Source organism: Photobacterium sp. GB-56 (assembly GCF_003026105.1).
Lineage (GTDB): Bacteria > Pseudomonadota > Gammaproteobacteria > Enterobacterales > Vibrionaceae > Photobacterium.
Genome location: NZ_PYNW01000009.1, coordinates 115,344 through 173,014, shown reverse-complemented (window position 1 = coordinate 173,014; position 57,671 = coordinate 115,344). Strand labels below are relative to the sequence as shown.

36 protein-coding genes (1 of these 36 only partly in view) are annotated in these 57,671 nt (G+C 42.3%); 10 read left to right on the top strand and 26 right to left on the bottom strand.

The genetic code is table 11. From position 1 onward, the window contains the following. The 14 genes from C9J42_RS13835 to hemL all read right to left on the bottom strand — a co-directional run. A protein-coding gene (locus C9J42_RS13835; protein WP_107208602.1) for a phosphoglucomutase/phosphomannomutase family protein crosses the window boundary here: on the bottom strand, window positions 1–1,171 show its 5' portion. Its footprint begins 242 nt before the window's first position; only the first 1,171 of its 1,413 coding nucleotides appear in the window; its start codon is at window positions 1,169–1,171; its stop codon lies beyond the left edge, outside the window. Window positions 1,172–1,233: 62 nt separating this feature from the next. Further along, on the bottom strand, window positions 1,234–3,639 hold the full coding sequence (locus C9J42_RS13830; RefSeq protein WP_107287488.1) for a GH36-type glycosyl hydrolase domain-containing protein: 2,406 nt from the start codon (window positions 3,637–3,639) through the stop codon (window positions 1,234–1,236). 41 nt (window positions 3,640–3,680) lie between these two features. Continuing rightward, the gene (locus tag C9J42_RS13825; RefSeq protein WP_107287487.1) at window positions 3,681–5,609 is read right to left on the bottom strand and encodes a beta-N-acetylhexosaminidase; all 1,929 of its coding nucleotides are present in this window, start codon (window positions 5,607–5,609) and stop codon (window positions 3,681–3,683) included. Between the two features lie 9 nt (window positions 5,610–5,618). Continuing rightward, window positions 5,619–6,503, bottom strand: coding sequence for an N-acetylglucosamine kinase (locus C9J42_RS13820; protein WP_107260550.1), 885 nt, complete (start codon window positions 6,501–6,503; stop codon window positions 5,619–5,621). Further along, window positions 6,496–8,232, bottom strand: coding sequence for a glycoside hydrolase family 9 protein (locus tag C9J42_RS13815; protein ID WP_107246752.1), 1,737 nt, complete (start codon window positions 8,230–8,232; stop codon window positions 6,496–6,498). The genes C9J42_RS13820 and C9J42_RS13815 overlap by 8 nt, the downstream gene beginning before the upstream one ends. Window positions 8,233–8,342: 110 nt before the next feature. Further along, the gene (locus tag C9J42_RS13810) at window positions 8,343–9,338 is read right to left on the bottom strand and encodes an ABC transporter ATP-binding protein (protein ID WP_005369743.1); all 996 of its coding nucleotides are present in this window, start codon (window positions 9,336–9,338) and stop codon (window positions 8,343–8,345) included. 30 nt (window positions 9,339–9,368) lie between these two features. After that, window positions 9,369–10,340, bottom strand: coding sequence for an ABC transporter ATP-binding protein (locus C9J42_RS13805; protein ID WP_045130276.1), 972 nt, complete (start codon window positions 10,338–10,340; stop codon window positions 9,369–9,371). After that, the gene (locus tag C9J42_RS13800; protein WP_107246750.1) at window positions 10,340–11,383 is read right to left on the bottom strand and encodes an ABC transporter permease; all 1,044 of its coding nucleotides are present in this window, start codon (window positions 11,381–11,383) and stop codon (window positions 10,340–10,342) included. The genes C9J42_RS13805 and C9J42_RS13800 overlap by 1 nt, the downstream gene beginning before the upstream one ends. A gap of 2 nt (window positions 11,384–11,385) precedes the next feature. Further along, complete coding sequence (locus tag C9J42_RS13795; RefSeq protein WP_107208596.1) at window positions 11,386–12,372, bottom strand: ABC transporter permease; 987 nt, start codon at window positions 12,370–12,372, stop codon at window positions 11,386–11,388. 148 nt (window positions 12,373–12,520) lie between these two features. Beyond that, window positions 12,521–14,197 carry an ABC transporter substrate-binding protein gene (locus tag C9J42_RS13790; protein ID WP_107208595.1) on the bottom strand — a complete coding sequence of 559 codons (1,677 nt, stop codon included), beginning with the start codon at window positions 14,195–14,197 and terminating at the stop codon, window positions 12,521–12,523. A gap of 781 nt (window positions 14,198–14,978) precedes the next feature. After that, entirely contained in the window at window positions 14,979–18,365 is a 3,387-nt protein-coding gene (locus C9J42_RS13785; RefSeq protein ID WP_233217742.1) for a response regulator, read from the bottom strand. 298 nt (window positions 18,366–18,663) lie between these two features. After that, window positions 18,664–19,686, bottom strand: a complete 1,023-nt coding sequence (gene rsmC, locus C9J42_RS13780) for a 16S rRNA (guanine(1207)-N(2))-methyltransferase RsmC (protein WP_107287486.1) — start codon at window positions 19,684–19,686, stop codon at window positions 18,664–18,666. A 145-nt stretch (window positions 19,687–19,831) separates the two neighbouring features. Continuing rightward, window positions 19,832–20,917 carry an AI-2E family transporter gene (locus C9J42_RS13775; protein ID WP_107246749.1) on the bottom strand — a complete coding sequence of 362 codons (1,086 nt, stop codon included), beginning with the start codon at window positions 20,915–20,917 and terminating at the stop codon, window positions 19,832–19,834. Window positions 20,918–21,264: 347 nt separating this feature from the next. Further along, window positions 21,265–22,575, bottom strand: coding sequence for a glutamate-1-semialdehyde 2,1-aminomutase (hemL, locus tag C9J42_RS13770; RefSeq protein WP_107246747.1), 1,311 nt, complete (start codon window positions 22,573–22,575; stop codon window positions 21,265–21,267). A 325-nt stretch (window positions 22,576–22,900) separates the two neighbouring features. On the opposite strand from hemL, the gene clcA reads away from it, so the two are divergent. Beyond that, window positions 22,901–24,304, top strand: a complete 1,404-nt coding sequence (gene clcA / locus C9J42_RS13765) for a H(+)/Cl(-) exchange transporter ClcA (RefSeq protein WP_107208591.1) — start codon at window positions 22,901–22,903, stop codon at window positions 24,302–24,304. A 61-nt stretch (window positions 24,305–24,365) separates the two neighbouring features. After that, window positions 24,366–24,707: an iron-sulfur cluster insertion protein ErpA gene (gene erpA / locus C9J42_RS13760; RefSeq protein WP_107208590.1), complete on the top strand. Its 342-nt coding sequence runs from the start codon at window positions 24,366–24,368 to the stop codon at window positions 24,705–24,707. A gap of 79 nt (window positions 24,708–24,786) precedes the next feature. Here the strand turns inward: erpA and C9J42_RS13755 are convergent, their stop codons facing one another. Next, on the bottom strand, window positions 24,787–26,007 hold the full coding sequence (locus C9J42_RS13755) for a peptidoglycan DD-metalloendopeptidase family protein (protein WP_233217685.1): 1,221 nt from the start codon (window positions 26,005–26,007) through the stop codon (window positions 24,787–24,789). Between the two features lie 210 nt (window positions 26,008–26,217). On the opposite strand from C9J42_RS13755, the gene tyrS reads away from it, so the two are divergent. Together tyrS and C9J42_RS13745 are read left to right on the top strand one after the other, a co-directional pair. Beyond that, a complete protein-coding gene (gene tyrS / locus C9J42_RS13750; RefSeq protein ID WP_107208588.1) occupies window positions 26,218–27,405 on the top strand; it encodes a tyrosine--tRNA ligase in 1,188 nt (395 codons plus the stop codon). A gap of 212 nt (window positions 27,406–27,617) precedes the next feature. Next, window positions 27,618–28,238 (top strand): DedA family protein, encoded by a 621-nt coding sequence (locus C9J42_RS13745; protein ID WP_107208587.1) that lies wholly within the window; start codon window positions 27,618–27,620, stop codon window positions 28,236–28,238. 53 nt (window positions 28,239–28,291) lie between these two features. Here C9J42_RS13745 and C9J42_RS13740 read toward each other — a convergent pair whose 3' ends face one another. The 8 genes from C9J42_RS13740 to gltB (C9J42_RS13705) all read right to left on the bottom strand — a co-directional run bounded on the left by C9J42_RS13740 (window position 28,292) and on the right by gltB (C9J42_RS13705) (window position 44,025). Further along, on the bottom strand, window positions 28,292–28,903 hold the full coding sequence (locus C9J42_RS13740) for a trimeric intracellular cation channel family protein (protein WP_045083709.1): 612 nt from the start codon (window positions 28,901–28,903) through the stop codon (window positions 28,292–28,294). Between the two features lie 98 nt (window positions 28,904–29,001). Then, on the bottom strand, window positions 29,002–29,844 hold the full coding sequence (btuF, locus tag C9J42_RS13735; RefSeq protein ID WP_107287484.1) for a vitamin B12 ABC transporter substrate-binding protein BtuF: 843 nt from the start codon (window positions 29,842–29,844) through the stop codon (window positions 29,002–29,004). Next, window positions 29,844–30,800 carry a cobalamin biosynthesis family protein gene (locus tag C9J42_RS13730; RefSeq protein ID WP_107287483.1) on the bottom strand — a complete coding sequence of 319 codons (957 nt, stop codon included), beginning with the start codon at window positions 30,798–30,800 and terminating at the stop codon, window positions 29,844–29,846. The genes btuF and C9J42_RS13730 overlap by 1 nt, the downstream gene beginning before the upstream one ends. A 72-nt stretch (window positions 30,801–30,872) precedes the next feature. Further along, complete coding sequence (gene mtnN / locus C9J42_RS13725) at window positions 30,873–31,571, bottom strand: 5'-methylthioadenosine/S-adenosylhomocysteine nucleosidase (RefSeq protein WP_107246758.1); 699 nt, start codon at window positions 31,569–31,571, stop codon at window positions 30,873–30,875. A 165-nt stretch (window positions 31,572–31,736) separates the two neighbouring features. Further along, complete coding sequence (locus C9J42_RS13720) at window positions 31,737–33,149, bottom strand: FAD-dependent oxidoreductase (RefSeq protein ID WP_107246741.1); 1,413 nt, start codon at window positions 33,147–33,149, stop codon at window positions 31,737–31,739. A gap of 14 nt (window positions 33,150–33,163) precedes the next feature. After that, window positions 33,164–37,627, bottom strand: coding sequence for a glutamate synthase large subunit (gene gltB, locus C9J42_RS13715; protein ID WP_107208583.1), 4,464 nt, complete (start codon window positions 37,625–37,627; stop codon window positions 33,164–33,166). 385 nt (window positions 37,628–38,012) lie between these two features. Then, window positions 38,013–39,479, bottom strand: coding sequence for a glutamate synthase subunit beta (locus tag C9J42_RS13710; RefSeq protein WP_045083715.1), 1,467 nt, complete (start codon window positions 39,477–39,479; stop codon window positions 38,013–38,015). After that, a complete protein-coding gene (gene gltB, locus C9J42_RS13705) occupies window positions 39,472–44,025 on the bottom strand; it encodes a glutamate synthase large subunit (protein ID WP_107290876.1) in 4,554 nt (1,517 codons plus the stop codon). The genes C9J42_RS13710 and gltB (C9J42_RS13705) overlap by 8 nt, the downstream gene beginning before the upstream one ends. A 647-nt stretch (window positions 44,026–44,672) precedes the next feature. Between gltB (C9J42_RS13705) and C9J42_RS13700 the strand changes: the two genes are divergently transcribed. Beyond that, entirely contained in the window at window positions 44,673–45,611 is a 939-nt protein-coding gene (locus tag C9J42_RS13700; RefSeq protein WP_107290875.1) for a TIGR01212 family radical SAM protein, read from the top strand. Between the two features lie 150 nt (window positions 45,612–45,761). Beyond that, window positions 45,762–48,131: an aerobic respiration two-component sensor histidine kinase ArcB gene (gene arcB, locus C9J42_RS13695; protein ID WP_107290874.1), complete on the top strand. Its 2,370-nt coding sequence runs from the start codon at window positions 45,762–45,764 to the stop codon at window positions 48,129–48,131. 71 nt (window positions 48,132–48,202) lie between these two features. Here arcB and arcA read toward each other — a convergent pair whose 3' ends face one another. Next, window positions 48,203–48,922, bottom strand: coding sequence for a two-component system response regulator ArcA (gene arcA / locus C9J42_RS13690; protein WP_107208579.1), 720 nt, complete (start codon window positions 48,920–48,922; stop codon window positions 48,203–48,205). A 713-nt stretch (window positions 48,923–49,635) separates the two neighbouring features. Between arcA and C9J42_RS13685 the strand changes: the two genes are divergently transcribed. Continuing rightward, window positions 49,636–50,133 (top strand): putative 4-hydroxy-4-methyl-2-oxoglutarate aldolase, encoded by a 498-nt coding sequence (locus C9J42_RS13685; protein WP_107207324.1) that lies wholly within the window; start codon window positions 49,636–49,638, stop codon window positions 50,131–50,133. Window positions 50,134–50,147: 14 nt separating this feature from the next. Here the strand turns inward: C9J42_RS13685 and C9J42_RS13680 are convergent, their stop codons facing one another. Then, window positions 50,148–50,615 (bottom strand): hypothetical protein, encoded by a 468-nt coding sequence (locus C9J42_RS13680; RefSeq protein ID WP_107260534.1) that lies wholly within the window; start codon window positions 50,613–50,615, stop codon window positions 50,148–50,150. Window positions 50,616–50,786: 171 nt separating this feature from the next. Next, on the bottom strand, window positions 50,787–52,505 hold the full coding sequence (gene aceK / locus C9J42_RS13675) for a bifunctional isocitrate dehydrogenase kinase/phosphatase (protein WP_107207240.1): 1,719 nt from the start codon (window positions 52,503–52,505) through the stop codon (window positions 50,787–50,789). Between the two features lie 424 nt (window positions 52,506–52,929). Between aceK and thrA the strand changes: the two genes are divergently transcribed. Genes thrA through thrC form a run of 3 tightly spaced genes read left to right on the top strand, consistent with a single transcriptional unit; the run spans window position 52,930 to window position 57,636 of the window. Beyond that, on the top strand, window positions 52,930–55,389 hold the full coding sequence (gene thrA, locus C9J42_RS13670) for a bifunctional aspartate kinase/homoserine dehydrogenase I (RefSeq protein WP_107302083.1): 2,460 nt from the start codon (window positions 52,930–52,932) through the stop codon (window positions 55,387–55,389). A 1-nt stretch (window position 55,390) separates the two neighbouring features. Beyond that, window positions 55,391–56,347 (top strand): homoserine kinase, encoded by a 957-nt coding sequence (gene thrB / locus C9J42_RS13665; protein WP_107302082.1) that lies wholly within the window; start codon window positions 55,391–55,393, stop codon window positions 56,345–56,347. A gap of 2 nt (window positions 56,348–56,349) precedes the next feature. Then, on the top strand, window positions 56,350–57,636 hold the full coding sequence (thrC, locus tag C9J42_RS13660; RefSeq protein ID WP_107302081.1) for a threonine synthase: 1,287 nt from the start codon (window positions 56,350–56,352) through the stop codon (window positions 57,634–57,636). The last annotated feature ends 35 nt before the right edge of the window (window positions 57,637–57,671 follow it).

The window sequence follows — 57,671 nt, the reverse complement described above, 5'->3', positions numbered from 1 at the left end:
TAAAGGTACAATCGCCTTCTGCTGTGTAGGCATAGCCAAAGCGCCCATAAATTTCATCAAGTAATTCAGATAACTTCTTACCTGTCACGCTGATCATTTCGACCAGTAAGCTTGATGCAAATACACCATCTTTACCTTTGATATGACCACGGATTGTTAAACCACCTGAGCTTTCTCCACCAATGAGAGAATCATCAGCTTCCATTTGTGAGCTAATGTGCTTAAAGCCTACTGGCACTTCAAATGATTTCTCACCATAAGCTTCTGCAACTTTATCTAAAAGGTGGGTGGTTGCGATATTACGTACTACCGATCCTTTCCAGCCTTTATATTCAAGCATGTAGTAATAAAGTAGAAGTAGTACTTCATTCGGGTGAATAAAGTTACCTTTCTCATCAATAATACCTAAACGGTCAGCATCGCCATCAGTACCAATACCGATATCATAACCTTCGTGAGCGACAAGATGCTTTAAACGGTAAAGCGTTGCAGCACTCGGCGATGGCATTAAACCACCAAAACCAGGGTTTTCACTATCGTTGATCACGTCAACATCACAGCGAGCACTGATCAGGACCGTTTGCAGGGCATTTTTTGCCACTCCAAACATAGGATCGATAAGAACGCGAAGATTCGCTTTTTTAATCGCTTCCATATCGATGAAATCAATAATTGAATCAACGAACTCGTTCATTGGATTGATGATTTCAACTAACTTATCGTTTTGTGCTTGTTCAAAGTCAACACGTTTTACATCCGCATCGGTTAACACTGCGATTTGTTGTTCAATCTTTTGAGTAATGATTTCATCCGCATCACGACCGCCTTCAATGAAGACTTTTATGCCGTTGTAATCTGCTGGATTGTGTGACGCAGTAATACAAGCTGAATATGTCGCACCTGTTTGTTTTGCTTTAAACATCACAACAGGGGTTGGTACGAACTTATCGATGAAGCTACATTTAATGTTGTTACCCGCTAAAACTTCAGCAAACCACGTTGCTGCTTTATCGGATAGAAAACGACGGTCGTAACCAATAATGAAACCATTTTCAGTGACTGACTCTTTGATCATGATGTTAGCAAGGGCTTGAGCTACTAAGCGTACATTTGCTTGAGTAAACTCTTCACCAATGAAGGCACGCCATCCACCTGTTCCAAACTGAATCATGGAGGAACTCCTATTTCTCTCTCAAATAAAAAGAGGGAGGTGAATACACCTCCCTAACCGTTTTAGCCCATTACTACTGTAACAGTATTGGTTGTGCCTTCAGCTTGAGGAGCAATTGCGCCTTCGACTGTTTCACCGTTTAGCGTAATAGATTTAACGCCTTTACTTACCCCATTTGGGTTTTCAACTTTAATGTTGTAAGTCGCGCCACGCCATTCACGAGTCACTTCAAAACCAGGCCAGCTTGTTGGAATACAAGGATTAACAGTTAGACCTGCAAAGCCTGTTTGTACACCTAGGATAAAGTTAGTTACGGCAAAATATGCCCAACCAGATGTACCTGTTAACCATGGGTGGTTTGCACGACCGTGATCTTGGTGATCACGTCCCATGATGAACTGAACGTATGAGTAAGGTTCTGCAATACGTTTTTCAATGATGTCGTTTTGGTTGTATGGGTTAAGTGCATCGTAGAACTTCATTGCACGATCACCACGACCTAGTTTCGCTTCAGCTACCCATGCCCATGGGTTTGGATGCGAGAAGATTGCACCGTTTTCTTTCACGCCTTGATATACGCGCGTAACGAAACCGATATCATCATTAGGGGTTGCGAATGATGGTGCATTTAGGTGTAGACCGTATTCAGAGAATAGGTTTTCATCAACGGCATCCATTGCTTTCTCACCACGATCTTGTGATGCCATACCAGAAAGCACAGCTAGAGTATTTGACTCTAAGTGAATACGACCTTCAGTTTGTTGCGCTGTACCGATCTTGTCACCGTCTTTTGTTAGACCACGGATGTACCAGCCACCTTCGTCATCCCATAGGTGTTGTTCACACGCTTCACGTACGTTTGCTGCCATTTCAGTGTATTTAGCAACATCTGCGTCTTTACCTTGATGCTTAGCAAGCTCGATGAATTCTTGTAATGCCCAGAAGTGAAGGAATGACACCATTGCTGACTCACCGCCACCAAGGTTTAGACAGTCATTCCAGTCTGCACGAAGACCTTTACAGATACCGGTTCGGCCTACGTATTCTGCTGAGAAATCGAGTGCGGCTTTCATGTGCTCATAAACAGATGCATCACCGCCGTCAGCGTATGGGATCACTTCGTCAATGAAGCTCTCTTCACCTGTTTCTGTTACGTACTTACAGATTGTTGGTACTAGCCATAGGTGGTCATCAGAACAGGTATCTTCGATACCGTGGATCTTATCTGCATCACTTGGGGTTGGAACAACTGTTGGTGATTTTGATGGCTCAACATCAGCCATGTCTGGATCGAACCAATCTGGATCAAATAGGTGTAGGCCGTAACCTGCCTTAACTTGACCACGTAGTAAGTCAACAAGACGCTTACGTGTCATCTCTGGGTTTGAGTGAGGAACAGAGATTGCATCTTGTGCGGTATCACGGTAACCAAGACCTGTACGACCGCCCACTTCGATAAATGATGCGAAGCGTGACCAAACCACACATGTTTCAGCTTGGTATAGAGTCCATGCGTTGATCATGGTATCTAGACCTTCGTTCGGTGATGTCACCTTGAACTTGTTACAACGGCTGTTCCAGTGTTCTTTAATTTCAGCAAATGCAGCATCGACTGCAGCGACATCTTGGTATTTTTTACGTAGGCGTTGACCTTCGTTTTTACCGACACCTAGGATGTAGCTAAAGCGTACTTCTTCACCCGGTTGGATAGTGAATTGCTTGTGTAGTGAGCCACAGTGGTTGTAACAGGTTTGTACGTGGTTAGAACAACGTCCTTTTTCAACCGCAATAGGGTTAGCTTCATCACGGTAAGCACCAAGGAAAGTGTCACGTTGACCATCATAGCTATCAGGATCAAATGTAGAAGCTAGGTAGTAGAAACCTTCTTTCTCATTGGTGTTGTAGTAAAGATCATATTCAATCACGCCGTCTTCATAAGATGTGCCGGCTGAGTACAAGCTCATCTGGTGGTTTTGGTTATCAGATTGAATGTGGCTGAAAGAGAACTCAACAAATGAGAATGCACTAATAGTGCGCACTTCATCTGTCGTGTTTTTAATCACAACATCCCAAACCTCTGCATCTTCGCCTTTTGGTACGAATAATGTTTTGGTTGCTTCGATGCCGTTGTAGTCACACTTAAATTTAGAGTAAGACAAACCGTGACGCACTTCATACGATGCTTCGTCTAGGCTTTTTGCTACTGGTTGCCATGAGATTGACCAGTAATCACCTGTCGCATCATCACGAAGGTATACGTAGTGCCCTGGGCGGTCAAATGTCGCATTTGGGCGGAATTTCGTGACGCGATTATACTCTGGAGATTTGTAGAATGAGTAACCACCTGCGTTTTGTGAAATTACTGTACAGAATTTCTCTGTACCTAAGTAATTTGTCCATGGTGCTGGGACATCAGGACGAGTGATAACATATTCTCTGTTGTCGTTGTCAAAATAACCGTATTTCATTGCTTTTTAATCCTTAAAAAATTTCACTCTACTGTGCGTGGTTATTCACAGTGGCGGTAATTAATACCTGCCTTGTCCAGGTAGCTAAGTTGACCTTTTAAACGTGCTTTGAAGTCATCCCAGTTACGATATTTAGGGTCGCTCCAGCAAATCTCCGAGACTGCCAGTAAGCGGGGGTAAATCATATATTCAAATCGGCTTTGGTTATTTACTAATTCTGACCAAAGGGCGGTTTGAATGCCTAAAATGTGCTGCCGCTCAGAGTTTTCCTCGGCGAGATCACTGAGTGGGTAATAATTGTAAACTTTATCGAGGGGTAACTTTCCAGCCCAATCAACACCTGCTTCATCTGCCGAGTAGCCTTGAGCTAAATCTAAGTACGTCGCTTGTGCTGGCTGCATCACAATGTCGTAGCCTTTTTGGATACATTCCAATCCAGCCTGTTCACTTTGCCATGAGAAGATGATGGTATTTTTACTGACCTTCTCACCATGGGTTGCTTCTTCCCAACCCATCATGCGCTTACCTTTACCTTCTAGTACTTCTTCGGCAAAACGTAATAGGTGCCCTTGCAGTTCTTTGGGATCGTGATAGTCATGCTCTGCCATGAATTTTTGGCAAGCAGGGCTATCTGTCCAAACACCGACAGGGACTTCATCTGCACCAATATGAACGAAAGGTGCGGGGAATAGATCGCATATTTCCGAAAGTACATTGCTAATAAAGCTGTAAGTGCCTTTTAGTGCAGGCGATAAGATGTTGTCGTTATAGTTTTGAATGCTGCGATAAACAGATTTATCATCTGGATCAATCAACAAATCAGGGAGTGATAAAATAGCAGCACGACAGTGGCCAGGGATATCTATTTCCGGAATGATCATGATCCCACGATCAGCGGCATACGCAATGACATCACGAATTTCTTGTTTTGAATAAAATCCACCATAGCGCTGAGCAATGTGGCTAAATTGTGGAGCGATCACTTCATTTGGACCACGCCAAGCACCGATACAGGTGAGTTCAGGGTAGGCATCAATTTCAACGCGCCAGCCTTCGTCATCGGTTAAATGCCAATGAAACGTATTAAATTTGTAGCGTGCTAATTGATCGATAAGATGTTTTATACGCTCAACAGGGTGAAAGTGGCGACCACAATCGAGCATCATACCGCGATAACCAAAATGCGGTTTATCATTAATATCTACCATTGGGATCTGGTAAGTGCTATCAGCTTGATGCGATGGTTTACTTGGTATTAATTGAAGTAAACTTGAAGTTGCGTAGACAAAACCAGATGCTGAATTAGCTTGGATCCAGACGTTATCGTTTTCAACGAGTAAGCGATAGCCTTCATCTACAAGGTCTTTATTTACAGTATAATGAATGTTGCCTTGCTGATTAACCGGCACGTGTTCATTCAATAAGGTATTGAGTTCTGCTTGTAACCAATTTACTGCACCTTGCGCTAATGTGGGTGGTGTTGAAATGGCAGTATGTTGATTTATATGAAAAGAGCCCTGTAGTTGCGTTATCTTGCTAGGTTTAGGGATCAAAGCAATATCAGCCGCTTTAACGGGTAGCGGTGTGTTGTAGCGTTCAACAGCAGGTTGATCAAGATTGATAGTACTGATGTCGACTTTTAACGGCTTAATGTACTCAGCGGTTGATGCTAATGAGATAAATGCATCTAAAATACCGTCGTCATAAAGCGTAAATGGTGCAGTACCGACCGTGAACTCGGTATAAAAAAGACCATTTGCAGGTAAATTGTCCGTGGCTGTTAATGTACAGTAACTCCCCGTTTGGCTGATAGCGCCTTTGCTTAACGTCTCGGCTCTAACGAAACGATTAAACAAAAAATGTAATGACCAATTTTGTAGTGGAGTATCGGTTAAATTATGTAAGCTTAATGCAAAACGAGATTCGTTTTCTTTTTTATCGATTACAGTTAAATCAAGGCGGTAACTCATCATTCCCCCTTAAAGTTTATATAAATCGTGATTACTACGTGCCATAGCAATCGCGCCATCCATAGCATCACCTTGTGGTGTTGCTATACGTTGCTGCATAGGTGGTACTAACCATGCATGAATACGTTCTGCAATGCTGCCCATGAGGCAAATTTTGTCAGCGCCACGCACAACTAATGCATTCATCCACATTTCTATATCTCGCGCTGTTTGCGATAGCATATCTATCGCGAGTTTATCGCCTTGTGCTGCATGGGCAAAAATGCTCGGTGAAAATTGACCATAATCACAAGGGCGCGCTGCTTTTGACCACAATACGATATTGTCGATATCATGATTAAAATATGTGAGTACAGAGCGAGCAAGCGGTGTTTGTTCAACAATACCATCAACACTTAATAGTACTTGTTGAATCAAACGCAGACCCATAACAGCACCGCCGCCTTGATCTGAAATCGGGAATTCACGACCGCCAACCACATGCTGTTGACCATCTTTTAATAAGATCCCACAAGAGCCAGTACCAGCAATTAATATCGCGCCATCTTTACCTCCCCAAGCACCTAAACAAGCACCATACGCATCGGTATTTAATGTTATGGCACCGTAAGGATGAGGCTGTTTCATGAAGTTATACCAAGCCTCTTGTTGTTCAGCGCCTGCGAGTGCTAGGCCTACTGACATATAACGAAAATGGCTATTATTAAGATTTGCTTGGCTGGCCGCAGTTGCTATCGCATCATTGATCGATGCCATAGCAACGCTACTGCCTAATAGAATATTCGCACTACCCGTTTTTGCTTCACCTAAAGTATTACCATCGAGATCACAGATGCGTGCACGGCAAGATGTACCACCGCCGTCAACGCCCACTAAGTAACGAATATCAGCCATGACAACGCTCCTTAAATTGCATCGTAATTGCAAGTAAGTACCAGCCACCATGTGGGATCCATTGTTCACCCCAGCGCCAGTTTTGCAGCATATCGTCTTTTTGACCATTAGGGTTGAATGCGATGTCTTCTTCGTTTTCAAAGCCAGATGTGATGCCGTTACAAACACCGCCTTTGGCGTTACTGAATCCTAAGTGAGGTAAGTAATTTGGGTTATTATGACCATGACCATCTAACATACACATGTCATACGGGTTTAAACCAACTATCCAGTCAAGTGAGCGTTGACCAAATTGCATTAAGCCTTGACGTAATGTTGGATCTTGAACATAGTTCTGTGCCATAAAAGCCATGGTTGCTAATGACGCGAGACGTGCATTTTCGCCTTGCCACCAGTAACCTGACTCATTGTTATGGGCAACAAAGAAAGCCGTTTTCTTTTCACCATCGACAGCTTTAGTGTATTGGCGAGGGTAGTGAAATGGGTTATTCACTTCTTTTGTAATCGCTAACTCAAAATTAAGCGCGTTACATAACACTTGTTCAATTGGCTTTTTGAAATTGGGATCCGTTTCTGCACTTAAATATTGCATCAGAGCAATGGCAGGAAGGCCTGCTTCAGCGGCATGGAAATAAGGACGTTCGCCGTTTTCAGTCGCAGACCAGAAATATTCAATATTCTCATCTGACATTTGACGCTTAGCCAAACGTGTAGCCCACTCACGCATTTCTACTAAATAGCGATCTTGGGAAGTACTACGGAATAACTCAACGGCGGCTAATAAGGCACAATACTCATCTATAATATTTTCCGTACTATCGTTTAAGTATTCAGTATTGTGTTGTTTTAAATGCCAATAGCCAAGTTCAGCCGCTTGAAGGTATCGCTCGGTCTCGATGCCAGTAAACGCTCCTAAGCGAGTGCTTGATTCTAGTTGAGCAATACGAGAAAGCGCTGCTAATGCTGCAATGGTAACCCCACCACCTTGACGGAAGCCGGCTTGATAATCGTCTGACTTGATGCCTTCTTGAGTTGAATAAGCACAAATGTCACGTTGTTGCGGGGATTTGCTCCATTTGTCGAATACCGTCATATAGAAATAGCCCTGCGCGTGTTGCATGCGCAGTAAGAAATCGGCACCGAAAGTGGCTTCTTCAAGTAAACGTACACGAGTAAAGTCTGCAATATCGTCTTGCTGATCTAACTCTTCATAGGCTTTTAGCATGTTCCACACAATCATTGGGGTTTGTTGTGGATTTAAAAAATTACTAAAAGATAAATGGCTTAGGTATTTACTTACATCACCTGATGCATCATACCAACCACCGTGAACGTCTACGGTTTGATCTGAATTGAGTACAGCTGCATTTTTATCAGCTTGATCGAAAATACCGCTGCAACGTTGAGATTTAAAGTAGTGCAGAACATCACTAAAGGTTTGTTGCATTAACACACCTTCAGCAATGGTAAAAACAGTTGATTCGCTGTTTGCGTAGCGAATACGGAACTCACCAAGTTGTTGGCAAGAAGAGAAATCAATAAGGTAAATATTACCGGTATGCCATTGTGCTATGTTGTCATAGGCATGTAATGGCAGCTGCATGATAGTGGTGTTCGTCTGGTTACAAACAAGTTCTGCAGTACCGGTTAAAGTCTGAGAGTTGGTTTGTAATAAAGCGTGTTTTACGTTGAAACGCTCATAGCCCAGATGGTTAGTTAACAGCTGCATGGATCCTCCTAGTGTCGCCAAATAAAGGTGGTTTCAGCATTGTGAAACCACCATTTAACAGCTAAGGCGACCAATAACGCAGATAAGTCGTTTTTAGTAACGAGCTATTATTAATTTTCGTATAAGTAACAACGTACAAAGTGATTGTCAGATAATTGAGTCACACCTGGAAGTTTTTCACGGCACTTATCGGTAACGTGAGTACAGCGACCTGCAAATGGGCAACCCGCGCTTTCTGGCGTCCATAGCGGGATCTCGCCTTTATTACCTTTTAGTTTTTCATGAATAGACTTACTTGGATCTGGAACTGCTGATACAAGTAATTGGGTATACGGGTGTTGTGGATCGTGAATGATCTCTTCCGTATCGCCCCATTCAACCATGTGACCAACGTACATAACCGCTAGATCTTCAGCAATGTAACGTGCTGTTGCGATATCGTGGGTGATGTATAGTAGTGCCATCTCACGTTCAAACTTCATTTCTTCCATCAGGTTTAGTACACCTGCACGGATAGAAACATCGAGCATTGAGGTTGGCTCATCAGCAAGTACGACTTCAGCACCCACCGCAATGTTACGCGCTAAGTTAACACGTTGACGTTGACCGCCAGACAGCTGGTGGGGGAATTTCGCAGCTGTCTCCTTTGGTGGGATCAAGCCAACTTGTTCTAGTAGGTTGTAAACCGTTTCTTCTAGCTCTTTTTTATTGCCTGACTTCACTTTGTTGTGGATCAGTAACGGACGAGCAATATGGTGGAAAATAGTATGAGTAGGGTTTAAAGAACCGAATGGGTCTTGCCATACCATTTGCACACCTTGGCGGTAATTCATTAAGTCATCATGTTTAGTGATTGACTGGATATCACGACCAAAATATTCAATTGTGCCATCTGTTGGCGCGTACATTTTTGCAATCATTTTCGCAGTCGTTGATTTACCAGAACCTGATTCACCAACAACTGAAAGACCACGACTTTTGTACATTTTGAAAGACACGTCGTTGATTGCACGCATCTTTGATTTCTTTAATGAATTACTGTTAACGGAAAAATCTTTAATTAGATTTTTACCTTCAATAATTGGATTTCCGACAGGTTTGCTCATAATGCCTCCTAAATACTGCCTATTATTTTATTAACCACGTTTAGTGAATAGGTGGCAGTTTGATAAACGTCCTGGTTCAATTTGTGTCAGCTGGGTTGGTGTTTTAAAACAAGCATCGGTTGTTTTGCTACAACGTGCTTGGAAACGACAACCTTGTGGTACTTCTAGTAAGTTCAATGGGTTACCAGGAATACCTGTTAACTTTGTTTTTGGACCAGTTAGAGGAGGGAATGAGCTACCCAAGCCCTCAGTATATGGGTGGAACGGTGTTTCTAGAATTTGCTTAGAAGGGGCAACTTCAATTAATTCACCTGAATACATGATGCCGATACGGTCAGAGAACTCGACCATTAATGACAAGTCATGAGTGATGAATAGGATTGAGAAACCAAATTCTTCTTTTAATGCGTAAATCTTTTGTAGAATTTCACGTTGAACCACAACATCAAGTGCTGTTGTTGGTTCATCCATGATGATCATCTTAGGATTTAGCGCAAGAGCAATCGCGATGACCAAACGTTGACGCATACCACCAGAAAACTGGTGAGGGTAATCACGTAAACGGCTAGGGTGGATATCAACGATTTCTAATAGGCCTTCAGCACGGCGAACTGCTTGCTGACGAGACATATTAGTGTGGCGCATGATTACGTCACAAAATTGCTCTTCCATGGTTAATACAGGGTTCAAAGCGTTCATTGCACTTTGGAACACCATCGACATTTCGCTCCAACGGAAGGCTGACATTGCCATATCCGATTTCTTTAAAATGTCACCATGGCCTTCAAAAATTACTTCACCACCGGTAATGAATGCTGGCGGCTTATGCAGACGCATCAGTGAGAAGGCAACAGTGGATTTACCACAGCCTGATTCACCTGCAAGACCGAATATCTCACCTTTACCAATGTCAAAGCTGACATTATTTACTGCGCGAACATCACCGGCATCTGTAATGTAATCAACACACAAGTTACGAATTGAGATTTGTGGATTGGTCATTATTTATCTCCCCCTTGTAGGGCTGGCTGAGGAGCGTCCACAGCGTTTGCTTCTTTTTCTTCTTTTGCATTCTTAGCATTTTCTTTTGCTAAGTTTTTCCAGCGGCGCATGCCTTTGTGTGAACGTAACTGCGGGTTGGCAATTTCATCAACAGCAAAGTTAAGCATCGCAAGACCGATAGCAATCAGTGTTAGTGCAATACATGGTGCTAATAGCTCCCACCAAGCGCCAACTAACATTGAAGATGATGTTTGTACGTTGTACAGCATCACACCCCAGCTTACTGAGTTCGGGTCACCTAAGCCTAAGAATGACAGTGTTGCTTCAGTCATGATGGCAAGCATTACCGAGCCGATGAAGCTTGCACCAACGATTGAGATTAGGTTCGGTAGAATCTCAACAAAGATAATACGCCATGAGGATTCACCTAATACTTCTGCTGCTTTTACAAATTCCTTTTCACGCAGTGATAAGGTTTGCGCTCGGACAACACGTGCGCCCCATGCCCAGGAGGTCATGGCAATAACCACCGCAATGGTCATTGGACCTGTTTGACCAATAAAGGCTGCGATAACAAACAGTAAGGGGAGCTGCGGTAGAACTAACATGATATTCATCGCAGCGGTTAAGACTTCATCGACTTTACCGCCAAAATAACCTGCTGAAATACCAATGATGGTTGCTAGGAAACACACCATTAAACCTGCACCAAAACCTACCGCTAGTGAAGTACGCGCGCCATATACTAGCTGAGACCAGATATCACGACCCATACGAGATGTGCCTAGTAGGTGCTCTGCATCTTTGGACATTAATAGACGACGCTTGTTATCAGCTAAGTTTTCAGCGATCCAACCGTCTGGATTATCTTGTGCTGCTTTTACTACAAACGCAGGGTACTCATGAGGTTTTCCTGTTCGTTTGTCTGGTGAAAACTGTGTAATCAGCGGAGCAAAAATAGCCCCTAGAATAAAAATAGTGATGATGCTAAGGCCAAACATAGCCTTAGGGTTACCAGATAATAATTTAAATAAGGCTTTCATAATTATTTGCCTCCTTTACGTAGGCGAGGATCTAGCACAACGATCAGGATGTCGGCCATGAAGTTAAAGAACAGCATGAACATAGTCATAATAAGTAACTGACCTTGAAGAACTTGGTAATCACGTGAGTGGATAGCATTAAGCATTACGGTACCAAGACCTGGGTAGTTAAAGATGATTTCGACAATTAACTGACCACCAATCGCCATACCTAGGGCCATAGAAAGTGCTGTTACACTTGGTAGCATTGCGTTACGTGCTGCGTAGTTAAATACCACACGGTTTTCACTTAAGCCCTTACCTTTTGCCATTGTGATGTAATCTTCGTTTAGCAGGTTGATCATGTTATTACGCATATTGATCAAGAAACCGCCGATTTGAATGACTGTGGCACAGAATAGTGGTAGTGCTGCGTGGTAAAGCACGTCTTTGTAGAAAGCCCAGCTTGACCAGTCAGGAATAACGCCCGGCGTATATGCATTGCCTGTAGGGAACCAACGCAAGCCGATAGCAAAGGTGAACATCACAAGCATTGCAATTACAACCGGTGGAACTGCTTGAATAACCAACATACCTGGTGAAATGAATGCATCATAAGTACTGCCGCGTTTCCATGCCGCAAAAATACCTAGTACAGAGCCAATACAGAAAGAAAGCATTACAGCTGAGCCAGCTAAAAATAGTGACCAGCCTACAGCGCCACCTAACAGTTCATTAACTGATAGTGGATAAAATTTGATTGAGGTACCTAGGTTCCACGTAAACACGTTAGCTAGGTAAGAAAAGTATTGTTCATATATTGGACCATCAACAAAGCCTAATAGCTTTTTCATGGCTTCAATACGCTCAGGGGTTACCTGTGCGGTTGCGTTCGCGAACATCATGGTAACTGGGTCACCAGGCATTGCACGCGGAAGAATAAAGTTTAGCGTTGCCGCGAAAATCAGCGCGATAAAATAAAACGATAAACGACGTAGAAAAAATCCCATAACTCACACCTTACACATCCAGCTTGCCTTCCTGAGCTGAATTCAGGACGTAAAACCCCCTGACGCAAGGCGCCATACCTTTTATAGAAGAAAGGATTGAGGGGAAGAGGCGGTGCACAAGGCGTGCACCGCAAATATTAAGCAGATATTATGCTTTTGGTTTTAGATCCAGTACTTGAAGTAGACGCTCAGGAACACCAGCCCATACCATTGGACGGCCTTGAGGGTTCTTCTCATTCCACCAACCAGTGAAGCGAGTTTCGTTGTATTGGAAGTTGTTTGCACCAGACATCACTGGAATCGTGATTTGATTTTCAGCAATGATTTTCTGGATGCTATGAGCAATCTTCAACTGCTCATCTTTGTTAGCTGTTTTGTAGAAGCTGTCTAGTAGCGAGTCTAGCTCTGCATTCTTGAAGTAGTGCATTGCAAAACGAGGCATACCTTCACCAGATTGTAGGCGTGAGTTGTACGCGCTATCCCAGTATAGGTGTGGATCAGCACCGTGGAAGTAGTTTGTGTAAGCTACATCGTAAGTACCGTTTAGCATCGCTTCGTTGTAAACAGCGAAGTCAGGTGTACTTGCTTTCGCGTTAATTCCCGCTTCTTGAAGCTGCTCTACACCTAGCTGTACAGTGTTGTTGAAGTCAGTCCAACCGTTTGGAGACTGAACTGTAAGTTCGATCTTCTTACCTGTTGGTGTTTCTACGAAACCGTCGCCATCAGTATCTTTAAAGCCTGCTTTCGCTAGTAGCTCTTTAGCACCTTTCACATTGTATGTGTTAAATGCTTTGTACTTGTTGTGTACCGCTTCATCTGACCAAGTTTTGAAACCATCACCTAAGCCCGATGCGTAATCGTTCGGCATACCTGCACCGTAGAATGCGATGTCGATGATTGTTTGACGGTCGATAGCCATTGAGAACGCACGACGGAAATCAACATTGTTGATCGCTTCTTTGTTACCATCTTTTGGCGACTTGAAGTTCAACATGAATGACTGAGTGCCCGCAGCTGGGTACCAGTATTTGTGATTTGGGTTTGCCGCAGCGTAAGTGCTGTCGATGTCTGGAATGAACGATGAAGTCCAATCTAGCTCAGAGTTAATGATCTTTGTTAGCAACTGATCGTTGTTCGCGATCTGAGGAACACGTAGACAGTCAACTTCTAGGTTGTCGTTATCCCAGTAGTTAGGATTACGACATTGAACGTATAGCTGAGGAGTGAATGTATCAATCTCAGTAAACGGACCTGTACCTACTGGATTTTCGTTAGTGAAAGTTGTTGGGTTTTCAACTTTGCTCCAGATGTGCTTAGGCACTACTGGTACGAAAGAAATTTCGAAAGGAACGTTCGAGTTCGCTTCAGTTAGATCGAAGATAACCTTGTTACCGTCTTGCTTAACTGATTTAACCCACTTGTTGATACCACGTTGATCTAGTTCTGGATTCTTCTTAAGTAGGTCAAAAGAATAAACTACATCATCAGCAGAAAACGCTTTACCGTCAGACCACTTAACGCCATCACGGATTTCGAACGTTACTTGCATTAGGTCGTCAGACATGTAGTAGTCTTTCGCCAAACGCATTACTGGCTCGTTACCTTTCATTTGGTTGAAAACAACCAATGGCTCGTAAACGAATTCAGTCGTAGTACGAAGGTTTGTAGCTAGGAATGGGTTAAAGTTACGTACCATTGTAGGGTAAAAGTCTGGTACGACTGTTAGCTGGCTTTTCTCTGCTGCAGACGCTACTGGTGCTGTAAAAGCGGTTGCTGCTGCAACAACGGCAAGTGCTAACTTAGTTTTGTTAATATTGGCAAGCATAGCTGTTCCTTACTCTTTGCTCTGTTTCACTTAATGGAAATTAAAGTTTGCTCCATCATTGGAGCCCTTGAACTTACTTCATCGGAACTGAGTAACGCTGAACCGGTGAATGGCCTTGTAAGCTCTCAGTGCGTTAAATATTCGCTGTAATGGATAAATCGTCAATCAAGCTTCCCGTCAAAATTGTCAAAATAACCAATAACAACGTCAAAAACGTTAATTTTAGGTTTTGTTGTTACTGTTGAGTAGATGTTAAATGTGTGTTACATCACATTTGTATCTATCGGTGGTGAAATAATGCTTTGAATTGGTCTAATCTTAACTTGTTGTTTTTATTTGCTTTTATTGTTTTCGTTTGGTTTTTTTTATGTAATGTGTGTTTTTTGAGTCGTTATTTCCGTGTGTAAAATTTATCGTCAATGTTTGTTGTGATTCGCTTCTCATAAACAAAAACTAATTCCCTCTTCTATCATTATGGAGCTTAAATAGCTTAAATTGCTTTAAAAATAGCCAAAATATAGAGTGTGACTGATGTCATTTTTATGGTTTTTAATGTGATATTTTCTTGTTAAAAATAACAGTTTCATCTGGTGAATAAGAATAAATTTTCGTAAGAAAGGCCATATCGTTATGCTGCTAGGTGAGGCTCTTCTGACGTGAATATTTACTTATGGATGTAATGCTAAAGAGATAATAAGAAGGATGGTTTGACGTTTGTATTTTACTGGCATAAAAAAGGCTCCCGTAAGAGCCTTGATATTTAGGATGTAATAAGACTTAATTAGCTGGTACTAATTGTATGGTGTAGTTTGTCTCGCATTGCCACTACATGTTGGCGCTCTACTGTTGTTTGAGTACAGCGCTCTAGAACGTAATCCATGGTGTTGAGCACTGTACGCCAACGTGGGGTCTTGGGTAACGTATCGATATGTAGATATTTATCAAGAGTACGTGTTTGTAAGGTGCTGCGATCAAGATACACTCGCCACAATCCACTTTCCTCTGCTAATTCAAATTTGGTTTTCTTGGCGTCATTTTCCCATAATGAAAGCGTCATCGTCATCGACTCAACCATAAGTTGACGAATAATATCCCCTTTATTTTGTCCGCTACCATCCAGCTTATCAGCCAAGCGTGTGAATTCACCACCAAGCTCTCTGAGTTGCTGTAAGTTATTCTTGTCGCCGTTAAAAGCAAACTCTGACAACATATCAACGGCATTTTCTAGTAAGCCTATACGATGATCTGCCGAAGGACCTTGGTTATCAAAAACAAACATTTGTTTAAGTCCTGATTCTTCAGGAAGGTTAATAATGTCGGTTGATAATGTTTGGATCTCATCATTTATAACGAAGCTCAACTTGCCATTGTAATGGTGGCTGTCGTTAATACCTATCGGTAGCTCTGTGGCGATAATATCCGAAATAGTATGGCGCTCAAGTTGCTCTGGTGAGCGTTTAAATAACTTACCAGCGGCACTATTAACATAGCGAATACGACCTTCACTTTGTACACAGATAATTGCTTCACTGGTCGTGTCAAGAAGCCCTAGCAAGCGGCTTTGTGCTTCTATTAGGCTGATTTCTACTTGCTCTCGACGATAAATTTCTTGCTGTAAGCTTTGGTTCTTTTGCTTTTCATGTTCAGTCTTACTGGCTTGCAGGTAAGCTTGAATACGAGCAATTAACTCTTCTTTATTAAAAGGTTTAGTTAAGTAGTCATTAGCCCCACACTCAAAGCCTTTGATGCGGTCTTGAATTTGCCCTAATGCAGACAACATCATTATTGGTAATTCAAAAATCGAGTATTGCTTTCTTAATAGGGTGCAGACTTCGTAGCCACTCATCTCCGGCATCATAATATCGAGTAAGATCAGATCTGGACGTTGTTGTTGGACAATATCTAATGCCTGATGACCGCTCTCTGCTGTTTTTACTCGATAGCCAGCAAGTCGGAGAAAATTATTTAAAATCTGAAGGTTTACGGGTTCATCATCAACCACGAGAATAAGATCACCTTCAGGGTTTTCAGGTAAATTGGTGCTTTCACAACTTCTGGAATCTAATGCCGGTACTTGGAAGTGCTGAAGTATAGAGTCATTAGATATCGCATTGATCTGCTCTTTGGTTGCAAGGTTTAAGGTAAAGCTAAAGGTAGTGCCAATCATAGGCTGACTACTTACATATAAGCGCCCGCCCATTAATTCAATAAGTTGACGACTAATTGATAAACCTAGACCTGCGCCTTGTCGGTAGTTGGTCGAATTTGAGTTTGCTTGAATGAGGGGCTCAAAAATATGCTCTAGCTGCTCACTTGGAATACCTTGCCCCGTATCGACGACTTGTACACGTAATTGCTGTTCTAATACTGTGGCAGAGATAATGATCTTACCTTCAGATGTGTACTTAATCGCGTTACCGACAAGGTTATAAAGTACTTGTTCTAAACGTTGCTCATCGGCATCAACGAGTGGCAAATCTGCAGGAATTTGATTAATGATCCTTACCGGTTTGTTACCAAGCAAGTGACTAGAAAGCTCCAGTACTAATCTCACCGCGGCTGACAGATCAATCGCATGGCGATGGATATCTAAATCGCCATAACGCATTTTGTGATAATCCAGCAAATCATCGACAAGGTTAGTTAAACGTTGTCCACTATTGATGATCATTTCTAACTGACGACGTTGAGAATCTTTTACGGGTCCATTCGCTCCAGCAAGTAAAGATTCTGCAATGCCCACCATGCCATGAAGTGGGGTGCGTAATTCATGAGATGTGGTTGCAAGGAATTCATCTTTAAGTTTATCTGCTGTCTGTAGCTCATTGTTTTTCTGCTTGATAATCTTAAGGCTTTGTTCTAATTCGTCATTTTGAGTTTTAATTAAACCTATTTTTTCGCGAATAGAGCGCTGCATACGTGAAAAGCTTATCGCCAGACGACCAATTTCATCACTACGTTCAGTACCTTCGATGACTTGGTCTAAATCGCCACCAGAGGCTTTTTCTGCCGCCCAGGTTAACCGCAGTAAGGGGGCGGTAATTGAATTAGACAATAAGTGAGAGGCAAAGATCACCAAAATAATCGCGCTGATCATTGCCACACCAAATATTTTTTCTAATTCAGTAATACGAGCAAAGGCTTCTTTTTCGGGTAGTTCAACGACTAGTGCCCATTTATTGTTAAGGATATCGAGTGGTGAAAAGGCACTCAATACTGAAATGTTATCGTAGTTTTTAAAGCTACCCACGCCTGATTTGCCAGCCAGTGCTTCCCTGATACTTTCACTTTTTAACGTTGTGGGAACCCCTGTTTCTGCCGCGAAACGCAGTTTGTGATCTTGACCAATCAATAAAGTTTGAACGTAGTTCGCATTATTACCAAGGTCTTGAATAAGCTCAGAAATCGCTTTATTACTTAACTCCATAAAGACGTAACTGTGCAAATAGCCTTGCTGAATGATCGGGGCGGCGAACCATGCGGTTGTGTCGTCTGTGTTTGCAGATTGACTAAAATCGGTAAAAGTAACCGGTACTTGATCAGGTTTAGCCTGACTTTGTTTGGTTTTTGCAGTAATCGCTTCAAAGGTTTGTTTTAAAGCTGGCGATGCTAGGGCGTTGGTAAGTAAATTGACGCCAAACAACTGGTGATTGTGAACGGAGTAAACCACGTTGCCTGAACGATCAACTAACATGATATCTTTGAAGTCAGAGCGTTTTAAATACTCTTTATAAACAGCGTTGTAGCGCTTATACATCAAACGATAGCGCTCATGTCCTACATAAGTCGTTTTATTATGGGACTCATTTTTTTGGGTAAGGGTTTGCGAGAAATAATGAGCATGTCCTTGAGATGCAAGTTGCTGTGTTATGTCACCGAGTTGATGGTAAGCACCGACTAAGCCATAAAAACGACCGCCACTGTTATTCGATAATTCAGAGCGAGCGAAACTCTTCACCTCAGATTCTTTCGCTGCGAAAAAGCTATAAAGCTGCTTTTGCTTATTATCACGTAAAGAAGCTAAGTGATTGATACTTTGTTCAGCAAGATCTTTGGTATGAGAGTTTAGAAAATATAGGGCAGATAAAACCAAAGGTGTGATGCTAAGCACAATAAAGGCCAACATTAGCGTATGTTGGAGACGTTTAAATCGTTTGGTATTCTGCATTCCGGTGCCTGAATAAAATGATTATCGTTCGATTTGGATTGAGGAACAGTGACTAACGTTAAATTATAAAACGTTTTAAAAGTAACGTTTTTGACAATTTTTCCGTTCGTTAGAAATCACTAAGTCCATATATATTAATATAATACTGCTTATACTGACTTATTTGAAGTGATCAAGTACAGCGATAATGAAGCGTGTTGTAAAACACAGAATTAACGGTTTTGACGGAGTTTTGATTATAAAAAAGGGACAACAATGTCCCTCTTTAGATAAATGTTCCGTTAAAATAAATTAACGGTTATTTAGTTGCGGCGTAAATATTAAATTTATTTGTTTTTGCCGTAATGTTGCACTCACCAAGGCTTGCTTCAATTAATGGCGGATATTGTAAGAAGCTGTTGGCGACAATGACGAGTTGACCGTTATGGCTAAGGTATTGCGGCGCATCATTGATAAATAGCTCAGTTGCGGCATAAAACGTTTTTAACCCAGCATGGAACGGTGGGTTGCTGATCAAGAACTGGTATGGGCCCGTTAACGTCTTATAGACATCGGTAGCGGTGAACTTACTCGCTTCAAGGTTATTGACCTTAAATGTTTCTTTTGCCGATTCAATGGCTAACGCACTGATATCACACAGCTCTAAATCAATAGTGGGGTATTTAGCTTTCATCACCGCGCCAATCACACCAGCACCACAGCCAAAATCTAATACTTTGCCGTGTAATTTAGGCAGATTGTTAAGCAGTAATTCTGAGCCTTTATCAAACTCACCATGGCTAAATACGCCAGGTAAAGAGCGAACAGTAAGTTGTACGCCTGCAATATCGATAGGATAACTACGGAACCAATCTGATAAATTAAAGGCTTTTGGCGTGTTATCACAACGTCCCCAGTAAAAACTGCAGCGACGTGCCGAATCATATTTGTTCAGTGGGCCATATTCTGCAAAGAGCTTTTCTGCACTGCGAACCCCTGAGCGGTTTTCACCAACGATACAAATTTCAACGCCAGTACCGAACTTATTCAGTAGCATGGTTAACAAGTAATCAGCTTCTGCTTTTGCTTTAGGCCAGTAAAGCAGGATCATATCGATATCTAATGTTTCTGTTAATTCAGCACCGAAGTAACTACTTACATTATTAAAACGTTCAATATCTGAGTAGAAGCCATAGTTTGTGGTAAATACCGATACCGTTTGAGCGATTTGAGATAGCTCTGATGCGAAGGTATCACTTAATTCGCCAGCGATAAGGACTTTACGGTTTTCAAAAAACTCAGATTGACGAGCAACAACCTGGCTCGCGGCGCAATAAGACATGTAACTGGCCTCAATGTAGACATCATAAATTTGGGAGCGAATTGTTCCATAATTATGTGCCGTTGAAAAGAAATCAGCAGTAGAGAGGAAGATTGAATAGAAGAAAAATGCCGCCCTAGAATCGAAGCGGCATTGTAATGATAGGTTAGTGAGAATCTTGTTGTTCTAAGAAGTCTTTAAATTCAACTTCATACATTTTAAATAACACGAGTGTTACACCAAAAATGATGGGACCGTAAATCATACCGATCAAACCAAATAATTGGATACCCCCAATGATTGAGAAGAAGATCAGTAGGGTATTCATGCTTGAACTGCCTTGCATCAGCAATGGACGGACAACGTTATCGATTGAACCTACGACAAGCACTCCCCAGCCCGCTAAGAATAATGCCCATTCCCATTGACCGACTAACAGTAAGTATAGAGATGCAGGTAGCCAGATAAGTGCGGTACCTACGACAGGGATTAATGAAGCAAAAGCCATCATTGAGCCCCAGAACAGCCCTGGGAATCCGCATAGCCACATTGCAAAACCACCGGCTAAGCCTTGCGCGACAGCGGTTAGGAATGATCCAAGTACGGCAGATTTTGCGACTTGTTCAACTTCTTCCATAATTGCATCTTCTTGACTGCGAGACAGTGGGATCACATGGCGGATCGCGGCAATCATCTTGTCGTTATCACGTAGCAGGAAGAATAGGACAAATAGCATCATCATAAAGTTTACTAATATGCTAGTGGCGTCTCCAAGAATACGTGCACTAATGTTGATTGCTTGAGAGCCGACTTGAGATGCTGTGGTTGCAATTTTCTGAATGATGACCTGAGGATCAAAATCATGGAACGGTGAGTATTTATCTATATAGAACAGTACTTTTTGAGCGTAAGGGTGAGCAAATAGTTCTTTCGGACCGCCGGATGTGATCCATTGATAACTTTCTTTAGAAACGGTTGTACCTTGATGAACAATGGATGAAAACACCACAAGCAGCGGGATCACAATAATGACGGTAAGCACAAAGCAAGATAACATTGCAGCAGTATTTGCACGGGTTGGCATTAACGCTAATAAACGTTTATGTAGTGGTGCAAAGAGTAATGAAATAATAAAGGCGAGAACAATCGGCCCTAAATAAGGTTCAATGAGTTTGTAACTGGCAAATGCAGCAACAAATAAAGCAATAATAAGGAGCCAATGGCGTGGCTCGATTTTAAATGGCTGTGACACGGTATGTTTCCTTTAATTAATAAGCGTCTTCATTACTGCTGTTATTGATAAAGATTATCATTATAATCATTGTCGCTATAACTTATCGATTATACCCTTTATCGCGGAGATGGCTTATGGGATGTTGTAATTGTGGCTGTGATGACAAAAAAAAGCGCAGACCACCGATTGCACTAATTATTTTAGTCATCATGGTACTGCTTGCGTTATATTTTTGGCAATAACCTTAGCCTTGAGCTGTGGCTATAGTTAAATACAATTTCTGTGTTTTAGATACTAAAATAATGTCATAAAAAAAGGTCACTCATTGTGACCTTTTTTATTTTTATTTATTTCAGCTTTCTGAATTATTCAGGGCTGTTTTCATGTGCAAGCGTAGCAAAAGCAAAGTCAGCTGCTTCAAGTGTTGCATCAATGATTTGATCTGTGTGTGCTAGTGAGGTGAAGCATGCTTCATATGCAGACGGTGCAAGATATACCCCTTTTTCTAGCATTAAATTAAAGAAACGCTTGAAACGCTCGACATCGCACTTGGTTACATCTTCGTAGCACGTTACAGTTTCTTGCTCAGTAAAGAAGAAGCCAAACATCGCACCTACTTGATTAATGGCCAGTGGAACACCATGCTTATCTGCTAATGCTTTAAAGCCATCAGCAAGACGTTTAGTGGTATGAGCAAGGCGTTTTTCATTACCATCTTCAGTTAACACGCTTAAACAGGCATGACCTGCTGCCATTGCAACAGGGTTGCCTGATAGCGTACCCGCTTGGTAGACAGGACCTGTTGGTGCAACAAATTCCATCACTTCACGACGGCCACCGAATGCGCCGACTGGCATACCGCCGCCGATGATTTTACCTAGTGTTGTAAGGTCTGGTTTAATGTTGTAATAGCCTTGAGCACCACCTTCTGACACGCGGAAGCCTGTCATTACTTCATCTAGAATTAATAGCGCGCCAAATTCATCACAGATGTCGCGTAGCCCTTCAAGGAAGCCAGGTACAGGTGGAATGCAGTTCATGTTACCCGCAACAGGCTCAACGATAATACAAGCAATCTCTTCTGGGTGAGCTGCAAACGCTTCACGGACAGAATCTAGATCGTTATAGGTTGCTGTTAGGGTATGTTTTGCAAAATCTGCAGGTACACCTGGTGAGCTTGGTTGACCTAGGGTTAATGCGCCAGAGCCTGCTTTAACGAGTAGACAATCGGCGTGACCGTGGTAACAACCTTCAAATTTTAAGATCTTATCGCGACCAGTAAACCCGCGTGCCAGACGAATAGCGCTCATGGTTGCTTCAGTACCTGAGCTTACCATGCGTACCATTTCCATCGATGGTACTAGTTTTGATACCAGATCAGCCATGGTGATTTCCATTGCCGTTGGCGCACCAAAACTTAAACCTTGTTGCGCTGCATCGATCACCGCATCACGAATCGCTGCATGGTTATGGCCTAAGATCATTGGACCCCAAGAGCCAACGAAATCGATGTATGCATTACCATCAGCATCAAAAATATAAGCGCCATCGGCACGCTCAATAAAGAGTGGTGTGCCACCAACACCAGCGAACGCTCTCACTGGAGAGTTAACACCACCTGGAATTTTTTGTTTTGCTTTGGCAAATAAATCAGCCGATTTGCTCGTTTTGCTCATTATGAGGTCCTATATAAAATAATCAGGCGTAGATCCAATCCAGATCGTTTTCTGTCCTTGAGATTGTAGGCCAGAGAAGTGTGTAGATTGTTATTAGTCCATTGTACCTAAAAGGATGCAATTTAGGGAGGGCGATTTATGGTGGTTATTTGCGTGTATTGAACAATTAATTACAGCAATACTGCAGTACAAGTCACAGTTGCAAAGCTATTTTTCAACATTAGCAGTATAATAAACGCCCATCTTAGATTACTCTTCTAAAATCAATAGTTTCATTTATCCTCCCTGCATCCTATATGCAATCTTTTGACAATACGGCCGAAAAATGACTGATAAAACGCACGGGATCCACATGCCTCCTCATCTTCAACCTCGCGTTTTTGTAAGGCAACTGCTTACTCGTGATAAAACGCCAGTCTCTGTTCTATTTTTATCAGCTCTTGTCGGCATTTTAGCGGGCTTAGTCGGAACCTTGTTTGAAATTGGTGTCAACTGGGTAACGGATCAGCGTACAGAGTGGTTACGTGATGAAATAACCAGTGTACTTCCTTTGTGGCTCGCAGCGTTTATTGTCAGTGCTTTTCTTGCCTTTGTTGGTTATTACCTAGTTAGTCGTTTTGCCCCTGAAGCTGGTGGTTCTGGTATTCCTGAAATTGAAGGTGCGATGGAAGAAATGCGTCCTGTTCGCTGGTGGCGCGTGATCCCAGTTAAATTTTTCGGTGGTTTAGGTGCGTTAGGCTCGGGTATGGTACTGGGTCGTGAAGGTCCTACGGTACAAATGGGCGGTAATATTGGACGAATGATCTCTGATATTTTCCGTTTAAAAGATAAAGAAGGTCGACACTCTTTACTTGCAGCAGGTGCCGCTGGTGGTTTAGCTGCAGCATTTAATGCCCCGATGGCGGGGATCATGTTTGTACTTGAAGAGATGCGTCCGCAGTTTCGTTACAGTTTAATTTCGGTGAAATGCGTAATGATCTCCGCGGTGATGTCAAATATCGTATTTCGTCTTTTACGTGGCCAAGAAGCGGTTATATCTATGCCGCAATATGATGCTCCTGCACTGAAATCATTATGGTTATTCTTAGTGTTAGGGATGCTATTTGGTGGTTTCGGTGTCCTATTTAATCGGATGATTATTTTTGCGTTAGATAGCTTTGTTAAAATTCACCGTAATGAGCGTAAGCGTTACCTTATCACTGGCGCTTTAATTGGTGGCTGCTTCGGTTTACTTCTATTGTATTTCCCAGAATTAACCGGTGGCGGTATTTTCCTTATCCCTCACGCGACTAACGGTGATTACGGCCTTGGTATGTTAATGCTGTTGTTCTTTGCTCGTATTGCAACAACATTACTGTGTTTTGGCTCCGGTGCACCGGGCGGTATTTTTGCCCCAATGTTGGCGTTAGGGACATTGTTTGGCACTTTCTATGGCATGATCACACAAGGCATTTATCCTGATTTAGGCATTGATCCTGGACTATTTGCAATCGCTGGTATGGGGGCGCTTTTTGCTGCAACGGTGCGCGCACCAATTACGGGGATTTTGCTGGTTATTGAAATGACCAACAACTATCACCTTATTTTACCATTGATTGTTACCACTCTCGGTGCGACTATGCTTGCTCAGATGTTAGGCGGACAACCGATTTATTCGCAGTTGCTACACCGAACAATTAAAAAAGAGCGTTTACGCCATGATTCTCCAACAAGTGAGCCTAATACTTGAACAACATAGTCAGGTATTGGATAATCAGCGTAATTAACGGAAGTGTGTGAGAGGTTTTGTAATGAGCGATGCTAATTTGCCGCTAACTTTTTCTGATGTTGCAGCGAATAAAGTAAAAACACTGATCGCTGAAGAAGAAAACCCGAATCTAAAGCTACGTGTTTACATCACTGGTGGTGGTTGTAGTGGCTTTCAATATGGTTTTACTTTTGATGAAAAAGTAAATGATGGTGATATGACCATTGAAAATGGCGGTGTAACGCTAGTGGTTGATCCTATGAGTCTCCAGTACCTAATGGGTGGTACAGTTGACTACACTGAAGGTCTAGAAGGTTCGCGTTTCTTTGTTAACAACCCAAATGCAACAACGACTTGTGGTTGTGGCGCATCATTTAGTGTTTAAAATGTTAACTCGATAATCATTGAGTTAAATAAAAGCCGACAAATATTGATTGTCGGCTTTTTTGTATATAAACAATGGCTTAGTTTAATAATATGTCATTATTAACGACCAGTTTGCCCAATTGCTGAATATGATCAAGTTGTTGTTTAGCTTGCTTTTTAAACGTTACTTGCTCGTTGCCTGATAATGAATTGGCTTGCGGTAAATCTACCGTACGAGGGTTTTTATGCTGACCATTAACCAAGAATTCATAGTGTAGGTGTGGGCCTGTGACGCGACCAGTACCGCCTAAAGTACCGACAGTATCTCCCTGTTTTACTCGTTGCCCTTTTTTGACCATACGCTTAGTTAAATGCAGGTATTTGGTGACATATTTAGCGCTATGTTTGATAAAAACGTAGTTACCATTGTATTTGTTATACGCTGATTCTAATACAACCCCATCACCTGCCGCCCAAATAGGTGTGCCAACAGGAGCAACATAATCAGTGCCTCGGTGCGGCTTTACTTTTCCTGTAACGGGGTGGAGACGACGCGGATTAAAATTTGAACTTACATAGCGGAAGTTGACAGGAGAGCGCAAGAACGCTTTACGCATGGCTAGCCCGTCTTTATCGTAATATTTACCGTCGTTATTGCGAACTGCGGTAAAAGTTTGCCCCATATTGGTAAAGGTTGCGGCTAAAATCTCACCGCGATCGACTGGATAACCATCTAAATAGTGCTGTTCAAATAACACTTCAAATTTATCACCCGCTCTAATATCGAGAGCAAAATCAATATCCCAACCAAATAGCGCGGCAATTTCCATGATCTGATTGGCCGTTAATCCTGCTTTATCTGCGGCACTCCAAAAACTGGTTTTAATGGTGGCATGAGAGAAATTGATATGCGTTTCAATTTCCTTTTTATCCATCTCACTGCTAAAGGTGCTGCCATCGTGGCGCACAATCAAGGTTTCTAAATGATTACGAGGTTGGCGAAGCTCAACTAATTTTCCTTCTTTATTAAAGCCAAATTGAAGGATATTACCTGGACGAAGTCTTTCCAATTGTTTGGTATTGGCATCGGTATTGATAAGGGAATGTAGTATTTTTCCATCTAAGCCGATGTTATCAAAAGCGATAGCTAAACTTTCACCACTTTCAATAACGTGCTTTTTCCATATAAGCTCATCTGTTTTATCTTTACCTGAAAGAGGTGTCGCTGAAGCGGTTGCAATATCAATAGGGTAAGGTTTGCCAATTTTAAATTTACGCTCAACATGAGAAGCGGTTTCTTGCTGGGAACTCGGTATCATTGCAAGCCCTAGCATAGCTATGCTGATCAATATGATAAAAAAGAGGTTCTTCCGTGGAAATCGAGGTGATGAAGTTCCTTTCATACTAAATTTTTCACATATATTCCGAAAAAATAAACGGCCTTCAGTCTAACTGGTTTCAAAAAAGCCTGCTATTCAAGTAAGATAGTCGGCTTATTATTTTTGCCAATTTTGTGGGAGCGAACAAGAATGGCCAGCATTGAACAAGCACTTATTGAGATAAAACGTGGGGTTGAAGAACTTATCCCAGAAGCAGAGCTAATAGCAAAGCTAAAAGAAAACCGTCCATTACGTATAAAATTAGGTGCCGATCCTACGGCACCAGACATCCATCTTGGACACACGGTTATTCTTAATAAGTTGCGTACTTTTCAGGAATTAGGCCATGAAGTCACTTTCTTGATTGGTGATTTTACTGGTATGGTCGGCGATCCTACCGGTAAGAACACGACACGTCCGCCACTAACGCGTGAAGATGTATTACGCAATGCGGAAACATATAAAGAGCAGGTATTTAAGATCCTTGATCCTGCCAAAACCACGATTGCGTTTAACTCGACATGGTTATCAGAGTTAGGTGCAGAAGGAATGATCCGTTTAGCGTCTAATCAAACCGTTGCTCGTATGCTAGAGCGTGACGATTTTAAAAAGCGTTACGGCGAGAATCGTCCAATCGCGATCCATGAATTTATGTATCCATTACTTCAAGGTTACGATTCAGTCGCAATGGAAACAGATGTAGAACTAGGCGGTACTGATCAGAAGTTCAACTTGCTAATGGGTCGTGAGTTACAAAAATCGCACGGTCAAAAACCACAGGTTGTACTGACGATGCCATTGCTGGTGGGTTTAGATGGCGTGAAGAAAATGTCTAAATCTGCGCATAACTACATTGGTGTTGCCGATGCGCCAAGCGATATGTTTGGTAAGATCATGTCTATCTCTGACGATCTGATGTGGAGCTACTTTGAATTGCTTTCATTCCGTCCAATGGATGAAATTGCTCAGTTTAAAGCCGATGTTGATGCCGGTAAAAACCCACGTGATGTGAAGTTCTTACTAGCAAAAGAGATCATTGCACGTTTCCATTCAGAAGAAGCGGCAGAAGCGGCATTGCAAGAATTCATCAGTCGTTTCCAAAAAGGTAACCTACCTGATGAAATGCCTGAGTTTGAATTCGAAGCCGGTCTTCCTATTGCGAATTTATTAAAAGAAGCAGCACTGGTTAACTCAACGTCTGATGCAATGCGTATGATCCGTCAAGGCGCTGTGAAGCAAGATGGTGAGAAAGTAGAAGACACGAAACTGGTACTGGCTGCTGGCAATTATGTTTTCCAAGTCGGCAAACGTAAATTTGCTCGTGTGATGATTAAATAATCACATTGCTCTCGCAGCGTTATTCAAATATGAAAGGATGCATTTGCGTCCTTTTTTTATATTTGTCAAATAGTCTTAATTAATAATAACTTGGCTTTAAATCTTAATGTTTAATGGTTTATGAAAGCTTACTTTCTAGCTTTGATCATTATGCCGACGACGAGAGACAAGCTACTATAAAAGATTACTCTTCATTTTTATATCGACTGGCTATGGAATCGATTCAACATATTATTACTGATCTCACCCCGCTACTGCAGCAATACGGGTACTATATTTTAGCATTGGCAATTGCTGTTGAAGGTATGGGGATCCCAGCGCCTGGTCAGTCGTTATTGATCGTCGCGAGTTTATTGGCATCGTCAGGTAAAATGTCGTTACCTATGGTGCTATCCGTTGCTTGGGCAAGTAGCTTTATTGGTAACAGTATTGGCTACTTTATTGGACGCCAATTTGGTCATATCTTAACGAAGAAAGAATGGATTAAACCGCGAACGCTGACCAAGTTACATCAGTTTATTGACCGCTATGGCATGCTAGGGCTTGTGATCAGTCGTTTTGTTGAAGGCATTAAACAGTTCATGTGCATTGGCTGTGGTATTGCGCAAATGCCAGTGCAACTTTTCTTATTAGGTAACTTCTTAGCGGTCACGATCTGGCTATTGGTATTTGGCGTGGCTCCTGCTTATTTACATGACGAATTAGGGCCTATTTTAGCCTTCTATCATAAATATCAGATGCAATGTTGGTCTGTCGTCGTTGTACTTGCTTGTATACTTGGATGGTGGCTTATCCGTCGATTCAAACGCCGTAAAACCTCGATTGAAGAATAAGATAACCTTGTTTGTTTCGGATTAAAAAACCGCCAGTGTTGGCGGTTTTTTTGTTAATTACGCAGTGCAAAAATAGGCAGAGACAGATTCCACTTAATGGCTGCGAGTCTTATGGTGAGTGTGGTAAAGATACCGATCACTGCAGCAACAGAAGGCAGTACACCTAAAGATAAGCCTATGGTGTGTACCATACCGCCTAGAATACAGGCTGTTGCATAAACCTCTGTACGTAATACCATTGGGATCTCACGTCCGAGTACATCTCGGATCACGCCGCCGCCACAGCCTGTTATCACACCCATGATCACAGCGACCATTGGCGATGCGCCATAACGTAATGATTTTTCGACACCGATAGCCACAAAGACTGCTAATCCAATCGCATCAGCGACAGGAAGAAAATACCATGGCATCCGTTTAGGGCGTTGAGTTGCGAGCATCGTGATAATACAGGTAATAAAAATCACCCATAAGTAATTGGTATCTTTGATCCAAAACACAGGGGTAGCACCTAATGCCATATCACGAATAGTGCCGCCACCAATAGCTGTTACGCTAGCTAGCACGACAACGCCAAAAGGATCCATGCGTAATCGTCCTGCCATGAGTACTCCCGAGGCTGCAAAGATTGCAGTACCAAACATATCGAGAATATAGATGAGCATGTTTATCCCTATTTAATAGAAAAGGGGGAAAGTAGGCAGGCGATTGTACTGCCTAAATGGATAGGTACAACTATAAAATCCATCTTTAGTGAGGTTATTCACAGCAAAGGTGAGGCTTTTCTTTCATTATCCAGTAGTTGACACACTTGCTTTACGGCTTTAAGAGTGCGAAGCGTGGGGCGGTTTAACCAATCGCTATTGAGTTGATAAAGCTGATGATTATCAACCGCAGGGAGTTTACCTTGCCACTTTAACCATGGGCTATTTTCTTTTGACGTTGCATGACGTGAACCGAAAATGACGCTGGGTTGGCGAACAACAACTTGCTCTTGATTGACTTGTGGGTATGCCGCGGTGCTGGTGGCAAAAATATTTTCTCCACCGCAAATATCAAAGACAGGACTCGGCCAGTTGCCATCTGAAATCGTCAACATAGGGCTATCACTTAATTGATAAAAGTAACGTACTGGAGGCGCGTGTTGATAGCGTGCTTTAATTTTGGCGAGTTGTGTTCTAAATGTTGTAGCTGCATTAATCGATTGACTTGGATCATCAGCAAATTTACCCAGTTTGATAATCGTATCTGCAATATCGGTTAATTGCGTTGGATTTGAATAAAAGATATTAATCCCAAGTTGCTGTAAACGAGCCATTTCTCGACTTGGGTTCCCTCCTTTCCATGCCAAAACTAAATCAGGCTTTAAGGTAAGAATTCGTTCCATTTTGATGCCGCGATAATTTGCAACACGTTCTAATTTTTTCGCTTGCTCTGGGTAATCACTGTAGTCGCTAGCTGCAATGAGTTTGTTTCCCAAACCAGCGCTATAAGCGAGTTCCGTCATGTGTGGCGATAAGCTAATGATGCGTTGAACAGACTGTGATTGTTCAGCAAAGGCAGAGGTGAATGGGAATAGAACAACAATGAGAAGTAGGAAGCGCATTAAGCTAGTCCGTGAAAAATAATCAGTAAGCCGCTTTCGATAATGATCCAACACCATAAACGACTTGTCATTAATTGCTGAATTTGTGCAAGGTGTAACGATGCGGGGGCAATTTTCCCTCCGATACGCGGTCGTTCCATTTTCACTTGGTTGTACATCGCGGGACCGCCAAGGGATAAAGACAGTTTGTGTCCGGTTGCGGCTAATAACCAACCCGTCCCTGGTAGCTGCCAATTTTCACCTTGCTGCATTAAACCATGAAAAGCATTTTTGGCATTTTGGCCAAGGGTAATTAATAGTGCAAACAGGCGAAGCGGCACAATATCTAAAATAAGTGCGATACGAATCGCAGGTAAACCAAAAAAGCGGAACTGTTCACGGCTTGGTGACCAAGATCGCGCAAGGCTAATCGCTAAACGATACATAATCGCCGCAATACCACCACCTATGGCATACCAGAATAAGACGCCAATGACATTACGGCCGTAACCAAGTAATAGGGTTTCAGCACCCGCTTTACCTAGTCCAAGCAGTGATAAATTTTCAGTATTACGATTAACGTGATCGGCTAATAACTCACGGCATCTGCCTTTGTGTTCAAGGTTATAGGCTTGATTAAATTGTTTGCCTAATTTAGCAGATGTTTGCCAGTCTATTGCCATCCACAACAGGGTCATTTGGAAAATCGTTTGATACCAAACCAGTTGGCTAAAAGCGAACAATAAGATCAGTACCGTGCCTGACATTAAAAACCAAGCAAGTGAGCCTGCGAGAATACGTTGAGAGGGATTTTCTTTCGGGTGATTAACACGCTCTGCAATGAGCAGTGCGAGACGTTGCCAAATAACAATGGGGTGAAGCGGGTAGGGAATGGGTAAAACCCAATGCAATAATAACGCTCCCCACAAAGCGAGTAGGGAGCTATTAGTTGTGAGTAACGCAACAAGTGATTCCATCATCCGTGACAGCTATTCTCGTTTTAGGCTAGATGCGAAGCAAGGCCACTTAAATTAGTTACTACAATGAGGTTACTTAAGTAACTCAACCATTTTCTCAACCATGATTGATGAGCTTTTTGCTGCAAGTGGCAGGAACTCATCAAAGCTCATTGGCGATTCTTTATCTGCAACATCAGAAATGGCACGAACCACAACAAAGGGGACTTTGAATTGGTGACAAGCTTGAGCAATAGCCGCAGCTTCCATTTCAACAGCAACGACTGATGGGAAGTGAGTGCGAATGAAGTTTTGTTTTTCAGCGCTACATACAAATGCATCGCCAGTACAGATCAGACCGCGAACAGCGTGTGGCTTTTTAGGTAAAGCAGATAGTGCTTGCTCTGCTACATCCATCAGTTTTTCGTCAGAGAGGAAAGCGGCTGGCTGCTGTGCCATTTGACCGATCTCATAACCAAATGCTGTCACGTCTGCGTCGTGGTAGCGAACTTCCGTTGAGATCACAACATCACCAACATTAAGGCTTGATTCAAAACCGCCAGCAGAGCCTGTATTGATCACAACATCAGGTTGGAACGTTTCAAGTAATACGGCTGTGCCTACTGCTGCTGCAACTTTACCAATACCAGATTGTAACAAGACAACATCCGCACCATTTAGCGTACCTGTGTAGAGAGTACAACCTGCTTTGTTGTGTGTTTCGCAGTTTTCTAGTTGTGCTTTTAGGATCGCAACTTCTTGCTCCATTGCGCCAATAATGCCGATTTTCATTGATTCGTTCTCTTGTTGTTCAAGCGGTGCACCGAGGGTGCTGTTGTGTTGATTAGTGTACCATGAGCGATAGAATTTATACCAAAAGTTATCGAGCGCTAATTTTTGAACAATAAAAAAAAGCGGAAGGTTGCCCATCCGCTTTAGTTTGTTTAATTAACGTATTTAGACGTTGAGATAATCCAGTATGCCATCAGCGGCTTTACGGCCTTCATCAATGGCGGTTACCACTAAATCTGAACCACGAACCGCATCACCACCGGCAAAGATTTTCGGGTTTGTGGTTTGATAGGCAAAGTGTGCATCGAATGAGGTTTTGATCCGTCCCCATTGATCCAGTTCAACATCATATGGTGTCAGCCATGGCATCGCATGAGGTTGGAAACCAAACGCCATGATCACAGCATCGGCACCTAATACGTGCTCACTACCTGAGACTGGCTCAGGGCGACGACGTCCAGCGCTGTCTGGTTCACCTAGCGCTGTTTTCACAACTTTAACGCCAGTTACTTTGCCTGAATCATCCACTTCAATACCTAATGGCTGAAGGTTAAACATAAAGTTTACGCCTTCCTCGCGGGCATTTTTCACCTCACGTTTTGAACCCGGCATATTGGCTTCATCACGACGATAAGCACACACCACATCTTTTGCACCTTGGCGGATAGAAGTACGGACACAGTCCATCGCGGTATCACCACCACCGAGTACGACCACGCGTTGATCTTTCATATCTAAGAATGTCGATGGACTTTCTAGTTCCATTACCTTATAGGTATTAGAAATCAAAAATGGCAATGCGTCATAGACGCCTGTTGCGTCTTCATTTTCCAATCCTGCACGCATGTTTTTATACGTGCCGACACCTAAGAACACCGCATCGTAGTCAGCTAGTAGCGATTCCATCGTGACGTCTTTACCGATTTCAGTATTGAGCTGAAACTCAACCCCCATTTCAGTAAAGATTTTACGACGGTTAACCATTACATCTTTTTCAAGCTTGAATGATGGGATACCAAAGGTCAGCAAGCCACCAATTTCAGGGTAGCGGTCAAATACCACGGGTTTTACGCCGTTACGCACAAGAATATCAGCACAAGATAATCCGGCAGGGCCTGCACCGATGATCGCAACTTTTTTATCTGTCCACTCGACCCCTGACATGTCAGGTTTCCAGCCCATCTCAAAGGCTTTATCGGTAATGTATTTTTCAACATTACCAATTGTCACCGCACCAAAGTCTTCGTTTAAGGTACAAGAACCTTCACATAGCCTGTCTTGAGGACAAACACGGCCACATACTTCCGGTAAGGTGTTGGTTTGGTGAGATAGCTCAACCGCTTCAATAATACGTCCCTCATTAGCCAGTTTTAGCCATTGAGGAATGTAGTTATGAACAGGACATTTCCATTCACAGTAAGGGTTACCACAATCTAAACAACGATCCGCCTGCGCACCTGCCTGCTGTTTGGTAAACGGTTCGTAGATTTCAACGAACTCAATTTTACGTACATTTAGCGGTTTCTTTGGTGGGTCGATACGTTCGACGTCAATAAATTGGTAAACATTCTGGCTCATTCGGTTTCCCTCCCTTATTGCGCCTGAAGACGTAGTTCAGAAGCTGAACGACTTTGGTGACCCAGCAGGGTATTAATGTCTGCTGACTTCGGCTTCGCAAGATAGAATTTCGGGATCCATTGATCAAAGTTCGCCAAAATTTCTTGTGCTCGACTTGAACCTGTTTCTTGTAGGTGGCGGTCGATTAAACCACGTAAATGTTCTTGGTGGATTTGTAGCTCGTCAAGAGGTAATGCTTCAACTAGTTCAGGGTTCACGCGTCCTGCGAAATCGCCATCTTCATCAAGAATATAAGCAAAACCGCCCGTCATACCGGCGCCAAAGTTAACGCCTGTTTTACCTAAAATAGCAACGATACCGCCAGTCATATATTCACATGCGTTATCACCAGCACCTTCTACAACGGTAATGGTGCCTGAGTTACGCACAGCAAAACGCTCACCCGCTTTACCTGCGGCAAATAACTTACCGCCCGTTGCGCCATACAAACAAGTATTACCAATGATGGTCGCTTCACTTGATTTAAATGCAGAACCTTGTGGTGGACGAATAGTAATGATGCCGCCCGTCATGCCTTTACCCACATAGTCGTTTGCATCACCTGTTAATTTCAGGTTTAGACCGCCTGCATTCCACACCCCGAAAGACTGACCCGCAGTACCGGTTAAGTGCAGTGTTACTGGACTTGCAGACATACCTTGGTTGCCATAACGCTGGGCGATTTCACCAGATAGACGTGCGCCAATAGAGCGGTCGGTGTTACAGATGTCAAAGTAGAAATCACCACCGCTACGACTTTCAATCGCAGGTAAGATTTGATCGACTAAAGTCTGGCTTAGCTCTGCGTTATCAAATGGTGTGTTAGGCTCGCTGCAGTACAGTGTTTTACCTTCTTTCGGTGTTGGGGCAACCAAAATAGGGCTTAAATCAAGCTTGGCTTGTTTCGCTGTAAAGCCTTCCAATGTTTCAAGAAGGTCAGTACGACCAATCAGGTCAGTGAGCTTTTCTACACCTAATTGCGCTAATAGTTCACGTACTTCTTGGCCAACACCGATGAAGTAATTCATGACTTGTTCAGGCAAGCCTTTAAAGAAATCACGACGCAGTTTTTCATCTTGAGTCGCGACACCTGTCGCACAGTTATTAAGGTGACAAATACGCAGGTATTTACAACCTAGAGCAACCATTGGTGCGGTACCAAAACCGAAGCTTTCTGCACCTAAAATTGCCGCTTTTACAACATCAAGGCCGGTTTTCAAACCACCATCGACTTGCAGACGGATTTTGTGACGTAAGCCATTACTCACGAGTGCCTGTTGAGTTTCTGCAAGACCAAGCTCCCATGGGCTACCGGCATATTTCACCGATGTTAGTGGACTTGCACCGGTCCCGCCGTCATAACCTGAAATGGTGATCAAATCAGCATAGGCTTTAGCCACACCTGTTGCGATGGTGCCAACCCCAGGCTCAGATACCAGTTTGACCGATACCATGGCACTTGGGTTAACTTGTTTTAAATCGAAGATCAGCTGAGCTAAATCTTCAATCGAATAAATATCATGGTGAGGTGGTGGTGAGATCAGGGTAACACCCGGTACCGCATAACGCAGTTTTGCGATTTCGGTTGTCACTTTATGGCCGGGTAGTTGACCACCTTCCCCCGGTTTAGCTCCTTGTGCTACTTTGATCTGAATAACATCCGCATTCACAAGATAGTGTGGAGTCACGCCAAATCGACCTGAAGCCACCTGTTTAATCCGTGAGTTTCGTTCGTTACCAAAACGACGAGGATCTTCACCGCCTTCACCGGAGTTTGAACAACCGCCTAAACGGTTCATGGCGATAGCTAATGCTTCGTGCGCTTCTGGGCTTAATGCACCAATCGACATTGCGGCTGAGTCAAAACGCTTATAAAGCTCAGTCGCAGCTTCAACCTGTTCAACCGGAATCGATGTTGTGCCATCTTTTAGCTTAAACAAGTCACGAATAGCAGCTACTGGGCGCTCATTCACTTCTTTAGCAAAGGCTAAGTAATCTTGATAATCGCCTGATTTCACCGCTTTTTGTAGTGTGCCGACAACATCAGGGTTATAAGCATGGAATTCACCACCGTGAACGTATTTCAGTAAACCGCCATGTTCAATCGGTTTACGTTTCAACCATGCTTTACGCGATAAGTTAAAGAGATCTTGTTGGAAGTCACTAAAGTCAGCGCCTGCAATACGGCTCGAAACACCTTTAAAGCAAAGCTCAACGACTTCATCACTTAAACCGACAGCTTCAAATAGCATTGAGCAGCGGTATGAAGCAATGGTCGAGATCCCCATCTTCGACATGATCTTAAATAGACCTTTATTCATGCCGTTTTGGTAATTACTCATCACTTCACGGTAAGACTTATTAATTGCCCCCGCATCGATCAACTTACCTAGTGATTCATAAGCAAGGTAAGGGTAGATAGCGGTAGCACCAAAGCCGAGAAGGACGGCAAATTGGTGAGGATCGCGAGCGGTTGCTGTTTCAACCACGATGTTAGTGTCACAACGTAGGTTATTATCAACCAAACGTTTTTGCACCGCACCCACAGCCATTGCAGCAGGAATTGGCAATTTATCTTTATTGATCCCGCGATCTGATAAAACAACCAGTACAGCACCATCTTTTACGACACGTTCAGCTTCATCGCATAGATCTATTAGTGCTTGTTTGAGATCTTTTTCATTTGGATTGTAGTTAATATCAATAATGCTGTTGGCATAATATTGATCATCTAACTCAAGTAATTGAACAAGATCAGAATACACTAACACTGGCGATCCAAACGCCACACGTTGTGCATGGCTATCGGTTTCACAGAACACGTTAATTTCGCGACCAATACAGGTAGCGAGTGACATGACATGCTTTTCACGCAGTGGATCGATAGGTGGGTTAGTGACCTGTGCAAACATTTGACGGAAGTAATCGGTGATCGGTCGTTCTTTTGAGGATAATACCGCCATTGGCGCATCATCACCCATAGAGCCTGTGGCTTCTTGGCCATTTTCACCTACAACACGTAGTACTTGATCTAGCTCTTCACTGCTTACCCCAAATTGCTTGTGATAAACCGACAGTTCGTCATCAGTGAGCGATCGGCAACCTACTTGCTCATCGCCTAATTGTTCAAAGGGGGTTAAGCGTTTAACGTGACTATCCATCCATGCTTTATAAGGATGACGTCCCATTAGCTCGTTATCGATATCTGATGAATGCCAAATTTTGCCAAACTTTGTATCAATAACTAATAATTCACCGGGACCAACACGCCCTTTTTCAGCGACCTCATCTGGGGTGTAATCCCAAATGCCGACTTCAGACGCTAGGGTGATCAATTTATCTTTGGTGATCACATAACGGGCTGGACGAAGGCCATTTCGGTCAAGGTTACAAGCAGCATAACGTCCATCAGACATTACGATACCAGCGGGGCCATCCCATGGTTCCATGTGCATCGAGTTAAAATCGTAAAAAGCACGCAGTGCTGGATCCATATCAGGGTGGTTTTGCCAAGCTGGTGGAACAAGCATGCGCATGGCACGGAATAGATCCATACCACCAGATAAAAATAGCTCTAGCATGTTATCAAGGCTAGAGGAATCAGAGCCTGTTTCGTTAACAAATGGTGCAGCTGTTTTTAAATCTGGCAGCAATGGGGAGCTAAATTTATAGCCTCGTGCTCGTGCCCATTGGCGGTTACCTGTGATGGTATTGATTTCACCATTATGGGCTAGATAGCGGAAAGGCTGAGCCAACGGCCAGCGTGGCTGAGTATTGGTTGAGAAACGCTGGTGGAATAGACAAATCGACGATTCTAATCGAATGTCACCTAAATCTAAGTAGAATTTAGGTAGATCCGATGGCATGAATAAGCCTTTGTAGACAATCACTTGAGTTGAAAGGCTACAAATGTAGAAATCACTATCTTCGGTAATACGCTTTTCAATGCGACGACGAGCAATGTAGAGGCGGCGATCAATATCGCGAGGCTTCCAACCTGCAGGGGCATTGATAAAGACTTGCTCAATATTAGGTAGGGATTCTTGAGCAATAGGCCCGAGAACGGCAGGATTTACAGGCACTTCACGCCAACCTACTACCGATAATGTTTCTGTTGCCAGCTCTTCATTAATAATAGTTCGAGCTTGCTCGGCAAGTACCGGATCTTGGCTTAAGAAAATTTGTCCTACGGCAAATTCACGGGATAGGTTCCAGCCTTTTTCATCAGCAATGATACGGTAGAAATTATCTGGTTTTTTAATCAATAGACCACAGCCATCACCTGTTTTACCGTCAGCGGCGATACCACCACGGTGAGTCATGCGATCTAGTGCGGATATAGCGGTACGAACAAGTTTGTGGCTAGTTTGGCCTTCGATATGGGCAATCAGACCAAACCCACAGTTATCTTTTTCCAGTGATGGGTTATACAGTGACATTGCAACTCTCCCTTGCACCTGTTTGTCATAAACAGGTTTACTGCATCAATATGATAATCATCCTGATCATCAGTATGCTTCCTGCGATTCATCAAAGTACCCATAATTTACAAAAAGGTCAAATAGACATAACAACTAGCGCTAAATATTATGATGTATCTTAAAATAGTAATAACATCTTAAAGTTCAATTAAATATAGTGAGTAGCAAGTGTTTATCCTGATTGGAAGGGCGTAATTAAAGTCTTAATATTAATAATTAAGTATAGGTTTTCAGGGATGTGTGGGGAAATGTTGAGGCTAACATTGAATATTGAGAGTTATAACAGTAAAAAAGCCAGCTCATTTGAGCTGGCTTTGCATTAAAGATTAACTTTACGTAGAAGTTAAGAAAGCATTAATGAATCAGCTTTTGCTTCAAGGTTTGTATTACCCATAAGGTAAGCGTCAACTGCACGAGCAGACTCTCGACCTTCGTTAATACAACGTACAACCAATGATTGACCTGTACGCATATCACCTGCTGCAAATACACCGGCTTGGTTAGTCGCGAAATCTTCAGTTGCAACATTACCACGCTCATCTAATGCGATATCAAGTTGAGCGAGAACGCCTGTTGGTTCTGGGTGTAAGAAGCCCATCGCTAAGAAAGCAAGATCACAGGCAATCACACGCTCTGAACCTTCAACTTCATCAAACCCTGGGCGCTCACCTGGTTTTGCTTCTTGCCAAACGATATCAGCAATACGTAAGCCTTTCACATTACCGTTATCATCAGAGATAAACTCTTTGGTTAAGATGTTCCAGTAACGATCACAACCTTCTTCATGTGACGTTGATGTTTTCATGATCATTGGGTATGACGGCCATGGCTGATTAGCTGGACGCTTTTCAGGTGGAACAGGCATGATCTCAACTTGAGTAATACTTGCAGCGCCGTGACGATTTGATGTACCCACACAGTCAGAACCTGTATCACCGCCACCAATAACCACTACATGTTTACCTTTGGCATGGATTTCTTCGGTTTTTAAATCCATATCGTTGGCACGACGGTTATTTTGCGCAAGAAATTCCATCGCAAAGTGTACGCCATTTAGTTCACGACCTGGGATTGGCAGGTTACGAGGAACGGTTGAGCCGCCTGTAAGTAATACGACATCAAAGTCTTGGCGTAATTGCTTAGCATTGATATCGACACCAATGTGCGCATTAACTTCAAATTTAACGCCAGCTTCTGCCATTAGGTTGATCTTACGATCTATGATATCCATACCTAGCTTAAAGTCAGGAATACCAAAGCGAAGTAGACCACCGACTTTTTCATCACGCTCAAACACTGTCACGGTGTGACCAGCGCTGTTTAGCTGCTCTGCTGCTGATAAGCCCGCAGGGCCTGAACCGATAATTGCAATGGTTTTACCGGTTCGAGAACGTGGTGTTTTAGGCTTGGCATAACCTTCACGATAAGCTGTTTCAACAATCGTTTTCTCGATATTACAAATCGTGATGGGATCTTGGTTGATACCTAACACACAGCCACTTTCACAAGGGGCAGGACACACACGACCAGTAAATTCTGGGAAATTATTCGTTGAACTTAGGATGTTCCACGCTTCTTCCCAGCTATCGCGGTAAACCGCATCATTAAATTCAGGAATAATATTCCCAATTGGACAAGAGTTATGGCAGAACGGTACACCACAATCCATGCAGCGTGATGACTGTTCATTGATCTTGTCACCAAATTCATCGTTTAAAACGAATTCTTTGTTATCTTGAATACGAACACTCGGGTCCAATTTTTTTGGCAATTCACGGCCAAATTCTAAAAATCCTGTTGGCTTACCCATTGATTGCCTCCAACGCTTCCTTGTCTTGAGCTTCAGCTTCAGCTTTACGCTTTAGTAATACGGCTTTGTAATCCCTTGGCATAACTTTCACCATCTTCTTCAAGTTATCTTCGAAGTTAGATAGGAAAAGCTCTGCAACCGTACTACCTGTTAATGCAACATGTTTAGTTAGCATGTTCAGTAGCAGTGCTTGATCTTCTTTTTCGATTGGATCTAAATCGACTAACTCAGGGTTTAATTTGGTTTCAAAGTCATCGAACTGATCCCAAACATAAGCAACGCCACCACTCATACCCGCAGCAAAGTTACGACCTGTTTGACCAAGGATAACGGCAACACCACCAGTCATGTACTCACAACCGTGGTCCCCGACACCTTCAACCACAACTTGAGCGCCTGAGTTACGAACACAGAAACGCTCGCCAGCAAGACCGCGAATGTAAGATTCACCAGAGGTTGCACCGTAGAAACACACGTTACCCACAACGATGTTATCTTCAGCAACAATGTCTGATTTCGCATCAGGGTAAAGTACTAATGTACCGCCTGATAGGCCTTTACCCCAGTAATCGTTAGCATCGCCTTCAACTTCAAATTTCACGCCTTTAGCAAGGAATGCACCGAAGCTTTGACCTGCTGAACCAAAGAACTTCACGTTCATCGGCTGTGGTAAGCCGCTGTCTTTGTATACTTTCGAAATTTCATTCGACAGCATAGTACCTGCACTTCGATCGGTATTGATGATAGGCAACTCAGCATTCACTGCTTTACCTTCCGTCAGTGCTGGCTGTGCAAGTTCAATCAATTGACGGTCTAGTACGTTATCCAAACCATGATCTTGAGGACGTTGGTTGTAAATACCATCTTCAGCACGTGGCTTTTCAACGTAAAGTACAGGGCTAAGATCGAGGTTCTTGTATTTCCAGTGACTGACATTATCACGGACTTTCAGCTTGTGAGATTGCCCTACCATTTCTTCAATAGTGCGGAAGCCAAGCTCTGCCATTACTTCACGTAAACCTTCTGCCATGTATTGGAAGAAAGTCACAACGTCTTCTACGCGACCATCAAAGCGTTCACGTAATGTTTTGTTCTGTGTTGCGATACCAACAGGACAAGTATTCTTGTGACACTTACGCATCATGATACAGCCTTCAACAACCAGTGCAGCTGTTGCTACGCCCCATTCTTCAGCACCCAGAAGAGTGGCGATAGCAAGGTCACGTGGTGTTTTCATCTGACCATCAGACTGAACAACGATACGGTTACGTAAACCATTCTTCAGTAGCGTCTGGTGCGTTTCTGCTAGACCTAATTCCCACGGTAGACCTGTGTGGCGAATAGATGACATTGGTGATGCACCTGTACCGCCATCAAAACCTGCAATAAGAACAACATCGGCTTTGGCTTTAGCAACGCCTGATGCAATCGTACCTACACCGGCTTCTGATACCAGTTTAACGTTGACACGACCTGCGCGGTTAGCATTTTTCAAATCGTAGATCAGCTGGGCTAAATCTTCGATTGAGTAAATATCATGGTGAGGCGGTGGAGAAATTAAGCCAACCCCTGGTGTTGAGTGGCGTGTTGCGCCAATCCAGTCATCGACTTTATCACCTGGAAGCTGACCACCTTCACCGGGTTTTGCACCTTGAGCCATTTTGATTTGCAGCTCATCAGCGTTAGTTAGGTAGTAAGAGGTGACACCAAAACGACCTGATGCCACCTGCTTGATAGCAGAACGTTCCCAATCACCGTTATCTTTCTTCTCAAAGCGAATTGGATCTTCACCACCTTCACCTGAGTTAGATTTTGCACCGATGCGGTTCATCGCAACAGCCAGTGTTGAGTGCGCTTCGTAAGAAATCGAACCAAAGCTCATTGCACCTGTCGCAAAGCGCTTAAGGATATTCTCAATTGGCTCAACTTCCTCAAGTGGGATAGAGCCTGCAGGGTTTTTGATGAAATCAAGTTGGCTACGCAGTGTTGCAGCGTTATCACCTTGATCATCAACCGCTTTCGCATATTGCTTAAATTGCGCGTAATCTTTTTCACGGGTTGATTGTTGCAGTAGTGAAATGGTTTCAGGGTTAAACAAGTGTTTCTCACCACGTTGCTTCCACTGATATACACCACCAACATCAAGTACTTGTACTGGGATTTCACGAGTAGGGTAACCAACACGATGACGGACTAAGACTTCTTGCGCGATATCATCAATCGTTAGACCTTGAATACGCGTTACAGTACCGGTGAAGTACTTATCAACCACAGATTTACTGATACCAAGCGCTTCAAAAATTTGTGCGCCGTGGTATGACTGTAGCGTTGAAATACCCATCTTAGAGAAGATTTTAAGCAGACCACCGTTAACCCCTTTACGGTAGTTATCAAATAGAGTGTCTGTCGGTAATTCAGGATCCAGTTTACGCTTGCGTTGTAAATCAACCAGTGTTTCAGTGACTAGATATGGGTTAACTGCGTTAGCACCGTAACCAACTAGGGTTGCAAAATGGTGGGTTTCACGTGCATCACCGGTTTCAACTACGATGTCACACTTCGCACGAAGACCTTTGCGGATCAGGTGGTGGTGAACCGCACCAACAGCCAGCATTGCAGGAATAGCCGCATGGTTAGAATTAACTGCACGGTCAGTTAGAATGATGATTGAATAACCATCAACGACTGCATCTTCTGAATACTGACAAATACGTTTAAGTGCACGTTCTAGCTTGCCTGGTTCGCCACTTGCATTAAAGACAATATCCAATGTTTTCGATTGAAGATGTTCATTATCAATCTCACGGATTTTCTCAAGTTCAGCATTAGAAAGAACAGGAGATTCAAGTTCAACTTTTTGGCAATGCGCAGGTGTTTCAGCTAGCAGGTTTTGATCCTTACCGAGGTAAGTATTCAATGACATAACCATACGCTCACGAATTGGATCGATTGGCGGGTTAGTCACCTGTGCAAATAGCTGTTTAAAGTAGTTTGATAAATGCTGGGATTGATGAGAAAGCACGGCTAGCGGCCAATCTGCACCCATCGCGCTTAATGGCTCATAACCTGTTTTTGCCAGTGGAACAATAATGTCATTCACTTCTTCTGAGCTCACACCAAACGCTTGTTGATGATGCAGTAAGCGCTCAGGTGTTGGCTGATGATGCATATTATCAGCTTCAGGAAGCGTCTTTAGGCTTAATAGATTGTCTTTAACCCATTGCTCATACGGTTGTGCTGTCGCAATGCTGTCTTTTACTTCTTCATCAGAAATAATACGACCTTGCTCTAGATCAGCAACGAAGATACGACCCGGTTGTAGACGACCACGGAATTGGACGTTTTCAGGCTCAATTTCAACCACGCCTGATTCAGATGCCATCACAAGGAAGTCATCTTTAGTCACAGTATAACGTGATGGACGTAGGCCGTTACGGTCCAGTGTTGCACCTACTTGAACACCATCGGTGAAACAAACAGAGGCTGGGCCATCCCATGGTTCCATGATATTGGCGTGGTACTGGTAGAAAGCACGACGCTTAGGATCCATGTTTTTGTTTTCTTGCCACGCTTCAGGGATAAGCATCATTAAAGCGTGTGGCAAACTACGACCAGAAAGCACAAGTAACTCTAGTGCCATATCGAAGTTAGATGAATCTGAGCTACCTTCCTGACAAATCGGCAGTAGCATATCGATTTCTTGCTGACTAAATAAATCAGACTCAAGAATCGCTTCACGGGCTTTCATCCAGTTCAAGTTACCACGAACGGTATTGATTTCACCGTTGTGAGCAATGTAACGGAAAGGTTGTGCTAAGCGCCAACGTGGGAAGGTGTTGGTTGAGAAACGAGAGTGAACTAATGCAAGTGCGGTCACCATCGTTGGATTTTGTAGATCAAGGAAGTACTGAGGTACTTGCTCTGTAGTTAATTGGCCTTTGTAAACCAAAGTTTTGTATGACAGAGAGTTGATATAGAAGTCATCGCCAATGTTCGAAACACTTTCCAGACAAACACGTACAGTATAGTTACGTAAAACATAAAGTTTACGCTCTAGTACGGCTGGATCTAAGTTTGCGCCACCAGTGATGAAGACATGCTCAAATTGTGGTTCTGTGCTCAATGGATCTTCACCGATCATTGAGTTGTCAACTGGAAGTACACGGTAGCCGATCACTTCAAGATCAAGGCGTTTAGCGTTACGCTCTAAGATCTCACGACATTGCTGGCGTTTATGCTCATCTTTTGGAAATAGCACAACACCGACGCCATATTTATCGAAGGCGGGTAATTTAATACCGAGTGTCAGTGTTTCTTCTAATAAGAACTCGTGGGGCTTTTGCAGCAAAATGCCTGCACCATCACCACTGCATGGATCACAACCTTGACCGCCACGGTGCTCCATACGCGCTAGCATATCGAGAGCCTGAGTAACAATCTGGTGAGACTTACGGTTTTTTAGGTGGGCGACAAAGCCGATACCACAGGCATCGTGCTCCATTTCAGGCACATAAAGTCCCTGATCGTTCAGCTCTTGATCTGTCATAGATACATCCTTCCAGTTGCATCAAGCCATATTCCTAAGGCTTGGTTATCCCTAATTTATTGTCACAATCCTGCGGTATTGAAATGAACTATCCTGTTCTACCCAACATGATTGAGTGTCTGCACAAAGATAAAATCGTCCTGTATTGGCAAACTTAATTTTGTTGTTTCGTTTTGCTATGAACGAACACACTGTATTTCTTGAGAAAGGGCGACACAAATCACTTTACAGTAGGGTGATGGCATCGCTTTTATTGTTCAGAAATTGCACACAAGTGTAACTATCCTACAATTTTGATACATTAATTACCAATAAAAATTAACATTTAGCTATCATAATATTGCTGTTTTGTTGCATTGTTAAACATGAAAAAGGCTTTTTAACGACGATAATTATTCGCAATTGCGTTTAAATGCAAAAAACGTTTGGTGATCGATTGTTTACAAAAAGGCAACAATACGTAGTTAGGGAAACTTTTTTGTATTTTATTTACGATTAAGTGTCTTTTTTGTTGAGTAAAGGAAAGGGCTTTGTTTGTTGTAGCACAAATTTATTACTTGTAATTGATGCTATCTTGCGACTCTTTTTAATATTGCTCGCTATTCATCGCGGTGTTTACAGCTATTTATTTGCAATCAGGTAAAGCAATGCAACTGCACGAACTCGTTAATACATTTGGTCAAGACTTACAGCGCCGTTATGGTGAAAAAGTCCATAAGTTAACTTTGCATGGCGGTTTTAGCTGTCCTAATCGTGATGGAACGATTGGTCGGGGAGGGTGCACATTTTGTAATGTGGCCTCTTTTGCAGATGAAAAGACTCAGTTTTTACCTATTAAACAGCAATTAGCAGAGCGTGCCGATGAAATTCATCGTGCAAAACGTTATTTAGCTTATTTTCAGGCTTACACCAGTACTTATGCTGAAGTTCAAACGCTAAAGAAAATGTATGAAGAGGCGTTAAAAACGACGGATATTGTAGGGTTATGTGTGGGAACTCGACCTGATTGTGTGCCTGATGCGGTATTAGCACTACTGTCTGATTATGTACAACAAGGCTATGAGATTTGGTTAGAATTAGGTTTACAAACGGCAAATGAAAAGACATTAAAGCGGATTAACCGAGGTCATGATTTTGCATGTTATGCCGCTATCACTCAACGTGCACGGGCATTAGGGATCAAGGTTTGCACTCATTTAATTGTTGGGCTGCCAGGTGACACCAAACAAGATAACCTTGATACGATCAGTAAAGTGGTGGCGGTAGGCGTGGATGGGATAAAATTGCATCCACTACACATAGTTGAAGGCAGTAAAATGGGGCAAGCATATAAAGCCGAACGTTTAGACCCTATTAGCCTTGAAGAGTACACCAACATTGCGAGCGAAATGATCCGATTAACTCCTGCTGATGTGATTTATCATCGGGTTTCAGCCGCGGCACGTAGGCCAACCTTACTGGCACCAATGTGGTGTGAAAACCGCTGGTTAGCGATGACTGAAATTGGACGTAACTTAGATACTTATGGTGGGCAAGGGAGTCTAATTAATGACGCTTTTGTATATCAACGCCCACAATTAAAATAGAATACAAAACAAAGCCTACGTGATGTGGGCTTTTTTGTATGTGAAGGTTATAGTTTCAGCTTTTTATTCTGGCGCAATTGATATCAGCGCTTATGATTAACAAGCTTACACGTCGCTTTGACGGCATCTTTCTTCTTTTGGTATTCAGTGATGAAACAAGTCAAAATGTTAGCTCAGTTTTATGTCGATCTTCTGGTTAAATTAGGGATCGTTCGTTTTAGCCTACTCCTTGCATTAGCATTGGTTGCATTAGCCGTTGTTGTTCAAGTTAGTGTGACGTTAGTACTACATGGCACCGTGAATGATATTGATATCGTGCGATCGGTGACATTTGGTTTATTAATAACGCCTTGGGCTGTTTATTTTCTCTCTGTTGTCGTCGATCAGTTAGAAGACTCACGTCAACGCTTATCGAAGTTAGTCACTAAACTAGAAGAGATGCGCTCGCGAGACATGGAGTTAAATAAACAGCTTCAAAACAATATTGCGCAGTTAAATTTAGAAATAGAAGAAAGGGAAAAAGCGGAAGAAGCACGTGAAGAAGCGATGCATGATCTCGAAAATGAGGTTTATCAGCGAGAAAATGCCCAAGTAGCGGTGGCAGAGCAAAGTGCATTATTAAAGTCTTTCTTAGATGCGTCGCCTGATTTGATTTACTACCGTAATGAAAAAAACCAATTCTCAGGTTGTAATCGTGCAATGTCAGAGTTAGTGGGTAAAACAGAAAAAGAACTAGTGGGGTTAACACCCTGGGATGTTTACCCTGAAGAAGTCGCTAAAAGAATTATTAAAACAGACGAAGAGTTGTTTAACGAAAATAGTGCTATGACAGATGAGCAGTGGTTAGTTTATCCAAATGGTAAACGTGCGCTATTTGAACTTCGTAAAGTGCCATTCTATAACCGCAATGGACGTCGTCTTGGTCTAATGGGCTTTGGCCGTGATATTACCGAACGTAAAAAATATGAAGATGCGTTAGAAAAAGCCAGTAGCGACAAAACCTCATTTATTTCAACTATTAGCCATGAATTACGCACCCCACTCAATGGTATTGTTGGCTTAAGTCGTATGTTACTCGATACAGATCTTACTGATGAGCAGCGTGGTTACTTACGTACCGTACATGTTAGTGCGATCACCTTAGGAAATATATTTAATGATATTATTGATTTAGATAAATCCGATCGCCGTCGTTTAGAGTTGATGCCAAAACCATTGGATTTCAACGAGTTCATTGATGAAATGGGGAATATTTCTCAGTTAATGGCTGAGCAGAAAGGATTGCGTTTTGACCTAGAGTGCTTAACTGAACTGCCAAAAAATATTGAAGTCGACAGTACGCGATTGCGTCAAGTGTTGTGGAATCTTATCGGTAATGCGACCAAGTTTACTAAACAAGGTGGCGTGATTTTATCGGTTAGCAGTGAAATTCATGAGCACGATGCTGATGTTATCTTTGAAGTTGAAGATAGCGGTGTTGGTATTCCTAAATCTGAAATCGATAATATTTTTGCCATGTATTATCAAGTGAAACAAGGTGACGATAATATTCATGCTGTAGGAACAGGGATTGGACTTGCCGTTTCTCGCCAGCTCGTTCAGCTAATGGGGGGAGATATCACTGTTCATTCTGAAGTGGGTGAAGGTAGTACCTTTACGGTAAAAATTCGCGTTCCGCTAGTAGAAGATGTTATTGAAGAAGATATCGTGACTGAAGTAAAACCAGAGCTTACTGGTTTAAGTATCTTCATGGTGGAAGATATTGAGTTAAATATCACGGTCGCTAAATCCTTGCTTGAAAGTTTAGGTCATGAAGTCACTGTTGCAATGCGAGGTGATGAAGCCTTAGCGATGTTTAAACCAGAAGATTATGATTTGGTCTTGTTAGATATTCAATTACCAGACATGACAGGCTTTGATATTGCGCAGAAACTACGAGAAAAATACCAGGATTTGCCAGCATTGGTTGCTCTAACGGCTAATGTTATCAGTGATAAAAGCGAATACCTTGAAAAAGGGATGGATGAAGCGATTAGTAAGCCATTAAGCGTGAAAGCTATCACTAGCGTGATTGAAAACCTCGTTCTAAGTTGTAGTTATGAGGAAGATGAAATTAACGATTTAACCGATACTAACAGTGATGGAACAGGGCCTAGCGATAAAATGATCGACAAGTTGCTCGACTTGGAGATGTTGACCTCTTACGTTGATATTGTAGGGACTAAACCTGTTTATGCGAGCATCGAAATGTTTGAAAAAATGATGCCAGATTACATTGCGATTTTAGATTCGAATATGGTCGCGAAAGATCAAGATGGGATTAAGTTTGAAGCGCATAAAATTAAAGGTGCAGCAGGTTCTATCGGTTTAAAACACATTCAGCAAGTCGCACAAAAAGCACAGTCTCCTGAACTTCCTGCTTGGTGGGAAAACATTAATGACTGGGTTGATGAAATTAAAAATGGTTACCAAAACGATATTGATGTGCTGAAAACATGGTTAAAACAGTACGAGAAATAGAGTGATGGTATTGCATTTAAAATAAAAAAGGCTCCTTAGGAGCCTTTTTATTATGGTCTGAACTTCACGAATTACTCTTCGCCAAGATCACCACAGAAACGGTAACCTTCACCGTGAATTGTTGCAATGATCTCTGGTGTATCAGCAACAGATTCGAAGTGTTTACGGATACGACGAATAGTTACATCGACGGTACGGTCATGTGGCTTAAGCTCACGACCTGTCATCTTCTTAAGAAGATCTGCACGAGTTTGGATCTTGCCTGGGTTTTCACAGAAGTGAAGTAGGGCGCGGAATTCAGAACGTGGAAGCTTGAATTGATCACCGCTTGGGCTTACTAGTGAGCGACTGTTGATTTCAAGAGACCAACCGTTGAACTCGTAACGCTCAACCAATTTCTTATCTTCAGTAGGAAGACCTTGGTTCATAGCACGAGTCAATAAGTTACGTGCACGGATAGTAAGTTCACGAGGGTTGAAAGGTTTAGTGATGTAATCATCAGCACCAATTTCAAGACCTAGGATCTTATCAACTTCGTTGTCACGACCTGTTAAGAACATTAGTGCCATATCGCCTTGCTCACGAAGTTCACGAGCAAGTAGAAGACCATTTTTACCTGGTAGATTAATATCCATGATCACTAGGTGAACAGGATTGTCAGAAAGCATTTGGTGCATTTCTGCGCCATCGTTAGCTTCAAAAACTGTGTAACCTTCCGCTTCAAAAATACTTTTTAGGGTGTTACGTGTTACGTGCTCGTCTTCTACGATAAGAATGTGAGGGGTTTGCATTGGCAGTACCTAATATCAAAAAACAAATCTGCATGAACAGAGTAAGTTAAATTCTATAAAAAAAATTCACATATAGGCAAAGTATTAACAAGAATACTTATTTGTTACGAAATCGCTGCCTATGTTGGTACACCATCCTTTTCCCGATAATTAAAACTATCGGAATACCTCATATATTGAGGTGTTGGCTACACTCTCCCTAATTGATGCAGCGATTGTATTCACTTAACAGCTCTCTAACAATGTTGTGCGTTTGTTTAGTATAGCTATTTATATGTTTGTTGATTTATATCAAACAGAATGAGCAAAGATAGATTATTCACTCTTAGTTTTAACAATATCGTCGAAGCTATAGTGGGTTGATTACTTCCAAGTTAAATATTCATGAAAAACATACCGATTGTGTGTTTTTCAGGCTATAACTTACATTAACTACAACATGTTATTTACGTTATGTTTTTAATTGTAACATTGACGTCGTTATGTTGCATGTTTTATATGTGATGAATCTAAACCTGATTCGATATTAGATTGACGCTAAAAGTTGTTAATACGTCTTCTACATAGCTATTTTGTTTATAACATTACCTTGTTTCAAGTCGTGTTGATTTCTGCGTTTAACCATTAAGGGGTAGGTAACATTGTTAATTTACTTTTTGATGTTAGACAAGATGAGTATTGATGACGTTAACTGATACTAAGAAGAGTGAATGATGAAAGATTTACTACCGGATTTATGCGATCACTATGAACAAGATATCCATTTTTTGCCAATAGGATGTCATGATTATGGTGGGAAAAACATTTTTTACGGCCAATGTGTCACGCTCCGATGTTTTGAAGATAATAGCTTAGTACGTGACATATTATCTCAAGACGGCACTGGTAAAGTGTTATTTATTGACGGTCATGGTAGTTGTCGACGAGCGTTACTTGGTGATCAATTAGCATTGTTGGCGATTAAGAATCATTGGCAAGGGATCATTGTTAATGGTGCGGTTCGTGATATAGCAACATTAGCGACATTAAATTTAGGTGTAAAAGCATTAGGGGGATGTCCGATTAAGACAGTGAAGCGTCAAATGGGAGAGCTCAATGTGACATTAAATCTCAGTGAAAACCTAGTTTACCCTGGTGATTATATTTATGCCGATTTAAATGGAATTATCTTGTCTAAGCACGCGTTGGATTTATCTGTCTTAAGTGACTAATAGCTAACTTTTACTTAGAAGCTAAATCCTAATCCAAACTCAATGACTTGTTCGAGTTCTTCATAATCAACAGTCGCTCTAAGGTTTAGTTGATCTGATACATCATATTGACTACTGACCTCTATCCCTAACTTTGTATTCTCTTTAGTCGTTGCCGTATTTATTTCACTTTGTAGGCTGACTTTGGGCGTGAGATTATATTTAACACCTGATGCAATACCTCTAGACCCTCGCTGGGTTACTGTACCTGATGTTAATTGGGTACTTAAATAAAGTTGAGTATTTTTGGTAATGGTATAAGCGTATCCGCTGTCAATTTGCCAAACATCAAATGCTTGTTGATGACGTGATTGTGACGAGAGAAACCACCCTGATGATTGTTCTTTATTGCGATTATAAGTGGGTTCGAAGTCATCGAATTCAGAGGCAAATACAGGCTGAATCCCTAATAATACAATCATCCCTAATAATAATCTCGTCATACCATTATCTCTAATTATTATTTTATGTTACTAACTTTAGGGTATTGGTAGATAAAATGCATTTCAGATTTAAGAAATAGACACCCTGTTTTACATTATATGAGCCAGTACGCTTATTTTATGTAACTAGTGTTTTAATTATTACAATGTGATGATGTTTTTTGTTGATTGTTAATGCTGATGAAATCGATATTCAGATGGATAAGGGAACACATCGGGATAATTTTCCTCCGTAATATTCTGTTGTAGCTTTTGCCAATAGCTCGCTTCAAACAAATCACTATGTAGCTCGTCAAATAATGCGCGTACTTTGGGGTTTATTAATAAAAAGGTACGAAACTCTTCAGGAAAGACATCATTGATTCCTACGCTATACCAAGGCTCTGCCGCCAGTTCATCTTCTGGGTATCGAGGTGGTGGAATTTTACGAAAATTCATCTCTGTCATGTAGGTGATTTCGTCATAATCGTAAAACACTACACGCTTATGTCGAGTCACACCAAAGTTTTTAAATAGCATATCACCTGGAAAAATGTTGGCTGCGGCTAACTGCTTTATAGCGTTGCCGTATTCATTAATAGCAAAGCGTAGATCACCATCGTCTGCTTTTTCTATATAGAGGTTAAACGGCACCATGCGTCGCTCCATATATAAATGTTCAATCATAATCGTATCATCAGTTAGCGTAATGATAGAGGGAGCGATAGACTGTAGCTCTTGGATTAATGCTTCGCTAAAACGCTCTCGAGGAAAACAGAAATTACGATACTCCTGGGTATCCGCCATTCGACCAACACGATCATGTCCTTTTACTAGCTGATACTTTTCTTTGACAGTGTTGTGGCTTATATCTTTTTGAGGTGCAAATTTGTCTTTAATGATCTTAAAGACAAAATCATAAGATGGCAGAGTAAATACCGACATCACCATGCCTTTTATGCCGGGCGCTACGACAAATTTGTCATCAGTTGTCGCCAAATGGGCTAAGAATTCACGGTAAAGCTCTGTTTTTCCATGTTTTTGGCAGCCAATCGCAGTATAAAGTTCAGCAAGGGTTTTATTGGGAATTAACTGTGAAAGGAAACGAACTAATGCAGCTGGCGCAGGGGCATAAACCATAAAATATGAGCGTGCAAAACCAAAAATAATACTGACATCGTTAGCGTCACAAATACACGCATCAAGATAAATTTCATGACTACTGTCGTTTAAAATCGGAACGACAAAGGGACAGAAATCGCCATTAGAGAATGTGAGTTTTCCGATTAAATAGGCGGCTTTATTTCGATAAAAAGGCTCACGAATAAGCTCAAGCGTTGTATCTTGATCGAACTTATTACCCAGATCCCGTTGTAAGTGTTTAAGTAATAGTTGGATATCTCTCGATTTATCTTGCCAAGTTAACGTAAAGGGCGTGTCATCAAGTATTCTTTCAAACATCGCACTCAGTGTTGTTTTAACACGATAGTGGCGCGTTAGTGATGTTGGGTAAGGGGGAACACGATCTTCTTGTGAAGTATGAACAAACAATTTATCGCGATTAATATTTCGGTGTTTGAATATACGGCAATATACCGAATTGAAGAAGCTCTCAGCAATATCGTAACGAGGATAGTCTAAGAGTAAATCTTGGTAGGCCATTTTCACAGCCATTAAAAAATCATGATTGGCGTAACGTTCACCTAGCATAATTTGAATTTGGTTTGTGACTAATTCAACATGATGATCATAAAAGCTGATGCGCTTCTTTAAAGCATTATGAACAAGTCCCCAATGCTGTTTTTCAAAACGTTCTTGTGCTTCAGCTGTTACATCGAGAAAGCGGCCGTACATGGCATCAAAGCCTTGTAAGATGGTATGGGCAATTAATGATTCCATGGCAGCGCTCATTTGGTACTCCTCCCGATGCAATATATTCACGCCTAACTATGCAACGTAGTCCGCATGACTGCAAATAGAATAGTCGCTTTTGTTAATTAAAATGGCTGATAATTGATTCATTTTGCTGTCTATTGTGTTGTGCAATTGTAAAGATATTATTGACTCTAATGTATGATTGCTGTAAACGTAAGCTATTAGCAAAAAAGAATTTGTAGACCAATGAAGAATGTATTCAGCTCTCACGCCATTACACGCATTATTATTACCATTAACATCTTCGGTGTTGGTGCGGGCTGATATACGCAAGGATTAACAATAAGCCCGCAACTCATATTGAGCTGCGGGTTTTTTTTTAACGATTTTAAATTCACATATTTGAGTATATCTAGATGCGATAACTAGATAGATCAGGATAGTCACTCGGGAGTAGGGAATGCGAGTATTTAAATTTGGCGGTTCATCATTAGCCGATGCAGAGCGATTTTTAAGAGCAGCAGATATTATTGCGAGTAATGCTCAGCAAGGTGACGTTTCTGTTGTGCTATCAGCACCAGGGAAGGTAACAAATAAATTAGTTTCAGTGATTGATAACACCGTGAAAACCGGTGAATCATCGCTACAGTTGGCCGATCTCGAACAGGTATTTACTGAATTGTTTAGTGGCTTAAAAGCCTTAGAGCCTCAGTTTGATAAAGCCGCTTTAGATGTCAAGTTGGCGAGTTCCCTAGGACAACTAAAAGAGTATGTTCACGGTATTAAACTATTAGGTTTATGTCCTGATAATGTGTATGCGACGATCATCAGTAAAGGTGAACGTCTTTCTATTGCAGCGATGAAAGCTTTACTTGAAGCGAAAGGTCAGCCTGCAAGCCTTATCGATCCGGTTAAATATCTCTATGCTGAAGGTGATTACCTTGAGGCGCATGTCGATATTGAAATTTCAACGCAGAATTTCCGTCGTGATCCATTACCTGCCGGGCATGTTTGTATTATGCCGGGTTTTACCGCAGGTAACAGCAAAGGTGAGCTAGTAACACTGGGTCGTAATGGTTCTGATTATTCTGCTGCAGTGCTTGCTGCATGTCTACGTGCGGATTGTTGTGAAATTTGGACAGATGTTGATGGTGTCTATAGCTGTGATCCTCGTTTAGTCCCTGATGCACGCCTACTGAAATCTTTAAGTTATCAAGAAGCGATGGAATTATCTTATTTCGGTGCTTCTGTTCTTCACCCTAAAACTATCGCCCCTATCGCCCAATTTCAAATTCCATGCTTGATTAAAAATAGCTTTAGCCCACAAGCGCCAGGGACACTAATTGGTCAAGATACTGGTGAAGATCAATTAGCCATAAAAGGGATCACAACTCTAAAAGATCTTACGATGGTGAACGTGTCTGGCCCGGGTATGAAAGGGATGGTCGGTATGGCTGCTCGCGTATTTGGTGCGATGTCATCTGCTGGCGTATCGATTGTATTGATCACTCAATCATCATCTGAATACAGTATTAGTTTCTGTATTGAAACGGCAGATCATGTTCAAGCTGAAAAAGCGTTAAACGAAAGTTTTGAACTGGAATTAAAAGAAGGTCTGCTTGAGCCTGTTGAATTTTCAGATAACGTATCGATCGTAACTTTAGTTGGCGATGGTATGCGTACATCTCACGGCGTAGCATCGCGTTTCTTTACCTCTTTAGCGGAAGTGGATGTCAATATTGTTGCGATTGCGCAAGGATCATCTGAGCGTGCTATTTCAGCGGTTATTCCACAAAATAAAGTCCCAGAAGCTGTTAAAGCGTGTCATGAGAACTTGTTTAATAGCCAGCATTTCCTAGATGTTTTTGTGATTGGTGTTGGCGGTGTTGGTGGTGAGTTGATCGATCAGATCCAGCGTCAACAAAGTAAACTTGCCGATGACGGTATCGTGATTCGCGTCTGCGGAATGGCGAACAGCAAAGGGTTACTCCTGAGCCGTGATGGCTTTGACCTAGATAACTGGCGTGATCAAATGGGAGCGGTGAATGAGCCACTCAATCTTGCTCGTATGATCCAGCTAGTTCAGCGTAATCACATTATCAACCCTGTGATCATTGATTGTACGTCAGATCAAACCATTGCGGAGCAATATACTGATTACCTTGCTGCTGGCTTCCATGTTATTACACCGAATAAGAAAGCAAACACGGCTAGCATGGCTTATTACCAACAATTACGCCAAGCGGCACGTTTAAGCCGTCGTAAGTTTATGTATGACACTACGGTGGGTGCAGGTTTACCTGTTATTGAAAACTTGCAGAACCTATTAGCCGCAGGTGATGAACTACAGCGCTTCTCTGGCATTTTATCTGGCTCAATGTCATATATCTTCGGTAAATTGGATGAAGGCATGAGCTTTAGCGAAGCAACAACCGTTGCACGTAATAATGGCTTTACTGAGCCCGATCCTCGTGATGATTTATCAGGTATGGATGTGGCACGTAAGCTGTTGATCCTTGCCCGTGAGTCTGGTTTGGAGCTAGAGCTTTCAGACGTGGATGTTGAACAAGCACTACCACCAGGTTTTGATGCTTCAGGCTCTGTAGATGACTTCATGGCGCGTTTATCACAAGCGGATGCATATTTTACTCAATTAGCTCAAGAAGCGGCAAAAGAGGACAAAGTACTGCGTTATGTTGGTGAAATCGATAACGGCCATTGCTCGGTGAAAATTGTTGCGGTGAACCCTGATGATCCAATGTTTAAAATTAAAGATGGTGAGAATGCCTTAGCTTTCTACAGCCGTTACTACCAACCGATCCCACTGGTATTACGTGGTTACGGTGCGGGTACGGAAGTAACTGCAGCGGGTGTCTTTGCCGATTTAATGCGTACATTAGGCTGGAAGCGAGGGGTATAAGATGAGTGTTGTTGTTTATGCTCCGGCATCGATTGGTAATGTGAGTGTTGGTTTTGATGTTTTAGGCGCGGCAGTATCGCCAATTGATGGCACCTTATTGGGCGATCGAGTAAAAGTGGCTGCGGGTCAAACACCTTTTAGTTTGCAATGCGTTGGTGCCTTTGTTGATAAACTGCCGCAGCAGACAGAAGAGAATATTGTCTATCGTTGCTGGCAAGTATTTGCACGAGAGCTGGATAAAAAAGGGGTCACGTTACTCCCAGTTGATGTGACATTAGAAAAAAACATGCCGATTGGATCTGGCTTAGGTTCAAGTGCTTGTTCGATTGTTGCCGCATTAGATGCACTTAACCGTTTCCATGATCAACCGCTTAATGAAACAGAGCTATTAGCGCTCATGGGTGAGATGGAAGGCGAGATCTCAGGGAGTCTTCACTATGATAACGTCGCACCGTGCTTTCTTGGTGGACTGCAGTTCATGGTGGAAGAGCTTGGGATCATAAGCCAGAAAGTCCCTTGTTTTGATGATTGGTATTGGGTGATGGCTTACCCTGGGATTAAAGTTCCAACGGCTGAAGCGCGTGCAATTTTACCGGCACAATATCGTCGCCAAGATGTGATCACTCATGGTCGTCATTTAGGTGGTTTTATTCATGCCTGTCACTCAAACCAACCGCTGTTAGCTGCGAAGATGATCAAAGATGTCGTGGCTGAACCTTACCGTGAAAAGCTGTTACCTGGCTTTGCGCAAGCACGTCAGCATGCGTTAGATGCAGGGGCGATTGCGAGTGGTATTTCAGGCTCTGGACCAACCATGTTTAGTGTTTGCACCGATTTAGAGGTCGCTAAACGACTTGCACGTTGGCTCGAAGAACATTATGTTCAAAATGATGAAGGATTTGTTCATGTTTGTCGATTAGACAGCTTGGGCGCAAAAGTAACAGGAAGTGAGCTATAACAATGAAATTGTATAATCAAAAAGAACATCAAGAGCAGGTTTCATTTGGTCAGGCTGTACGTCAAGGATTAGGACGTAACCAAGGTCTATTCTTTCCATCAGAACTCCCTCAATTTAGCGATATTGATGCATTGCTAGAGATGGATTTTGTCACACGTAGTAGCAAGATTCTTTCCGCGTTTATCGGTGATGAGCTAAGTGAAGAAACTGTTAGCCAAATGGTTGATAGTGCATTTCAGTTCCCAGCACCTATCAATAAAGTAAAAGACGGCGTGTATGCGCTAGAGTTGTTCCATGGCCCAACATTAGCATTCAAAGATTTTGGTGGTCGTTTTATGGCGCAATCACTCGCAGCAGTAACGGCTGATAGTGAAAGTGATATCACGATTTTAACCGCGACATCAGGCGATACAGGTGCCGCTGTTGCGCATGCTTTTTATGGCATGGATAACATCAAGGTTGTGATTTTGTACCCGAAGGGCAAGATTAGCCCATTACAAGAAAAGATGTTCTGTACTTTAGGTAAGAACATTACAACAGTTGCGGTAAATGGCACATTTGATGATTGCCAAGCATTAGTGAAACAAGCATTTGATGACGCTGAGTTGCGCAAAGAAGTGGGTTTAAACTCTGCTAATTCCATCAATATTAGCCGATTAATGGCGCAGATCTGTTACTACTTTGAAGCTGTTGCTCAACTGCCTAAAGCGGAACGTGAGCAATTAGTTATTTCAGTACCAAGTGGTAATTTTGGTAATTTAACGGCAGGCTTATTAGCTAAATCGTTAGGTTTACCTGTTAAACGCTTTATTGCGGCAACGAATGAAAATGACACTGTTCCACGTTATTTACAAACGGGTGAGTGGTCTCCAAAAGTCACTGTTCCAACTATTTCAAATGCGATGGATGTTAGCCAACCGAATAACTGGCCACGTATTGAAGAGCTTTGTCAGCTAAAAGGTTGGGGGTTAAATGAATTAGGTTATGGTGCTGTTACGGATGAGCAAACAGCTGAAACCTTAAAGCAAATGAATGAAGAAGGCTATTTATGTGAGCCTCATGGCGCGATTGCTTATCGTATTCTTAACGAGCAATTAAATGATGGCGAAACAGGTTTGTTCCTTTGTACTGCGCATCCAGCGAAATTTAAAGAAGTGGTGGATGAGATCTTAGATAAAGATATTCCATTACCTGCACCTTTAGCGAAGCATAATGCGATGGAATTATTATCTTTAGAACGTGATAATGATTTTGAAGCCGTGAAGGCGGTATTACGTTCAGTACAGTAATAACGAATAGTATTTAGCGCTAAAAAGGAGCCGAG

What these genes read in the sequence shown, in the direction of transcription:
- C9J42_RS13710 (WP_045083715.1), bottom strand. Translation starts at nt 39,479, where the DNA reads ATGGGTAAGCCAACAGGATTTTTAGAATTTGGCCGTGAATTGCCAAAA.
- arcA (WP_107208579.1), bottom strand. Translation starts at nt 48,922, where the DNA reads ATGCAAACCCCTCACATTCTTATCGTAGAAGACGAGCACGTAACACGT.
- C9J42_RS13825 (WP_107287487.1), bottom strand. Translation starts at nt 5,609, where the DNA reads ATGAGTTACCGCCTTGATTTAACTGTAATCGATAAAAAAGAAAACGAA.
- tyrS (WP_107208588.1), top strand. Translation starts at nt 26,218, where the DNA reads ATGGCCAGCATTGAACAAGCACTTATTGAGATAAAACGTGGGGTTGAA.
- C9J42_RS13800 (WP_107246750.1), bottom strand. Translation starts at nt 11,383, where the DNA reads ATGAAAGCCTTATTTAAATTATTATCTGGTAACCCTAAGGCTATGTTT.
- hemL (WP_107246747.1), bottom strand. Translation starts at nt 22,575, where the DNA reads ATGAGCAAAACGAGCAAATCGGCTGATTTATTTGCCAAAGCAAAACAA.
- C9J42_RS13820 (WP_107260550.1), bottom strand. Translation starts at nt 6,503, where the DNA reads ATGGCTGATATTCGTTACTTAGTGGGCGTTGACGGCGGTGGTACATCT.
- C9J42_RS13795 (WP_107208596.1), bottom strand. Translation starts at nt 12,372, where the DNA reads ATGGGATTTTTTCTACGTCGTTTATCGTTTTATTTTATCGCGCTGATT.
- C9J42_RS13755 (WP_233217685.1), bottom strand. Translation starts at nt 26,007, where the DNA reads ATGATACCGAGTTCCCAGCAAGAAACCGCTTCTCATGTTGAGCGTAAA.
- arcB (WP_107290874.1), top strand. Translation starts at nt 45,762, where the DNA reads ATGAAACAAGTCAAAATGTTAGCTCAGTTTTATGTCGATCTTCTGGTT.
- gltB (WP_107208583.1), bottom strand. Translation starts at nt 37,627, where the DNA reads ATGTCACTGTATAACCCATCACTGGAAAAAGATAACTGTGGGTTTGGT.
- C9J42_RS13745 (WP_107208587.1), top strand. Translation starts at nt 27,618, where the DNA reads ATGGAATCGATTCAACATATTATTACTGATCTCACCCCGCTACTGCAG.
- C9J42_RS13740 (WP_045083709.1), bottom strand. Translation starts at nt 28,903, where the DNA reads ATGCTCATCTATATTCTCGATATGTTTGGTACTGCAATCTTTGCAGCC.
- aceK (WP_107207240.1), bottom strand. Translation starts at nt 52,505, where the DNA reads ATGAGCGCTGCCATGGAATCATTAATTGCCCATACCATCTTACAAGGC.
- C9J42_RS13680 (WP_107260534.1), bottom strand. Translation starts at nt 50,615, where the DNA reads ATGACGAGATTATTATTAGGGATGATTGTATTATTAGGGATTCAGCCT.
- thrC (WP_107302081.1), top strand. Translation starts at nt 56,350, where the DNA reads ATGAAATTGTATAATCAAAAAGAACATCAAGAGCAGGTTTCATTTGGT.
- erpA (WP_107208590.1), top strand. Translation starts at nt 24,366, where the DNA reads ATGAGCGATGCTAATTTGCCGCTAACTTTTTCTGATGTTGCAGCGAAT.
- mtnN (WP_107246758.1), bottom strand. Translation starts at nt 31,571, where the DNA reads ATGAAAATCGGCATTATTGGCGCAATGGAGCAAGAAGTTGCGATCCTA.
- clcA (WP_107208591.1), top strand. Translation starts at nt 22,901, where the DNA reads ATGACTGATAAAACGCACGGGATCCACATGCCTCCTCATCTTCAACCT.
- C9J42_RS13810 (WP_005369743.1), bottom strand. Translation starts at nt 9,338, where the DNA reads ATGAGCAAACCTGTCGGAAATCCAATTATTGAAGGTAAAAATCTAATT.
- C9J42_RS13700 (WP_107290875.1), top strand. Translation starts at nt 44,673, where the DNA reads ATGCAACTGCACGAACTCGTTAATACATTTGGTCAAGACTTACAGCGC.
- C9J42_RS13830 (WP_107287488.1), bottom strand. Translation starts at nt 3,639, where the DNA reads ATGAAATACGGTTATTTTGACAACGACAACAGAGAATATGTTATCACT.
- C9J42_RS13805 (WP_045130276.1), bottom strand. Translation starts at nt 10,340, where the DNA reads ATGACCAATCCACAAATCTCAATTCGTAACTTGTGTGTTGATTACATT.
- C9J42_RS13790 (WP_107208595.1), bottom strand. Translation starts at nt 14,197, where the DNA reads ATGCTTGCCAATATTAACAAAACTAAGTTAGCACTTGCCGTTGTTGCA.
- thrB (WP_107302082.1), top strand. Translation starts at nt 55,391, where the DNA reads ATGAGTGTTGTTGTTTATGCTCCGGCATCGATTGGTAATGTGAGTGTT.
- C9J42_RS13815 (WP_107246752.1), bottom strand. Translation starts at nt 8,232, where the DNA reads ATGCAGCTGTTAACTAACCATCTGGGCTATGAGCGTTTCAACGTAAAA.
- btuF (WP_107287484.1), bottom strand. Translation starts at nt 29,844, where the DNA reads ATGCGCTTCCTACTTCTCATTGTTGTTCTATTCCCATTCACCTCTGCC.
- thrA (WP_107302083.1), top strand. Translation starts at nt 52,930, where the DNA reads ATGCGAGTATTTAAATTTGGCGGTTCATCATTAGCCGATGCAGAGCGA.
- C9J42_RS13720 (WP_107246741.1), bottom strand. Translation starts at nt 33,149, where the DNA reads ATGAGCCAGAATGTTTACCAATTTATTGACGTCGAACGTATCGACCCA.
- C9J42_RS13730 (WP_107287483.1), bottom strand. Translation starts at nt 30,800, where the DNA reads ATGGAATCACTTGTTGCGTTACTCACAACTAATAGCTCCCTACTCGCT.
- C9J42_RS13785 (WP_233217742.1), bottom strand. Translation starts at nt 18,365, where the DNA reads ATGCAGAATACCAAACGATTTAAACGTCTCCAACATACGCTAATGTTG.
- C9J42_RS13685 (WP_107207324.1), top strand. Translation starts at nt 49,636, where the DNA reads ATGAAAGATTTACTACCGGATTTATGCGATCACTATGAACAAGATATC.
- rsmC (WP_107287486.1), bottom strand. Translation starts at nt 19,686, where the DNA reads ATGTCTTATTGCGCCGCGAGCCAGGTTGTTGCTCGTCAATCTGAGTTT.
- gltB (WP_107290876.1), bottom strand. Translation starts at nt 44,025, where the DNA reads ATGACAGATCAAGAGCTGAACGATCAGGGACTTTATGTGCCTGAAATG.